The 57,671-nt window shown below is 60.9% G+C and carries 42 protein-coding genes (2 of these 42 cut by a window edge); 21 read left to right on the forward strand and 21 right to left on the reverse strand.

Annotation, left to right across the window (positions count from 1 at the left end):
- The 10 genes from FLP30_RS00245 to FLP30_RS00290 all read right to left on the reverse strand — a co-directional run.
- A protein-coding gene (locus tag FLP30_RS00245; protein ID WP_149277819.1) for a cellulose biosynthesis protein BcsC crosses the window boundary here: on the reverse strand, nt 1-3,616 show its 5' portion. The gene continues 266 nt to the left of window position 1, outside the view; the window shows 3,616 of its 3,882 coding nt (coding positions 1-3,616); its start codon is at nt 3,614-3,616; its stop codon lies beyond the left edge, outside the window.
- A 20-nt stretch (nt 3,617-3,636) separates the two neighbouring features.
- Nucleotides 3,637-4,782, reverse strand: a complete 1,146-nt coding sequence (locus FLP30_RS00250; protein WP_149277820.1) for an acyltransferase family protein — start codon at nt 4,780-4,782, stop codon at nt 3,637-3,639.
- Between the two features lie 62 nt (nt 4,783-4,844).
- On the reverse strand, nt 4,845-5,498 hold the full coding sequence (locus tag FLP30_RS00255) for an SGNH/GDSL hydrolase family protein (protein ID WP_149277821.1): 654 nt from the start codon (nt 5,496-5,498) through the stop codon (nt 4,845-4,847).
- A gap of 107 nt (nt 5,499-5,605) precedes the next feature.
- Nucleotides 5,606-8,371, reverse strand: coding sequence for a cellulose biosynthesis cyclic di-GMP-binding regulatory protein BcsB (locus FLP30_RS00260; protein ID WP_149277822.1), 2,766 nt, complete (start codon nt 8,369-8,371; stop codon nt 5,606-5,608).
- Between the two features lie 191 nt (nt 8,372-8,562).
- The gene (locus tag FLP30_RS00265; RefSeq protein WP_149277823.1) at nt 8,563-9,597 is read right to left on the reverse strand and encodes a glycosyl hydrolase family 8; all 1,035 of its coding nucleotides are present in this window, start codon (nt 9,595-9,597) and stop codon (nt 8,563-8,565) included.
- A 67-nt stretch (nt 9,598-9,664) separates the two neighbouring features.
- Nucleotides 9,665-10,687, reverse strand: a complete 1,023-nt coding sequence (locus tag FLP30_RS00270; RefSeq protein WP_168200019.1) for an exopolysaccharide biosynthesis polyprenyl glycosylphosphotransferase — start codon at nt 10,685-10,687, stop codon at nt 9,665-9,667.
- A gap of 74 nt (nt 10,688-10,761) precedes the next feature.
- Complete coding sequence (locus FLP30_RS00275; protein ID WP_149277825.1) at nt 10,762-11,502, reverse strand: WecB/TagA/CpsF family glycosyltransferase; 741 nt, start codon at nt 11,500-11,502, stop codon at nt 10,762-10,764.
- A gap of 191 nt (nt 11,503-11,693) precedes the next feature.
- Nucleotides 11,694-12,275 (reverse strand): phosphatase PAP2 family protein, encoded by a 582-nt coding sequence (locus FLP30_RS00280; RefSeq protein ID WP_149277826.1) that lies wholly within the window; start codon nt 12,273-12,275, stop codon nt 11,694-11,696.
- A 78-nt stretch (nt 12,276-12,353) separates the two neighbouring features.
- The gene (locus FLP30_RS00285) at nt 12,354-13,016 is read right to left on the reverse strand and encodes a CpsD/CapB family tyrosine-protein kinase (protein WP_149277827.1); all 663 of its coding nucleotides are present in this window, start codon (nt 13,014-13,016) and stop codon (nt 12,354-12,356) included.
- Nucleotides 13,013-14,530, reverse strand: a complete 1,518-nt coding sequence (locus FLP30_RS00290) for a GumC family protein (protein WP_149277828.1) — start codon at nt 14,528-14,530, stop codon at nt 13,013-13,015. The genes FLP30_RS00285 and FLP30_RS00290 overlap by 4 nt, the downstream gene beginning before the upstream one ends.
- A gap of 253 nt (nt 14,531-14,783) precedes the next feature.
- On the opposite strand from FLP30_RS00290, the gene FLP30_RS00295 reads away from it, so the two are divergent.
- Both FLP30_RS00295 and FLP30_RS00300 read left to right on the forward strand, forming a co-directional pair.
- Nucleotides 14,784-15,497: a polysaccharide biosynthesis/export family protein gene (locus FLP30_RS00295; protein WP_149277829.1), complete on the forward strand. Its 714-nt coding sequence runs from the start codon at nt 14,784-14,786 to the stop codon at nt 15,495-15,497.
- Between the two features lie 14 nt (nt 15,498-15,511).
- A complete protein-coding gene (locus FLP30_RS00300) occupies nt 15,512-16,885 on the forward strand; it encodes a glycosyltransferase family 4 protein (protein ID WP_149277830.1) in 1,374 nt (457 codons plus the stop codon).
- Nucleotides 16,886-17,022: 137 nt separating this feature from the next.
- Here the strand turns inward: FLP30_RS00300 and FLP30_RS00305 are convergent, their stop codons facing one another.
- Nucleotides 17,023-18,477: an O-antigen ligase family protein gene (locus FLP30_RS00305; protein ID WP_149277831.1), complete on the reverse strand. Its 1,455-nt coding sequence runs from the start codon at nt 18,475-18,477 to the stop codon at nt 17,023-17,025.
- A gap of 83 nt (nt 18,478-18,560) precedes the next feature.
- On the opposite strand from FLP30_RS00305, the gene FLP30_RS00310 reads away from it, so the two are divergent.
- From FLP30_RS00310 to FLP30_RS00320, 3 genes are read left to right on the forward strand one after another with little or no spacing between them, the layout of a single operon-like run.
- Nucleotides 18,561-19,562 (forward strand): glycosyltransferase family 2 protein, encoded by a 1,002-nt coding sequence (locus FLP30_RS00310; RefSeq protein WP_149277832.1) that lies wholly within the window; start codon nt 18,561-18,563, stop codon nt 19,560-19,562.
- On the forward strand, nt 19,559-20,518 hold the full coding sequence (locus tag FLP30_RS00315) for an NAD-dependent epimerase/dehydratase family protein (protein WP_149277833.1): 960 nt from the start codon (nt 19,559-19,561) through the stop codon (nt 20,516-20,518). Before FLP30_RS00310 ends, FLP30_RS00315 begins: the two co-directional genes overlap by 4 nt.
- A 4-nt stretch (nt 20,519-20,522) precedes the next feature.
- Nucleotides 20,523-21,506: a glycosyltransferase family 2 protein gene (locus tag FLP30_RS00320; protein ID WP_149277834.1), complete on the forward strand. Its 984-nt coding sequence runs from the start codon at nt 20,523-20,525 to the stop codon at nt 21,504-21,506.
- Nucleotides 21,507-21,572: 66 nt separating this feature from the next.
- Here FLP30_RS00320 and FLP30_RS00325 read toward each other — a convergent pair whose 3' ends face one another.
- Nucleotides 21,573-22,805, reverse strand: coding sequence for a lipopolysaccharide biosynthesis protein (locus FLP30_RS00325; protein WP_149277835.1), 1,233 nt, complete (start codon nt 22,803-22,805; stop codon nt 21,573-21,575).
- Between the two features lie 126 nt (nt 22,806-22,931).
- Between FLP30_RS00325 and FLP30_RS00330 the strand changes: the two genes are divergently transcribed.
- On the forward strand, nt 22,932-23,309 hold the full coding sequence (locus FLP30_RS00330; RefSeq protein ID WP_149277836.1) for a hypothetical protein: 378 nt from the start codon (nt 22,932-22,934) through the stop codon (nt 23,307-23,309).
- On the forward strand, nt 23,291-23,686 hold the full coding sequence (locus FLP30_RS00335) for a hypothetical protein (RefSeq protein WP_149277837.1): 396 nt from the start codon (nt 23,291-23,293) through the stop codon (nt 23,684-23,686). The genes FLP30_RS00330 and FLP30_RS00335 overlap by 19 nt, the downstream gene beginning before the upstream one ends.
- Before the next feature lie 158 nt (nt 23,687-23,844).
- Here FLP30_RS00335 and FLP30_RS00340 read toward each other — a convergent pair whose 3' ends face one another.
- Complete coding sequence (locus FLP30_RS00340; RefSeq protein WP_168200020.1) at nt 23,845-25,203, reverse strand: GGDEF domain-containing protein; 1,359 nt, start codon at nt 25,201-25,203, stop codon at nt 23,845-23,847.
- Nucleotides 25,204-25,503: 300 nt separating this feature from the next.
- Between FLP30_RS00340 and gpmI the strand changes: the two genes are divergently transcribed.
- The 5 genes from gpmI to FLP30_RS00365 all read left to right on the forward strand — a co-directional run bounded on the left by gpmI (nt 25,504) and on the right by FLP30_RS00365 (nt 31,800).
- Nucleotides 25,504-27,042 carry a 2,3-bisphosphoglycerate-independent phosphoglycerate mutase gene (gene gpmI, locus FLP30_RS00345; RefSeq protein ID WP_210419291.1) on the forward strand — a complete coding sequence of 513 codons (1,539 nt, stop codon included), beginning with the start codon at nt 25,504-25,506 and terminating at the stop codon, nt 27,040-27,042.
- 54 nt (nt 27,043-27,096) lie between these two features.
- The gene (locus tag FLP30_RS00350) at nt 27,097-28,551 is read left to right on the forward strand and encodes a murein hydrolase activator EnvC family protein (RefSeq protein ID WP_168200021.1); all 1,455 of its coding nucleotides are present in this window, start codon (nt 27,097-27,099) and stop codon (nt 28,549-28,551) included.
- 173 nt (nt 28,552-28,724) lie between these two features.
- Nucleotides 28,725-30,173, forward strand: a complete 1,449-nt coding sequence (locus tag FLP30_RS00355; RefSeq protein ID WP_149277840.1) for a S41 family peptidase — start codon at nt 28,725-28,727, stop codon at nt 30,171-30,173.
- Nucleotides 30,174-30,193: 20 nt separating this feature from the next.
- Complete coding sequence (locus tag FLP30_RS00360) at nt 30,194-31,285, forward strand: divergent polysaccharide deacetylase family protein (protein ID WP_149277841.1); 1,092 nt, start codon at nt 30,194-30,196, stop codon at nt 31,283-31,285.
- Nucleotides 31,286-31,344: 59 nt separating this feature from the next.
- Nucleotides 31,345-31,800, forward strand: coding sequence for an RNA pyrophosphohydrolase (locus FLP30_RS00365; protein ID WP_149280127.1), 456 nt, complete (start codon nt 31,345-31,347; stop codon nt 31,798-31,800).
- A gap of 131 nt (nt 31,801-31,931) precedes the next feature.
- Here FLP30_RS00365 and FLP30_RS00370 read toward each other — a convergent pair whose 3' ends face one another.
- The 5 genes from FLP30_RS00370 to FLP30_RS00390 all read right to left on the reverse strand — a co-directional run bounded on the left by FLP30_RS00370 (nt 31,932) and on the right by FLP30_RS00390 (nt 38,487).
- The gene (locus FLP30_RS00370) at nt 31,932-33,509 is read right to left on the reverse strand and encodes a DHA2 family efflux MFS transporter permease subunit (RefSeq protein WP_149277842.1); all 1,578 of its coding nucleotides are present in this window, start codon (nt 33,507-33,509) and stop codon (nt 31,932-31,934) included.
- Entirely contained in the window at nt 33,509-34,657 is a 1,149-nt protein-coding gene (locus FLP30_RS00375; protein ID WP_149277843.1) for an HlyD family secretion protein, read from the reverse strand. Before FLP30_RS00375 ends, FLP30_RS00370 begins: the two co-directional genes overlap by 1 nt.
- Before the next feature lie 178 nt (nt 34,658-34,835).
- Nucleotides 34,836-36,617, reverse strand: coding sequence for an ABC transporter ATP-binding protein (locus FLP30_RS00380; RefSeq protein WP_246856541.1), 1,782 nt, complete (start codon nt 36,615-36,617; stop codon nt 34,836-34,838).
- A gap of 53 nt (nt 36,618-36,670) precedes the next feature.
- Complete coding sequence (locus FLP30_RS00385; protein ID WP_149277844.1) at nt 36,671-37,915, reverse strand: CCA tRNA nucleotidyltransferase; 1,245 nt, start codon at nt 37,913-37,915, stop codon at nt 36,671-36,673.
- Nucleotides 37,912-38,487 (reverse strand): DUF1285 domain-containing protein, encoded by a 576-nt coding sequence (locus tag FLP30_RS00390; protein ID WP_149280129.1) that lies wholly within the window; start codon nt 38,485-38,487, stop codon nt 37,912-37,914. The genes FLP30_RS00385 and FLP30_RS00390 overlap by 4 nt, the downstream gene beginning before the upstream one ends.
- A 124-nt stretch (nt 38,488-38,611) precedes the next feature.
- Between FLP30_RS00390 and FLP30_RS00395 the strand changes: the two genes are divergently transcribed.
- The 5 genes from FLP30_RS00395 to FLP30_RS00415 all read left to right on the forward strand — a co-directional run bounded on the left by FLP30_RS00395 (nt 38,612) and on the right by FLP30_RS00415 (nt 46,265).
- Nucleotides 38,612-39,631, forward strand: coding sequence for an AAA family ATPase (locus FLP30_RS00395; RefSeq protein ID WP_149277845.1), 1,020 nt, complete (start codon nt 38,612-38,614; stop codon nt 39,629-39,631).
- Nucleotides 39,632-39,635: 4 nt separating this feature from the next.
- Complete coding sequence (locus tag FLP30_RS00400; protein ID WP_246856542.1) at nt 39,636-40,622, forward strand: DUF58 domain-containing protein; 987 nt, start codon at nt 39,636-39,638, stop codon at nt 40,620-40,622.
- Entirely contained in the window at nt 40,619-43,447 is a 2,829-nt protein-coding gene (locus FLP30_RS00405; protein ID WP_149277846.1) for a DUF4159 domain-containing protein, read from the forward strand. Before FLP30_RS00400 ends, FLP30_RS00405 begins: the two co-directional genes overlap by 4 nt.
- On the forward strand, nt 43,444-45,588 hold the full coding sequence (locus FLP30_RS00410; RefSeq protein WP_149277847.1) for a VWA domain-containing protein: 2,145 nt from the start codon (nt 43,444-43,446) through the stop codon (nt 45,586-45,588). The genes FLP30_RS00405 and FLP30_RS00410 overlap by 4 nt, the downstream gene beginning before the upstream one ends.
- Before the next feature lie 77 nt (nt 45,589-45,665).
- Nucleotides 45,666-46,265 carry an ankyrin repeat domain-containing protein gene (locus FLP30_RS00415; RefSeq protein WP_246856543.1) on the forward strand — a complete coding sequence of 200 codons (600 nt, stop codon included), beginning with the start codon at nt 45,666-45,668 and terminating at the stop codon, nt 46,263-46,265.
- A 380-nt stretch (nt 46,266-46,645) separates the two neighbouring features.
- Here the strand turns inward: FLP30_RS00415 and FLP30_RS00420 are convergent, their stop codons facing one another.
- From FLP30_RS00420 to FLP30_RS00430, 3 genes are all read right to left on the reverse strand, one after another.
- Nucleotides 46,646-47,749, reverse strand: a complete 1,104-nt coding sequence (locus tag FLP30_RS00420) for a site-specific DNA-methyltransferase (protein ID WP_149277848.1) — start codon at nt 47,747-47,749, stop codon at nt 46,646-46,648.
- Nucleotides 47,746-48,375: a ribonuclease HII gene (locus FLP30_RS00425; RefSeq protein ID WP_149277849.1), complete on the reverse strand. Its 630-nt coding sequence runs from the start codon at nt 48,373-48,375 to the stop codon at nt 47,746-47,748. Before FLP30_RS00425 ends, FLP30_RS00420 begins: the two co-directional genes overlap by 4 nt.
- Nucleotides 48,376-48,500: 125 nt before the next feature.
- Entirely contained in the window at nt 48,501-48,806 is a 306-nt protein-coding gene (locus FLP30_RS00430) for a CsbD family protein (RefSeq protein WP_149277850.1), read from the reverse strand.
- Between the two features lie 120 nt (nt 48,807-48,926).
- On the opposite strand from FLP30_RS00430, the gene FLP30_RS00435 reads away from it, so the two are divergent.
- The 4 genes from FLP30_RS00435 to FLP30_RS00450 all read left to right on the forward strand — a co-directional run.
- Nucleotides 48,927-50,330, forward strand: coding sequence for an MFS transporter (locus FLP30_RS00435; RefSeq protein WP_149277851.1), 1,404 nt, complete (start codon nt 48,927-48,929; stop codon nt 50,328-50,330).
- 259 nt (nt 50,331-50,589) lie between these two features.
- A complete protein-coding gene (locus tag FLP30_RS00440; RefSeq protein ID WP_149277852.1) occupies nt 50,590-51,804 on the forward strand; it encodes an efflux RND transporter periplasmic adaptor subunit in 1,215 nt (404 codons plus the stop codon).
- A complete protein-coding gene (locus tag FLP30_RS00445; protein WP_149277853.1) occupies nt 51,801-54,974 on the forward strand; it encodes an efflux RND transporter permease subunit in 3,174 nt (1,057 codons plus the stop codon). Before FLP30_RS00440 ends, FLP30_RS00445 begins: the two co-directional genes overlap by 4 nt.
- On the forward strand, nt 54,971-57,671 hold the 5' portion of the coding sequence (locus tag FLP30_RS00450) for an efflux RND transporter permease subunit (protein ID WP_149277854.1). 587 nt of this gene lie beyond the right edge of the window; the window shows 2,701 of its 3,288 coding nt (coding positions 1-2,701); it begins with the start codon at nt 54,971-54,973; its stop codon lies beyond the right edge, outside the window. Before FLP30_RS00445 ends, FLP30_RS00450 begins: the two co-directional genes overlap by 4 nt.

The raw sequence follows: 57,671 nt of genomic DNA on the forward strand, positions 1-57,671 counted from the left end.
ATGTCCAGCGGCCATAATGGCCCGTCCATTCCAGCGGCAGCATGATGGCGTAATACCCCTGAGGCGAGAAGTAACCACCCTGCCCCCAGCTGAAGGAATAGCTGTTGGACCGATAATTCAGATAGATAAAGTCCAACCCAGTACGCAGGAACTGGCGGTTGTCAGCCTTCCAGACCACGGCACTGCCACCAGCCTCGACATCAACCCCCGTGTTGTCATTGACATTCGTGCCTTCCAGATAGGAAAAGCCGCCGCCTGCATACACGTTCCAGTTCGGCTCGCCCCATTCCAGCGTGCCGTGGCCCTGAATACGGGTCACACCACCCCATTTTTCACCCGTTATGGGCTCGCGCATACCGGCGTAGGACAGTTCACTATCCGTCACCATCTGCCGCCCGCCTTTCAGGCGCAGGACGAGGTTGCGTGTCAGATGCGGGGCAAATTCAACCCCACCCAGCACATTGGCAATGGGAAAGCCCAGCGGGGACGAGCCCACATTGGCGCTGAACCAATGATGGACATACTGAAGGTTCAGCCCCACCCCCTGCACATAATAATGGTGCCCGAAGGAAGACGGGCACTGCCCCGATGTCCCCACCAGCGAGCAGATGCCAAACTGATGGTTTGACCCCTCGTTGGACAATGGATTGCCCGTAAACAGGAATGTCGGTGTGATGGAAAAGGAGACCCTGTGGTCCCACGACCCAAACGGCAGGCTGCCTGTCAGAGGTACTGCCAGTTCCGTCAACTGCCCCAGCCCGGCCGTGCCGGTACGGTTACGCACAAACATGTTGCCATCAAGCTGGGGAGAGACTGAATCCCGCAGATAGACGACCGATCGGCTGGCCTCCTCCGCAGCACTGTCCTGCACCAGATAGTGGTAGGCATCGGGCAGCATGGCCCCTTGCAGGTCCCGGTAGGAGCTATCAACCTGCGGCCACCGATAATCCGGTTTGAGAATACCCTTCTGGTCGCAGGTACCATCGGTGCGGCCTGCACATTCCGCAATACGTATCTGCTCTTCCGCCGCAAGCTGCGCACGGGAATCCCCTGCTGCCTGTGCGATTTCCGCCCGGGCACGCCATGTCTCCACCGTGTCTGGGCGGGTACGGGACAGGCGCTTCTCCAGTGTGCTGGCCAGTTCCGGCTTGCCAGCCTGCACCGCGTCATGCACGGCGGCTTCCAGCGCTGCGCTATTATCGGGGTCCTGCTGTAACGCAACCTGATCTTCCGCCAGTGCGCGCTCGGGCCGCCCCTCCGCAGCATAAGCGCGGCCCATAGCCAGACGGGACTGGACTGCCCCCGGATGCTGCATGACAAAGGAGGCAAGATAGGCCCGGGCATCGCTGGCATGGCCTGCGCGGGTCATATCATCAGCCTGCATGGCCACAAGCCCGGCCTCGATCTGCTCACGCACCTGTTTCTGGGCCGGCGTCACAACGTTATCCGTTGCCTGCATGTCGTGGTCAAACGCGTTCAGGCTGCGCTGCACATCCTGCGCGACACGCTGGTGCAGGGCGGGATCGTTCCGCTGGGCCATAAGCCGCAGATACAGCCCGGCATATCCCAGCCTGCGTGACGGGGGGGACATATCCGGGGCCTCGGCCTCACCCCGTTTGAGGGTATTATAGGCGTCATCCACCGCATCCTGCCGCAACAGGGCTTCGGCCAACAGCGGGGCCCGGTGCCCATCGGGGTCAGGCTGCTGGGCCAGTGCCTTCAGCCCATCGAGCCCCTGCGTACCTTCCTGCGCCAGACGGTCAACCTCAAGCCCCGCCTGCGCGCGCTGGCCAATGGCCTGCATGGCCGCACTTTGCTGGGCCTGTGGCAGGCGATCAACCAATGTCCGCGCCCGGGCAAAATCATTCTGCCCATCAGCATAAATCGCCGCAGCTTCGATTGCCGCTGGCTGGGGGTGGGGTTGCTCCAGCAGGCCGTCCATCAAAGCCTGACCTTCGCTCGCACGTTGGCTTTCTGCCAGGGTTTGCGCCAGTTTCAGCCGGGTCCAGGCATCCTGCGGGGCAGCTTGGACGGCATCCTGCAACAGGGCAATCCGTTTGCTGCTATCCTGAGCCTCCTCCGCCTCACCCACCAGTTGGGCGTTACGGAGGCGGGCGGCAAGGTCGGGCCTGCTGTCACCCGCACGGCGCAGAACATCTTCTGCCTCGTCCAGTTGCCCGTCCTGCAGCAGCATGTCCACCAGCGTTGCCAGGGCTACAGCATGCCTGGGCGAACGCATGAGGATACTGCGATACGCTTCCTTTGCCTCGTCTCTATGGCCTTCTCGCAGTTCCAGTGTCGCGCGGAAGAGCAGTGCTGTCATCTGCTGCCCCGGCTCCTGCGCAAGGCGGGCAATATCCTGCCGGGCGGCGGCACTGTTCTGGGTCAGAATTTCGTGGTTGATGCGCGCTGGCAGCGTGCTGGCAACCGTTGTCACCGGCGCTGCGACCATGCTCTTCCTCATGGCGTCCAGCGCAGTCTGCCAGTGTTCTGCCGTGGTTGGATCAGCCTCGATCGCACGCTGGAACATGGTCTGGGCCTGCGGCCAGTCATGCCGGTTCTGGGCAATCAGCGCCATCCCGCCCAAGGCAGCCGCGTCCTTGGGGTTGTAAGCCAGCGCCTTGGCGAATTCCTGCTCCGCCTCCGCCATCTGCCCGTTTCCGTAGTTCTGAAAACCGGTCATACGGGCGGTGTCGGCATCTATCCGTTTTTGTTCTTCTCTGGCTTTTTCAAGCCGTTCGGCAATTTCCGTATCGCTGGGGTGCTGGGACAGCCACTCGTAATACTGAGGGATGGTCGCGCCTATTGCGGGCTCCCACAACAGCGCCTGCCGCCAGGCGGCCTGTGCCTGTGTGCGGATACGAACCGGCACATCACCCCGCGCAAGACGCTTCAGCCCGTCCAGACCCGCAGCACGCGATGTTTCGCGGTATGTGAGAATACGGTCAAACAGCAGCCGGGCGTCCACATCGGAAGGGTTGCGCCGCAGCAGGGCATCCAGCTTGCTGACGGCTTCCTGATACCCCAGCACTGTGGCACCCAGCACACCGTAATATTCCAAAGCCAGATCGGGCGGTGGCCCATGGGGGAACAGCGCCCGGTATTTCTGTGCCGCGGCAAACACCTTGCCTTCGGCGGCCAGCGCACGCGCCTGCGCCAGAGCCGCCTGATCCAGCGGCTGGGCGTCGATGACCGTGCGCAGGGTGTCCACCATATCCACCGGCGCGCCAGAGGCCTGGAGCATGGCCAGGGTCCGCTGGGCACCTTCCATATCGCCCCGTGCTTTCTGCACAGTGCCAAGCAGTACCAGCGCCTGAGCATTACGGGGCTGAATGTCCAGCGCCCTCTGCACGGCATCCTGCGCCCGGTCAAAACGGCGCTGGGACAGCCAGTAGCCAGTCTCTGACATCAGTTGCTGGAACATGGACGCATCGGTCCGGGCGGTGGGTGTACGGCCCACGCTGGGCGCGGCACCTGCTGGCGCAGTCTGCGCATACCCGCTGGACAGCGAGGCAGTCCACACTGCACCCAGCACGCCAAGCAGCACAAAGTTCTGCCGTGTCCTGCAAGGCGCTGCCACGCAACGCGGGAACAGGCTGCTGTTAGTATTGGACATGCCTGACCACCCCTCCAGACCTAATGCACGCGCGAGACAAAGGACACGCCCGCCAGAACCGCCGCCACAAGGCAGCACACACCAAGCAGTGCAATGGCTCCACCACGGCAACGCGCGGGAGAAGCCGTATTTTCGTAATCAAGCATCGGGCGTTCCACCCCGATGTAGCTGAGCAGGCCCGCAAGACAGGCAACACCCAGTACAGGCGCCATAATGACGCCCTGCGGCTGGATGGAGAACAGATATGCCGCCAGCACAATAACAGGCCAGTGCCACAAATAGAGGGAATACGAGATGACCCCAACGGGGGAGAGTTGCTCCAGCACCCTGCGGGCCCGCGTTTCGGGCAGCATGATGATCAGCATGGTCGCAGCACAGGGCAGCACAACAATGAAGGAAGGACAGGCCGCCGACAAGTCAAACAGAACACCGCAGGCAACAATAAGTGCTACAGCCGCGCCATAGATGCCGTCTGCCACCTTGGCCGAGCAGCGCAGCCGCGGCAGAAACCAGATCAGGGTGCCCAGCCCGAACTCCCACAGGCGGGAGAAAATGCTGTAATAAGCCTGTCTGTCACCCACATGCAGCGCCATCAGACTGCACAGGGCTGATCCACCCAGAATAGCAAACAAGGCAGACCGCCGCCGCCTCAGACTGGGGAGAAGGAGCGCCACCAGAAAGATGATGGCATAGAACTGCATTTCCAGAGACAGCGACCATGTGTGCAGGAATGGGTAGGCAATGCTCTGCCCTTCAAAATACCCCACATGCCCACTGGCCCAGATGTTGGACAGGTACACCAGCGCATAGGCACCATTCAGCGCAATATCCGCCCTGTCACTTTGCAGCACCCACCACAGCATGCCCGCCGAAACCAGAACCACCATGCACACAAGCGCTGGCAGCAGCCTGTAAAGGCGGCGCCAGACAAAGCGTTCGGGCCTGAAAGGCTGCTGCATGAAGGCGGAGCGCCCCATGAAATAGCCTGAAATGACAATAAAAATGTCAACGCCAATAAACCCGCCGCGTATCCAGCCCGCATGAAAGAACATGACAAGCAGAACCGCCAGCCCGCGCAGGCCGTCAACATCCCGCCGCCGCGCTGGCGAGGCCAGGCTTTTTGCAAATGTTGCTTTCCAGAACTGCTGAACCCGAGGGAGGGACATTAACACGACACTCTTACTGCAAAGGGTTTACGGCGCTGCTGTCGCCACAACCAAAAAATGCTTCAGTTTTTCTTCAGCTTCTCAAGCATGGGCATGGTCTGCGCCAGAATGGCATCACCCCACTGCCGGTAGCTGGCAGCGGTCGGGTGTACACCGTCAATGGTTTTGACACTGCCCTGCGCCATAAGCTGTGTGCCGTCCACATAGGTGCAGGGAGATACTTCCGTTTTCAGAAAGCCTGCCATTTCCTGCGCCCGTTTATCGGTCTTGCCGTAACGGGGGCTGAATTCCCCCCAGGTTGGCCCCACCCAGATACAGGCTGCATCACCCAGGCTGGAGGTCAGGGTTTTCACCTGTTCATCCACCCAGTTTTTGGACATCTCGCTCTGGCCATAGGCCGCCATTGTGTCACCCAGCACCACCATGACAACATTGGGGTGCCACTTTTCCAGCAGGGAGGCGATCGGCGGCGGGGATGTCGGCTTCATCACCGCATCTCCAACCGGAGCGTTGCCAATCCGCTGCGCTGCGCCACAGCCATTGTTGGGATTAGGCACGACCCAGTCTGCCGCTGTGGAGGAGCAGACACCGTATGTCACCACTTTGGCACCTGCGCTGACATAGGCATCCGGCAGGAGTGTCAGCAGGGAATCCTTAAACGTGACGTGACTGTCACCAATAATCAGCACTGTCAGCCCAGCCAGAAGCGCACTCATAATTTTATCCTCTCTGTCCTGCGTTGCCAGGACCAACCCGCAAACCTGTTCCGGCTTCCGCCCCATTACGGGACGGAAGCCGGACCGTCACTCTGCCAAACCCTGCGTCAGGAACTGGCCGATGTATCATCCGATGAAGGAACATTATGCAGACGCCGCCGCGCACGCGCCTTCAGCAGGGCCATGGCCCCTGTGCCCATAAGGGCAACACCCGCGAGCGAGATCAGGCACAGCAGCAGCAGGTGGGATTGCAGATACAGCTCCAGCCTGATCCAGCGCGGCAATGTGCCAACCGCATACTGGCGGGAGTTACGATAATAAGTCAGCCGTGCCCCATTGCGGATGACAAGGTCACCCTGCATGGCAGGCAGGGATTGCTTATCGCGCAGGCTATCCACCATCTGCACAAGCTGCTGCGGGGTGTCACCCAGCACCGCCACGACCGAACGATGGCTGACATAGGGTGATTCACCGCCAATCAGCAGACCGGCATTGGCAATCGGGGCATTGAGTGCAGGGGTTGCCCCCTTTTCTTCCCCACCCAGACCCAGGTTCTGGAAAAGGTACCAGATACCATCAAGCATCGTCCGCTGACCCAGCCTGACACGCTGACCGTTGATCTCGTAAGCAGAGCCGGTCAGCAGTTCCCGCGCGGGACCGACCTGATCGATGGTGGAAAGAAAGATGATATCGCGCGCCGGGGTCAGGCGGCTGACATCATCACTGGAAACAAGCTGGATTCCGGCCACCGGATAATGGGTAGAAGCCCCCAGAAAGCCCATCAGATTCAGGAACGCATTTGCAACGCCGCTGTCAGGCTGCGACGGCATGACCACCGCTGTTTCCGAATAATCGGCCATACGGGAGAACGGAAAGGCCGAGCCCGCAAAATACGTCAGGTTAGGCAGTGTGGTGTAATGGTAACTTCCCCGAAAATCGAAGGAAGAATCCGAATCCACTTCGGCCACGAAGTCCTCGTCCACACGGCGGCAGGCCCCACGGTCGATCGGACGGACGTTGAAGTCGAGCGACAGGCGGTTCTGCCCAAACAGCAGAAGCGGCGGCAGGCCAGCACGCACACCCAGAGCCCCGACATGCGGGCCGGAAACCTGCAAACCCCACTGTTTCCACACCGTGTTTTCAAACAGCGGGAAGCTTTCCAGATAAGACGTATTGAGCGACACATCCAAGCGTGAGCCATCATGCTCAAACGCGGCATCCGCAGGAGTACGCACCCACAGCTTGACCGGGAACGTACGCTGCCGCCAGCTAAACAGATCGGGCGGCAGGCTGAAGGGAATGTCGATCCCCAACGGGGCACTGCCCTGCCGCTGCAACGCGGTTGCGGGCATTATTTCCCCAAAGCGCACAACACGGTCTGTTGGCACAAATGCGGGGGCGTCATAAGGCTTGCGCGGTGCAAGGGCGACATCTTCCACCACGCGGGATGAGACATCACCCAGCGTATCAGGCGAAAACACCAGCACACGGGCCGCAATTTCCACTTCGCGCTGGTTGCGTCCGGTCACGACAAGGATGGTACCCCAGTTGTCATGCGGGTTGGCCACTTCCAGCACGGTCGGGCCTGCGGGCATGCTACCCCTGTCATCGACAGGAATATTCTCGCCCACTTCCACAGCGTTCCCCGACATAGGCAGGGTGTTGGAGACCGGGAAGGACACGCCCCGTGCCTCTGCCAGTCTGCCCAGCCAGGAGGCCACAATACCACCGGCCTTGAGCGAGTTCTGGCCATTCACATGCGGGAACACAAACGGCACCCGCACAACATGCCGCAGGTTAGGGTCAAAGAACGGTGCAGGCAGCCGCGACAGCTTGCGCACAGGCGGCAGTTGCATGGTGGTGATAATGACCTTGGACAGGTCGGACACGCGGGCCCACAGCACACCATTATGCAGGTCGTTACAGTCGCGCCTGTATTCACCCGCAAAATGGAAGTTCAGCCGGTTCAGGCCAGTAAAGAATATAGGGTCCAGATCAAACGCAAGCGGCCCAAAGCGGGAGTTCTGCGGGTCCACCTTGACGGTGCCGACATACTGCTCGTTCAGGGTCAGCGTCAGGCTGCTGGCCTCGGGCAGCAGGGAGGGCGACAGAGCGCCATCTATAACTACCTGCGCACGGGTTACGACCTCGTCCGCCGGAACGGGAATGTCAAAACCCTGTAGCGGCGAAAAGCCCCGCAATGTCATGGGCGTGGTAATGCCCAGTTCCCGGAAGGTCATTGTCCGGGTGATTTCATGCCGGGCTGCCGGGTTTATAACGGGGGCAGGAGGCAGCGGAGCAGGCAATGCAGCCGCTTCGGGGTAAGCCGGATCGACCACGGGGGCAGGCTGTTCAGGCGCTGCTGCGTAAGCAGGTGCGGGAGCCGCCACCGGAGGGGCAGCCTGCTGTGGTGCGGGCACTGCGGGTGCCGGGGCAAACCCTGCTGACTGGGCTGGCGCATAAGCCGGAACGGACGGCGGAGGCGGTGCGGACGTCTGACCTGCCGGGTCAACCAGCCCCGCCTGCGGCATGGGCGCAGGCACGGCTGAAGGAGCAGAAACCGGAGGTGGCACATAGGCCGGGGGCGCAGGGGGCACCACGCCTGCCTGGGGGCGCGTAACTGCTGCGACCGGAGCTGGAGCCTGATTGTAAGAAGCCTGCGCAACCGGCGAAGGGGCACCCAGTGCCGCTACTGGCTGCGCGTTGCGCGATACATCCGTGGGAGCCAGCGGCGCGCTGGGCCGCTCTGGCACTTCATAAGGGGCAGAGTCCTGCGATGACGCAACCTGTGCTTTGGCATGACCAACAAGAATAGCCCATGCCACAACAGCACAGGCACCACGGCACCAGCCTCGGCGCGAAGCAGCGTTCAACACAGAGATTTCATCCTTTATGGCACGGGGCTGTTACAAAGATGCGCCACGCTATCATGTAAAAGCCAAACAGATCAATGCTGTTTCACTTTACTATGAGGTCACCTGAAAAATCTTTACAAAACAGAGCAGACACAGTTCGTGAAAATTTCATTAACAAGATATTAATGGCGTCAATTGATGAAAATTATTCAAGTCAAAACGTCATCCGATGCAAGTCTTGCCAACATACAGAGGGCTGCGGAGTAATAGTCGTTACTTCTCAAAACTGAAGGTAGCACGTCCGACAGAGCCCCATCGTAAGTCAACCCTGTGCACAGAGCGATGGCCCGGAACCCCTCCGGCCCGGAATACGGGGCACACTGGTTGGTGGTCACATCGACCCAGGCAGGCAGGTGCTCAGGCCCGAATGTGTTCCAAAACGTGCTGTAGGTTGCCTGATCCTCGTCCGTAAAAACACGGCCCCACCACATGTACAACGGCACACGCACCGCATTGTAGGAAAACCGGGGTGGCCAGCCCTGTGCTGGAGCCGGAACCAGCCCGCCCCCTGTCAGTTCAACCCAGTCGGGCGGCAAAAACCATTTTCCAAACCGGCAGACAGCCAGCAGCACCTGCCCGTCCCGTATAATATCGTACCAGACCGGGTCATCCTGCGCGGCGTCCTGCAAGGCCGGAAAGACGTAATAGGAGGGATTGATGACCGTGCGCTGCGGAAAGACAAAACCATTCTGGCCAGGCAGAAGGAAGCTGCGCCCACCGATCCTGACCACCAGCTTTTCACGCACAGCGCGGTACAGCGTCTGCGCTGCCCGGCGATAGCCCTCATCCCCCCAACGCCGCCCGGCGCGGGACAAAGCAAGGGCCAGAATCAGTTCTCCATCCGTGGCGGAAGATGGGTCGGGCACGGGGTCTGCTGCACCGGGTATGTATTTCCAGGCATGGAGTGCTGTGCCTGTTTGGCGCAGGTTCTGTTCGGTCCAGGTCCATAGGCGCTCAAAGCTGCCCCGGTCATCGGCGTGCTGGGCAAACAGCATGCCGTAGCCCTGCCCTTCCGTGTGCGAAATGCCACCATTACCAGTGTCCAGCACCCGCCCTTCGGGGCTTACAAAACGCTCACGAAAGCTGGCCCATTCCTCCTGCCGGGCGGCGCGGGCTTGTGGTGCCAGGCCAAGCCCCGCACCTATGGCTGCCCCACCTGCGACAAACATCCTGCGTCCCAGCATTGTCTCCTCCGTGCGCCGTTAGTTACGTCGTCGTCCCGCATACGTCTGACAGAATATACCTGTCTGGTCAGAACGCATTCTCACGGCTGAACAGGACAATTTTAAATGTCCTGAATATAATTTTCATATCAAGAAGAAACGACCAGTGTGTGATGTAGTATAAGTCAAAATCAACACGCTTCTGTGCGGCTTCACGTGTTGTAATTTCACCCCGGTAGCCTTCAACCTGCGCAAGCCCCGTCATGCCCGGCCGGACACGGTGCCGGGCTGAATAGCAGTCGATCGCCTTTTCATACAGTTCGTCCCCCACACGCATGGCAGTCGCGTGCGCTCGTGGTCCAACCACCGACATCTCACCAAATAGGACATTAAAAAGCTGGGGCAGTTCATCCAGGCTGAAATTACGCAGGTAACGGCCCAGCCGCGTAACACGCGGGTCATTGCGGGAGGTGCGGATAGCCCCTGTTGCGTCACCCTTCTCCTGGTACATTGTCCGGAACTTGAAAACCCGGATCACCTGGTCATTAAAACCGTAGCGGTTCTGAACAAAAAACACCGGCCCACGGCTGTCCAGCTTGATCAGACCGGCAATAAGCAGAAAAAGCGGAGACAGGCAGGTAATCAGGATAACCGACAGCACCTTGTCTTCCATCCATTTGACCCAGAAATTACTGCCCGACAAAGGCTGGCGGCTGATGGGCATAAGGCACATGCCCAGATCATCCTGCACAGGCCCGCGGGAAAAACCGGGGGGGATGATATCCATGGCCAGATAGACATCGACCGGCAGCACAATCACCTTTTGCACAATGGCGCGCAGGCGCTCACGCCCGGCATCAAAAATGGCAATGATGATCATGTCCGGCAGGTCCTGCCGGCACACTGCGATCATATCATCCACACAACCCAGCACAGGCACGGTGTGGCCGACACTTTCAAGGCGCTTCCAGCGATCGTCAAAAATGCCGATCACCTCATACACATCGGGTTTTTCACGCAGTTTCTGGACGATTTTTTCCCCATCAGGGGCACCACCCAGAATAAGCACCTTCTTTTTCGCGGCCGGTGCGCGACGTCCCTTATGCAGCATTGCGCCCTCCATGGCTGTAAGCCCCCGTGGCACGATACGGCCCGCATACCCTGTCCACCATAGCGCCTGCTCCTTCAGCCACGACGTGTCATATCCTTGAGAACAGCCCAGGCAAAACCTGCCGCTGAAACAACATAACGGCGCAGCAGCCTGCGTGGCTCCATGGCAATGCGCCACAACCATTCCAGATTACAGGCCAGTACCAGCCGAGGGGGCTGGGGCAAAAGCCCAAACGCCACCAGCAACGCCTGCCCTATACACAAGGCCCAGCATGGGGGCAGGTCCTGCCGGTACTGATCCAGAAAAATCTCACTCCGGGGAGCCCCCACCCCCATAAACAGCAAGGTGGTGCCGTGCTGGCTTATGCACTGGGCCAGAGTGGCACAGTCGGCCGGGCGGGTCTCAAACCCATAGTCTGGCACATAACACTCCAGCACGTCCGACAAACCGTTACGGGCCGCCCAGGCTTTGGCAGCCGCAACAGTGCGCGCACTGTCGAGCACCATAAATAACCTGTGCCGCGCCAGACGTTGGGGCTGGGCCAACAGGGCTGCCACAATACCCCGGCCTGTCACCCGGCCTGTCGCCGGCAGCCCTCTGGCACGGGCATAGTAGTAAAGCGGAAAACCATCACACGTCAGCAAGGCCGCGTTCTGGCAGGCCCGCAGCAAAGCCGGATTATGGCCCATAAGGCTGATATGCTGGATATTGGGTGTAATCACCGCCCCCACACCCTGGGCTGCGGTACGGTGGGTTGTGACCACACGCTCCGCCACCCCCTGCTCCGTCAAGGTGGAAAAGCGCAGTCCGAACATAGGGTAATTTTCCGGCAGGACAGGCAATGGCTTTCTCACACACTCTATCCGGCCAACACCGGACGTAAGCCCCGCAGGCACCAGCCCAGGGCGGGATAAACAGGGGAAAAGCAGGCTGACAGCATTCTCTGATGCCAGACCCGCAGTAAATTATTCTTTAGACACACACAACTGCAACAACAGCCGCCCGTCTACCACCCCAACGACTGATCTGCTGAGAAATAAGAAATCCGAAACATTTTCTGCAAGAAAGGCTCTGCTTCCAGAACCGAGCCATGAAAAAGCAGAACAATCGGCAGCAGCACCGGCACACAGAACCGCACCAGATAGACTGGCACTTCCGGCAGGCTGGCATTAATCACCGATGCCCCGAGGATACCAAGCACAGCACCCGACACCACTTCCTCCGGTGTGTGGGCGTGCAGAACCAGACGCGTATAACCGATGACACAGGCTATCAGCAGCGGGGGCAGCAGGGCCAGAAACCACGAACGCTTGCGGGGCTGCAAAAGCATGTTTGCCAGACTGCCATAAACAACCGTACTGGCCGCCACATGCCCGCTGACACTAAAGGCCCGGCCCTCGACCCCAAACTGCTGCGCCCAGAACAACCCGGCAAACTTCAGCAGCACCAGACAGGCCAGACACAGGCCCACGCCAAAGCCCCACACAATGGCACCGCGTCGCCAGCCCGTAACGACAAACATGATAACCGCCACCACAAACAACGGCAGGATGACGGCCTCGTCACCAAAATCGGTCAGAAACTTCATCAACTCTTCCAAATCCCCCGTCGCGCACGCCTTTATGCCGGGTATGGCGGCATGGTGCGTCTGCGCCTGCTGGTGGCATCAGAGCCGTTTGTAAAGAAAACCCGGTATATAGAAATGCCGTTTGTTAAGAACAGCCCCAAGCAGGCCGCCACGCATTTCTTCAACACGGTCCATCAGGCTTCTGACTTCACTGCGTTCCGTACTTTCGGCCGCAATGACTATAATATTGGTATCCACATAGGGCGACAGCACACCCCCCATGTAGGAGCGGCTCAGGGCTGGGGCATCCACCAGAATCAGATCCCACTGCGCCCGCTGGCCAGCCAGAAAATCGACCCAGTCCTTCAGGTGCATCTGTGCGCCCTCAAGGGGGGCTGCAAATACAAGTCTGGCACTGCGTGTCTGGCACAGGCCAAGCCGACCGCCGCAGGTTGCTGCGACATCTTCCAACCTCTCGCCCGGTGCCAGACCGTAGCGGTCTTCCATGGTCTGGCCAATGCTGCCTGCCAACCCATCAATCGACAACAGCAGCACCTTAAGCCCCAGTACCTGGCTGGCGACAACGGCAAAATCACGCGTGATGCTCGATGTGCCCTCACCATCCTGCGCGGCAAGAAACTGGATGGCAAACGCCCTGCCCTCGGTTTCCGCTGGCAGCATATAGAGCAGGCGTGTTGCTTCTTTTTCCTGCATAAAGCGGCAGGTCAGGCCACTGTCTTCTGGCTTTTGCGCGTCGCTCATGCGGGCCTCCGATCGGGGCTGGGACCTTTTGACCGCACGCGCCCATGGCCACGGTCAGCCACGGCGGCCAGCACTGGCAGGCCGAGTGTGCGCTCCACATCCCTGACCGTGACAAACACAGCCTGTGTTGCAATCCGCAGGGCGAGAACAGCAGCCGCAAGCATGGCCCCCAACAGAACCCCCGCCACCGTCAAGGGCAGGCGCAGGCTGGTGCCCTGCAATGCGGCCTCGGCAGGCTGGACAACCCTGATGTTGGCACTGGCCTCGCGCGAGGCCACGGAAGCCAGACGGGTTTCCTCCGCATTCTGGGCGATGGTACGATAACTCGCGCTGAGAATATCACGCTCTGCCTGAAGCTTCCGACGATCCCCCGACAGGGAAATCAGTTCCTGCACCCGGTCCTGCAAATGGGTCTGGTCATCCACAATCACCCGCTGCTTGGCGCGCAGGCCGGTTGCGCGGGATGTCAGCAGAACTTTTTGCTGAAACAGTTCATTATAAACACTGTTGATCCCGGTCCGGCGGGTATCTTCCTCCCGCGCGGGCACCTTGCGCAGGTCCTGCTGCATGGCCGCAATCTGCCCAGTAATATTCTGGACAAGGGGGAAATCATCCTGATAGCGCCCCTTGACGTCAGCTTCCTGAATCTGCAACTGGGCGAGCCGGTCTGTCAGGCTTCTGGCACGGATGCCTATGCCTGTTTCGGCGTAAATTTCCACTTCCTTGGGCAGGGTTGCCAGTGTTTCATCCAGCGTGCTGACCTGGGCATCCAGGTTGCGGATTTCGCTTTCAATGCCTGTCTTTTCGTCACCCAGATCGCTGATACGCCGCAGCAGAACAGAAAACTGCTGCCCGATATCGCTGATTCCATGGGCCAGATCAAAATCGACCACTTTCTTTTCGGCATCGCTCAGGCGCGCACTCATTTCCTGACGTTTGACATCGGGTGCGGTCTTCATCTGCCGGTTAAAGACATCAGCCCGGTATGCAATATACTGGCGCACGAACACATCCAGCGCGTGCAGGGCAACATCACGGTCGCCATTACGCAGTGACAGCTCGATCACATTGGACTGCGGCACAACACTGACACGCAGGTCACGCCCGAAAGCTGTAATGGCGTTCTGCCGCATCTGGGCCAGGGTGCCGTGCATCCGGGGGTAAAGGACTGTCGCGCCGACATCCTCCACCACCTCTTCCGCCAGAGCCGGGCTTTTAAGAATTTCCAGCTCGCCCTGCATGATCTGGTCACGGTCAAGCACAATGGTGTTGCCATTTTGCTGGTCGGCAGGGCGGAAAACATATTCATTGCCATACAGCACCAGCAACCTAGCCTGCGCTGTATAGATCGTATGCGCCACCATACCAGCCAGCCCGCCCAGCAGACAGGGCAGGACAAACGCCAGGACCATAGCCTTGCGATAGTAGAACAACGGGGTCAGAAGGTCGCGCGGACTCCACTTGTGATAGGATGCAGACCTGGCAATAAGGCGCGGCTGGAATTTTCCAGTCATTCAGGCTGTCCCATCGTAAAGCGAATCTTGTGCCGGTCCCAAGGCGAGGGCTCCAACACGGGCCACCCGGTGTGTGCGACATAACGCACTGCCGCGCAACGGTATTGTGATTTTAGGCTGACGTCGAGTCATCCTTCGCGTTCTCCATACGCGCCTGAAAGCGCTATGATGGCGGAGAATTGCCTAAATCTTCCAAAATGCTTACAGGGTCAGACTACCTTTTCAATCCTGCAAACGCGAACAGGCGGCCCCCATGAGACTGTCACGCTGGTTTCTGACTGTCCTTTGCGCGTTTTGCCTTATGGGCTGCGTACAGCACCTCAACCCCCGCCCCCATGCGGCGCGCAATTTTGTGCCCTGGACGGACGACCCCGTGCCCTATCGCCTGTCCCCCGGTGATTCCATAGGTCTGCGCTTTGTCCTGAACCCGGAACTGAATGAGGAAAGCCTGCCCGTCGCCACTGATGGCACTCTGGCCGCCCCGCTGGTCGGGGCCGTGCCTGCTGCGGGCAATACGGTTGATGCCCTGCACAGCCTGCTACAGGTCCGCTACGCAAAATACCTGCGCAACCCGGCGCTGGATGTCATGATCCACAGCTACACAGCCGCCCAGGTTTATGTGGGTGGCGAGGTGAAGAAACAGGGCATCTACCCCATGCAGGGGCCGCTGAGCGTCATGCAGGCTGTCGTCATGGCCGGGGGCGCAAGCGACACCGCAGCAATGAGCGAAACAATCCTGATCCGCCGCCGTGCCGATGGCCGCCCGATGATGCGCACCATAGACCTGCGGCGTTACCTGAACACAGCCGACAGCCGCGACAACGTGGGCCTCCAGCCCGGCGATGTCGTGTACGTGCCCAAGACGGAAATCGGCTCGTTTGACCTGTTCATCGACCAGTATCTGGACAAGTCGATCCCCTTCAACCGGACACTCAACTACAACGCCGGTTCGGCCATGTTCTTCTAAGGAACACCGTAGTCATGCCTGTCCAGCCCACCCCACACACGCAGCCGCCCGCACAGGCCGACGCACCGCGCCTGCGTGTGCTGGTGCTGGCCGAATCCTGCAACCCGGAATGGGCCAGTATTCCCCTGGTTGGCTGGTCACATTACGAGGCTGTCAGCCATCTGGCCGACACCCATCTTGTCACACGGGTACGTAACCGCCCTGCTATCGACCGTTACGGCCTTAAGGAAGGGCGGGACTATACCGCCATCGATACGGAATTTTTCTTTGACCTGATGTACAAGCTGGTGCGCCGCATCAGCGGCCCCAACAAGGGCTGGGCCATGCTGACCGCCCTGACCATTCCGTCCTACCTGTTGTTCGAATACATTACCTGGTGGCGTTTTCGCGCCCAGCTTAAAAAGGGGCGGTTTGACCTTGTCCACCGCATTACGCCCCTCAGCCCGGCAGTCCCCAGCCCCATGGCCGCGTGGTGTCGCAAAGCAGGAGTGCCGTTTGTTGTTGGCCCGCTGAATGGCGGCCTGCCCTGGCCTGCCGAATTCCCCAACCTGCGCGCGCAGGAAAAAGAGTGGCTATCGCGCTTTCGCGGTCTGTTCCGCGCTTTACCGGGGTATCGGGCTACGCGTAACGCGGCCTCCGCCCTGATCATGGGCGGGATCAGCGCTTTTAAGGAAGTTCCGGCACGCTGGAAGGACAAAACTTTTTACGTGCCCGAAAACGGCTACGACCCTACCCGCTTTGTCCCCCCCACCCCGCGCACTTACACAGGCCGCCCGTTGCGCGCCATTTTTCTGGGCAGGCTTGTCGTTGCCAAAGGCTGCGACATGCTGCTGGAGGCCGCAGCCCCCCTGCTGCGGGCAGGCACGCTGGAACTGACGATTATCGGTGGCGGCCCGGAAGATGAAAACCTGCGCACGCTGGCCCGCACTCTGGGTATTGAAAATATCATCCGTTTTACGGGGGATATTGCCCACCGTGATGTCGCACAGCATGTCGCGCAGGCGGATATCATGACCTTTCCATCGGTGCATGAATTTGGGGGGGCTGTTGTGCTGGAGGCCATGTGCATGAGGGTCGTGCCGATTGTGGCAGACTATGGTGGCCCTGCGGAGCTGGCATCACGCAACTGCGGTTTTCTGATTCCGCTACAAACCCGCGAGCCATTCATCACCGCCATTCGCACAACGTTAGAGGGTATTGTTGCCAACCCGCAGCAGCTTGAAGCCATGTCGGCCAATGCCCTGCGCCGTGCCAGCACCCTTTTTGCCTGGCCGCGCAAGGCGGAGCAGACACTGGCCATCTACCACTGGGCGCTTAACCCTACGCGCCCCAAGCCAGATTGGGGCATGCCCCTGCGTGACCCAGCACCAGAGAGCCTTAAACAATAGGGCAGGAAACTCTCTGTCGTTATAAAAGGATTTTAGCAACGCTTTTCAAAGCTCTATGCTGTGCCATGATGTTTCTGATTCAAACGCAGCATGGCCAGCGACCAATAACCTGAATCCCCCTTGTGCTGGCAATGCCTTCAGAGCGATCGCGGAACAGGCAAAAACCGCCGCGGCTCTTGATGCCTCTCCGGGGCGGGTTCTTCCTCCGCCTGTATCGTGGATGTATTGTCTACCTCCAGCCGGGCACCGGCCCATGGCGCGGAGGCCCTTGCTGGCAAATTACGCCGCCAGTTTTCCAGCGAGAAAATGGAATAATACAAAGCCACCGCCAGCAAAGCGTTGTTGCTGAAAAGGTTGGATTCCGTAAAATTGTGAATGCAGAGAGACAGCAGAAAAGCGAGGTGGAACAAAGCCGACGGTAAGGCCAGCACACCCACACCACGCCCCTGCACCTTGGCTGAACGCACAAACGCCCGACACCCCAGCGCCACAGCCCACGCCAGCACACCCACACCCCATAAAAACCCTATCAGCCCCCCTGTTGCCAGCAGGTCCAGATAGCCATTATGGGCCTCGTTAATATGAGCCTCGCTCCCAAACCACATGGAGGTTTTCAGGCTGGGCTGTACGGCAGGGTCGATGGACCAGAAGGAGCTGAACCCCGCTCCAAGCCATGGTCGGGCGCTGATTTCATCAAACATAAAGGCCCACAGATCGGTCCGGCTGGTAAACGTCATGTCGCGGAAAGGGGCTAGCGGGTCGGCGTTCATGGCCATGCACCAGACAAGATACACAAAGCTGCCCACACCACTCAGCGCACAGACCGTTGCAACAAATGCCAGCCCGACCGAAAACCGCCTGCGCCCCAGCTGCCCGATTAACCAGACCAGCCCAGGCACACACAGCACAATGCCAAGGCAGGTTTTGGACCGGCTGGCCAACAGCAGCACAAAAAGCAGCACCAGTGACCCGGCACCAGCCCAGCGCCAGACACGGCGCTTAACAAAGGGCAACAATGCCCCCACCGCCAGCAGACCATAGAGCATGATAATACCGGTCTGGTTTTTTTGCAGTTGCAGCCCAGCCAGCCCTTCATCCGTCATTGCGTAGCCAGGCATGACAATCCACACCAGCAGATCCGCAAAGGCCGCGACAACGCAGCTAAAGGCAACTGCCCGCAGAATGGCCACGCTGCCTTTAAGCCCGCAGACAACGGTTGCCGCCAGAACGATCTCGACCCATGCAAACATCACGCGCCGGAGGGAAACTGCAGGGTCTAGTGCCCATTGGGTGCTGCACGTAAAATACAGGAAAAGCCCCATCAAAGGCCACGACGCCTTAAATAGCCCCATGATGGAGCGCCATTTCTCCTTCATGACAGGGAGTGCCAGCGCCAGCAGGGTCAGCCAGATAAAGCGGTTAAGCGGGCTGACATGGTCGGTCGCCATGGCTACGGCTGATTTTCTGTCAAACTCCGGTATACCTATGACCGCATACAGCATCATGCCAAACAGGATGACGTGAGACAGGCGGTTAACCCACCCGCTCTCCGGCCTGCCCGATATTACGGGATGCTCACCCTGCTCCGCCATTGCCTGCCCACCTGTCGCAGTATCGGGAAATATGCTTTGCTTGCCGTCCTTTCATCATTTTGGCAACAAAAGGGGTCAGGTTCTTGTCCTGCCATCCATCAGACACCGTACCCACACCCCCGGTTGATATCAGCGTTGTCATTCCCTGCTACGACAGAATGGACCTGCTGGAGCGTACCCTGCGGGCCTGTATGGCCCAGACTGGCATGCAGGGTAGGCAGTGGGAAATCGTAGTGGCAGACAACAACCCCGCGCGGCTGGCCAGCCCCCTGACCGCACGCCTGCAGCCCGATAGCCCCGTGCCACTGCGCCACGTTGCCGCTGGCGCACGCAATATCGCTCAGGCCCGCAACCTTGGCATTGCCGCAGCCAAAGGCCGCCTGATCGCCTTTGTTGATGATGATGAAGCCCCATACCCGGATTGGCTTGCCGCCCACCATGCCTGCCTGGAACGGACCGGAGCCGATGCCAGCTTTGGTCCGAAATACCCTGTCTTTGCCAGTGGCTCCCCCCCGACATGGGACCCGCAGGGGCGATTCTATACCACCGACTTCGGCCTGCCAGCGGACACGCAGTTGCACCCCCTGCGCTGGTTCCCCCCGCAAGCACGTGGCCTTGGCACCGGCAATTCCATGCTCCGCCGCAGCACGTGCCTGCCCGGCCCCACACCGTTTGATGAAGCCTTTGGCCGCTGTGGGGGGGAGGACACCCTGCTGCTGCTTGGCCTTGCTGCCAAGGGGCGAAAATTTGTGTGGTGCCCGACAGCCCGGGTCCGTGAGTTCAATGAAGCCGGGCGGGAGTCCTTTGCCTATATGTGCCAAAGAGTGCGCCGCAGTTCGCGCCACTCCGCTGCCGTGCGCCTGACCATCAGCCATAACCGGCTGATGGCACGTCTGGGCATATATGCCGTCGCAGCCGCACAGGCGGCAGTGTACGGGGCATTGTGGTTCTTGCGCAAACGCCCCTCCGATTACCTGCAAATCTGCAAGGCTTTGGGCAAAGCAGGGATTGGGTCGCTCGATTTTATTGCGGAAGCGGCTGACAACACCGCCCCTCCGCCACCAGCAGGACGGGCACAACCATGAAGGTTCTTGTCACCGGGGCATCTGGCTTTCTTGGTTCAGCCGTAATCAAGGCTATCCGTGCGACAGAGGGCATGACTGCGCTGGCAGGCGGCAGGCGGAATACTGGGCCAGACAGTGTCGTATTTGACATTCTCTCCTCCCCCGCAACCCTGGCGACGGCCCTTGCTGGCGTGGATGCTGTGGTACATTGCGCGGCAGGGTCTGCACAAGCCACGGTGGCAGGAACCCGCAACACGCTGGAAGCCTGCCGCATGGCAGGCGTCCGACAGGTGGTGCATATCAGTTCCATCGCTGTTTACGGTAATGCCCAAGGCACGGTGCTGGAGAATACGCCGCAGGTCAAAACCACAGGCCGCAGCTATGCGGCCAGCAAAGCCATGGCAGAGGCTCTTTGCCTGTCTTTTGCCCCGCTCAACATCATACGCCTGCGTCCAACCATTATTTATGGTCCTGACAGCCCGCTCTGGGTCACAGGGCTGATTGCCCGTATGAAGGCTGGTTACTGGGGCACTTATGGCGCGGCCGGTAACGGCACGTGCAATCTGGTCCATGTTGCCGATGTCGCCTCTGCCGTCGTAGCCGCGTTACAAACCCCGCAGGCCGGAGGACAGGCTTTTAACATCAATGGCCCCGACACCCTGAGCTGGAACGACTGGTTCCGTGACCTTGCTCAGGCTGCGGGCCTGCCCCCGCTCCGACCTGTGCCAGAAGCGGTGCTTTATGCGCAGGTTCTGGCCTCCCTCCCCTTCAAACTGCTCCGTCGGGCCGGGATAAAGCCCCTGCCCGCCTGGGCAACATCTGCCCCAGCCCCGAGCGAGGTCCGTCTGTTCAGGCGGCACGCCACATACCCTACACAGGCTGCAGCACAGGCCATGGGCTGGGCCCCTTGCATAAAGCTGGCCCAGGGTCTGGCCAGTCTGAACTTACCCGCGTGCCCCTCCACAGGGGAGCCGTAACGCCATGGCCGAACTGCCCGCAGTTTCCATCGTCATCTGCACCTATAACCGGCCTGTGGCCCTGCAACGGCTGATCGATAACTGCCTGAAACAGGCCAGCCCGGCCGGTTTGCCTTTTGAAATCATAATTGCCGACAACAGCCCAACAGGCTACGCGCAGGCTCTGGTGCAGACATTCACGCACGCCCATGCCCCCGTGCGGTGGATACAGGCCAGCCCAGCCAATATCTCCATTGCCCGTAACCACGGCATTGCAGCAGCCCAAGCCCAGATCATCGCCTTTCTTGACGATGACATGACCATCGAAACCGGCTGGCTGGACCAGATCTATGCAACCCTTCAACACTCCGGGGCGGATATAGCCCTGTCGTCTGTCACCCCTGTAACAGACAAGCCACCACCTGCATGGTATCCGGGTATCGATCGTTTTACCCGCGTGCTGGACATGCCTGATGCTACCCCTCTGAGCACTCGGTCAAAAGGCGGCACCTTTGGCATCGCACTGGCAACCAGTGCCTCCCTTTGGCGGCGAGCCCGCTGCTTTACCGATGCAGCCCCCTTTGACCCCGACTTCGGTCATTCCGGCGGGGAGGATCTGGACCTGTTCATGCGGTTGGAAAATCGACAGTGCGTGACTGTCTGGTGCGGCAGCGCCCACGCACGGGAATGGGTGCCTGCCGAGCGGTTACAGTTTTCCTACCTGTTCCTCCGCGCCTTCAGCGGAGGGCAGGTGTTTGCCGCAGCAACGATCCACAACGCCCGCAGACCCAGAATGACTGCCGTCAGCCTGAGCCTGCGCGGGGCAGGACAATGCTTGGCAGGCGCCCTGCTTGTGCCCGCATACTGCGCCAAGGGGCTTGTGCGCGGCCGGTGCTTAACACCCCAGTTAGCCCATCTGCTGTTCCGGATCGCAGGGGCGGCGGGAAAGTGTACATGGTTTCGCAAAGTGCCATTGTACAGGCTGGAAAAACCCTCTCAATCCGGCTGACATTACCTGTGCCTGACCACAGGAGCCGGAAGGCCTTGAACACACAGCTAGGCACAAGGCACCCCATCACCCCCGCGCCACCTGCTGTGCAGGTCGCGCTTTATAAAGCACCAACCCCATCAGCAAAGCCTGTACAGCCTGACCCGCCATGGTACCCACCACCACGTAGGAAAACGGCAGAAACGCCACAATACACACCATGGTCAGGCTGGTTGCCACAGCCCCTGCAATGCCTGTCCATGCCAGTGGCCGAAACGCCCGCATGGCCAGAAAAGCACTACTGGCCACCGTCAGCACACTGCCCAGCACAACATTCCCGCCCCACAGGACAATCAGAGACCCAGCACCTGCGTATTTGCCGTGATAAAGAAAACGGGCCACCGTTTCCCACCCGGCAGCCACCAGACCGGACCAGACAAGGCTCCCCACAACCGGTAGAAGCATGCCAAGGGCCAGAAAACGCATAAAACGCGCCCCCTGTCCCCCCTGCCACAAATGCGCCAGACGCGGCAGACCAACTGAACTCCATGCTGCCCCCAGCATCCATGCGGGCCGGATTGTCACCTGTGTGGCAGTCAGCACAGCCAAAGCACTGGCCCCATAATACCCAGCCGCCACAAAGCTGAAGAGCCGGTTTGTCAGTTCCTCCGAAGCAGCCCCCATCAAAATCCAGCCTGAACTATGGAGGTAGTGCCTGTAGGGCGCCATGGCCCGCCAGCCCAGTGGCGCAAAATCTCCACGCATCAGCCACAACAGGCACACCACGGCACCCACGCCGTAGGCTGCCCCGGCAATCAGCAGGCCACCGTTGGGTGTTGGAGTGTACCCTCGGAGTTGGCACAATGCCATGAGTGACACGGCCATTGTCAGCGTGCCCCCGGTCAGCAGAGCGGCGACAGTGGGCTGATGCCGTGAAAACGCCAGCGCCCGTGCGTATTGAAAACACAGAAAGCCGGGCATGAACGCCACAGCCCCCATGGCCAGAAATGTGCTGCCCACACCCGCCATAACCCCACACGCTATGGCTGTCAGACAGGTTGCCAGCGCAATAAACGCAAGCTGGACAGTGAGAAAAAATCGCTCAGGCCCCCGTCGCTTATGGGCCTCGGTATGGGGCAGGCTCATCAGGTGCGACGTAACAAGCGTGGACTGGGCTGTCCCTGTCACCCACGCGACCGCAAGCCAGAAGGCATAAATACCATAGGCTTCCGGGTGGCCGTGCCGCGCCATCCATAAATTGATGGCAAAGGTCAGGAGCGCCCCCATAGCCTGCTCAGACAGCGAGATGACAAAACGCATTATACAAACAATCCGTGTCTCCGGGCTGTTGCCGACCGCCGCGCGCGGCCACTGTCCCACCCTGATGAAGCTCCGGGCAGCGGGTATCTTGCAGGCAGGCAACCGCCCGCACGACTGGCCGCAAACATGCCCCGTACGCCTGGCAATGCTGTAGCGGACCGCCCCCTATGCGTCTATAATACAGGGGCAATGACCATATTTTTCCCCCGCTGGCCTGCGCTGGCTGGCCTGTGCCTTCTCCTGTTTTCCGCAAGCCCCCTGCACGCGGAGCAACACCTGTGCACATGGGTATGGAACTGCACCAACAAGGCATGCAGGCATGTGCCCCAATGCCTGAACTCCTACGATGTCATCCCGCCTGAACCGCTGGAACTGCCCCCGGTTGCCCCGCTGGACGCCGGGTCCTCCCCCGCTGCCAACCTGCCCCCTGCGGGCCGCCACACCTGCGTGCCCCGGCATATCTGCACATCCTATGGAGTTTGCGAATGGCAGACACGGTGCTGATACCAGCCTCCCGCTGGCTACTACTTGCAGCAGCCCTGGGGCTGAACTGTGGCTTGGCCCTGCCAGCAAGTGCCGTGCGCTGTTCCGGCCCTTACAGCTATCAGATGTGTGTGGATGAATCCGGCGGAGCAGTCACCATATCCCACTTCGGCAGGGAAAGTGTTGTCTCCAGCCAGAAAGGGGACACGGGGGAATCCTATAGCCAGTTTTCAACCACGTTAGGCAAAACCACCTATACCGACAGCATCGATAGCCACGGCCATGTCCATTCCGAAATTACGGATGCCCCGCTAAACAGTGCCCTGTCAGACGCCAGAGGGGATTTTACCGACTTGAACCCAAAAGTGCTGCCCCGCCCTGAAGGAGAGCAGCACTGAGACTCCAAACCGTTAATATTTTATGAAATACAGAATACACCAGAAAAGCTCATGAAAAACAGTGAGACTCGACAGTAAACCCAAGGCTTGGATACAGAACAAACCACCGTGGTAGACCACATCGTGATGGCTCTGCCATAGCTGACCTCGCTTCCTTGTTACTTGAAAATAACAATACGATTCCGGCCCTGCCGCTTGGCCTGGTACAGCGCCTGGTCTGCCTGGTTGATAATCACCTTGGTGCGCGTCTGCTCATCAAACGTGCTGACCCCGCCAGACAGTGTGACGGACACCTTGTCATTGTCAGAAAGAAAAATCGGGGTGGCCGCAACGTCGGTACGGATCCGCTCAGCACATTTACGCGCTTCTTCCGACGAGGCTTCCGTCAGAACAATCAGAAATTCCTCCCCGCCATAGCGGAAGACAAAATCGTTGGCACGCAGGCTTTTCATGATGATGTCGGCAACAAAGCGCAGGACTTCATCCCCCACCAGATGCCCGCGGCTGTCATTGATGTTTTTGAAATGGTCGATATCGAGCATGACCAGACTGAATTTCTTGTCATTCGCAATAGAGAACGAGATTTCGTTCTGAATGACAGTATCCAGAAAACGCCTGTTCAGCATTTTGGTCAGCGGGTCCAGACCATTCTGGATCGATTCAATACTGTGGAAAGCCCGATTGATCAGGAAGTTGAATTCACTGACATTTTTCTTCAGGTCTGCTGTCAGTACCATAGTATCGACAGAGCCATCCTGCATGCCTTCAACAAGCAGATCAATCTGGCGTATTTTATCCTTGATCAAGGAATACTCATTAGTCCCCTTAAACAAGGCCTGTCCCTTGTGCGACATCCACAAGCCAAACTGGGACTCCGTCAGCTTGGTCACCTTGTAAACTTCGTTCTCGCACAGGCAGAACAGGGCGTGGGTACACCAGTCGAAGAAGGTCGTTTTCTGAATTTCCTTCTCGTAATTCAGGTCCTGACCCAACGACACCATTCTGAACGCTTCGTCGGATTCTATTTTCTTACGCAGGTCCGTATCGTACGACTGAGAAATGAACTTGAGGGAAAAATCCGTCATTGAACTGACGTAGGATATAGCCGTCAGTCGGTCGTCCTGTTCTGGAAAAAACTTTACAATACAATCAAATAGACGCTGCTTGATGGTATAGAGGCCATACACCACAAGATGGGTGGGTATTTCCAGCTTGGCATGGACCGCGCCGACCTTGCGCTGGAAGTCACACAGGGCGTCGATGTCTTCTTCCTGCACCGAAAACAGGCTTTTCATCCACAACAACAGATCAACGCGCAGGCGGTCCTCGATCATCTTTTTATCAAGGAACTGCGCCGCATACTTATGCTGCAACAGGGATTCGTAGAAAACGTTTACGCAGTCACCACCGCTCTCATCAACAATAGTACGGAGTCCATCACGGATTTTAGGCGCAGTGTTCTTGATTATTTCTTTCCATTGCATGTCAGGCAGCAAATAAATGAATTCTTTGCTCATAATAGATAAAAAGCCCTCTGATATGGAAATAGCCCGATACGATTTGTACTGCCGCGCTCTATTGGCCTCAGACAAGATGTCAGGGTCAGGACGCATCCGTTTAGCCGCGCTGTTCTGTATTCTCAACCCAGATAATCTGCCTTACCAGAATATGCACGCCACGTATCAGCAAAACGCGTGACAAATTATACTTCTGGCAGGCCATCACTGGCGGCACAGCCCCCACCCCTTTGTGCTGGGGGGCTTTTGGTGGCATAATTGGCCAAATACTCAAAAACAGACACTAAGGCACTTCGTCCCATGGCAGCATCTCCCTCCCCGACAAAACGACCCGTCATGCTCGTTATTCTTGATGGTTTCGGATGGCGGGAAGAACAGGCTGACAATGCCGTGCATCTGGCCCAGACCCCCAGCTTTGACCGCCTGTGGCGCGACAACCCCCACAGCTTTATCCGCACCAGCGGGGAAGATGTGGGCCTGCCCGAGGGGCAGATGGGCAATTCCGAAGTCGGGCACCTCAACATCGGCGCAGGCCGCGTTGTCATGCAGGAACTGCCGCGCATTTTCAGCGCTATCGAGGACGGTAGCCTGGCCCGGAGCCAGGTCCTGCGTGACTTTATCAGCACCCTCAAGGCCAGTGGCGGCACCTGCCACCTCATGGGCCTGATCTCCCCCGGTGGCGTACATTCCCATCAGGACCATGCCGCAGCTCTGGCCCGCATTGTGCTGGACGCCGGTGTGCCCGTCGCCATCCACCTGTTTACCGACGGGCGCGACACCGCCCCCCGCTCGGCACAGGAGTATCTCCGTCAGTTTCAGGCAGCCCTGCCCGAAAAAGCCCAACTGGCCACTGTTTCGGGCCGCTACTACGCCATGGACCGCGACAAGCGCTGGGACCGGGTGGAAAAAGCCTACAATGCCCTTGTCGATGCCACCGGCCCTGTGGCGCAAACCCCCGAAGCCGTGATTACCAGCGCCTATGCCGCTGATATTTCGGACGAGTTTGTGCTGCCGACCATTATTGATGGCTACAAGGGTATGCAGGATGGTGATGGCATTCTGTCCTTCAACTTCCGCGCCGACCGTATCCGCCAGATTATGGATGCCCTGCTGGAGCCGGACTTCAACGGTTTTGCGCGCACGCGCGTTGTCCGTTTTGCCGCAGCCGTGGCCATGACCCATTACAGCGACACGCTGCGCGCACGCATGACCGTGTTGTTCCCCCCCGAGGAACTGACCAACCTGCTGGGTGAGGTTGTTGCCAACGCAGGCCTGCGCCAGCTCCGCATGGCGGAGACTGAAAAATACCCCCACGTGACCTATTTTATGAACGGCGGGCGCGAAACCCTGTTTGAAGGGGAAGATCGCATCCTTGTTCCCTCCCCCAAGGTTGCCACCTATGACCTGCAACCCGAGATGTCGGCTGCTGAACTGACCGACAAAGCCGTGGAGGCTATCGGCAGCGGCACTTATGACCTGATTGTTCTCAACTTCGCCAACCCCGACATGGTTGGGCATACGGGCATCCTCACCGCGGCCATCAAAGCGGTGGAAGCGGTCGATACCGGGCTTGGCCGCATAGCCAAGGCTGTTGCCGACGCCAATGGTGCCCTGCTTGTCACCGCTGATCACGGAAACTGCGAAACCATGACAGACCCGCAGACCGGCGGCCCGCACACGGCCCATACGCTCAATCTGGTGCCCCTCGTGGCCTGCGGCACCACGGTGCAGAACCTGCGTGAAGGCGGCAAGCTGGCTGATCTGGCCCCCACTCTGCTGGACATCATGGGTCTGCCCAAGCCTGCCGATATGACGGGGGCCTCCCTCCTCGCGCACTGAATGACGCCTGACCGGCCCTTCCCCCGCCTGACGGGCACTCCCCCCAGAGGGGCAATGGCCGGACGCCGCGCCATCATTGCTGTGGGCTGCCTCTGCCTGCCCCTTCCCTCCGCCTGGGGGGAAGGCAAGCATGCCCATCATGCGCATACCGCACCATCATCACCAAAGCATGCCACCCAGCATGCCCCGCGCCACCAACACCCCGCAGCAGCCCCAGCGCACAACCCCAGCGCATTGGAGCAGGCCAAGGCGGCAGTCGCGGCCGTGCATGCCCGACAGCAGAGCCTGAACTACGAGCGGTCCCAACAGTCCAGCACGGTCGCGCAGTCTCGCACCCTCAAGGAAGAAGCACAGGCCCGCGCCGCCACAAGCCGCCACAAGGCCGCAGCGCTGTCGCTGGCAACGCTGGATGCCACAACCCACCTGCATGACACGGAACAGCAGATTGCCGATGTCGATGCCCGCATGCAGGCCACCCGTGCTGAACAGGCCAGTTTGCAAACCGCCCTGCGGGAAGACACAAAAGCCCTGGGGCCGATCCTCCCACTGGCCGAGCGCCTGTCGCTCTATCCATCCGACACGCTGCTGGCTGCACCGCTGGCACAGGACAATGCCATAACCGGTTTTTTGATCCTGCGCGGCCTATCCCGCCAGATGGAACACCGCGCGCAGGACATGCGTGATCGCCAGGACCGCCTGAATACGCTGGATGCAGAGCTGAGCGAGCAGAAAACGCATCTGGCCCAGTTGGAACAAAACCAGCAGCAACAACGCAGCCTTGTCAGCCAGCAGGCCGCCCAGGCCCGCCGCGCCCAGAAACAGGCCGACGCCGATGCCAGGCAGGCCGTGCGCCAGTTGCAGTTAGCCACACAACGGGCCGCAACCCTGCAAGACGCCATTGCCCGACTGGACGCCATGGAAACAGCGGCCAAAACCACAATGCAGCAGGAACTGGACGCCGAAACCCGCAGGCAGGAAGAAGCCCGCGCTCTGGCCCGCCGTCAGGCAGCACTGGCGCAGGCACAGGCAGCCGCCCGCACCCAAGCGGCTGCCAGACACACAGCGCCCCCACCTGCCACACCCACGCAGCAGGTCGCGCCAGCCACTGCCCAGACAGCGGATGACACTCCGGACTCCGGCGCTGGCATAGGCCATGCACTGCGGCCTGTTGCCGGCATTCTGGTCACAGCCTGGGGGTCACAAACCGAATCCGGCCCCGCGACCGGCATGACCTACCGCACCCCCTCGTCCGCCAGTGTGCGTGCGCCCTGCACCGGGTCTGTCGATTTTGCAGGCAGTTTCCGCACCTATGGGCAGATGGTCATTCTCAACTGTGGGCAGCACTATCGTTTCGTTCTGGCTGGGCTGTCCGCCCTGTCGGTAGACACCGGGCAGACACTGGCCAAAGGGGCACCTGTCGGGCGCATGGGGGCTGCCGATAGTGCGACACGGCTTTTCCTGCAGTTGCGGCACGGCCAGAAAACCGTCAATCCTGCCTCCTACCTGTAAGTGGGCTGCGTGCGGGCGGTTTCCCTCTGTGGCGGAACAGGCTAGTCTGCCGTTTCGCACCGGCGGCTGCCCCTGTTTGCAGGCACCCAGACCCGCCGGACCGCGCAGGTTGAAAAGACAGTGAAGAACACGCGCGGGGGCTTACACAACCCGGCGACAGGAGACACGATCGCATGAAGTTCCGCTCTGGTCTGATGCTCGGCGCCACTGCCATGACCGGCCTTGCCCTGATTTTTTCGCCGGGTCATTTTCCCTCGGGGCACATGCTCGCTTCCGTCGCACGGGCTGAGACCCCCGCCCCAGATGCAGCCCCCACCACCAACCATGCCGAAACATACCGCCTGCTGACCCTGTTTGGCACGGTGCTGGACCTTGTCCGCTCGGACTATGTCGAGCCCGTGTCCGACCGCGACCTCATTACCAATGCGCTCAACGGTATGCTCAGCGGTCTGGACCCGCACAGCTCGTACATGACCCAGAAGCAGTACGAAGACATGATGGTCCAGATGAAGGGCGAGTTCGGGGGCCTTGGGCTGGAACTGCAACAGCAGGACGGACATATCCGCGTTGTTTCCCCCATTGATGGCACACCCGGCTTCCGCGCTGGCATCAAATCTGGTGATTACATCATCGCCGTGGATGGCCACACGGTGGACGGCATGCCGCTTGATGAAGCCGTCAAGAAAATGCGCGGTAAGCCCAACACCAAGATCACCCTGACCATTGTGCGCGCCAAGACGCCCAAGCCGCTGACCATTACGCTGACGCGCGAAATCATCCACATTGATGTGGTGAAGTCCGCCCTGTACGACCGTATTGGCTATATCCGGATCGCCCAGTTCAACGAAACCACGGAAAAGGAACTGCTCAAGGCTTACAACAGCCTCAAGCAGCAGGCTGGTGGCAAGCTGGCGGGGCTGGTGCTTGACCTGCGTAACGACCCGGGCGGCCTGCTGGATCAGGCAGTTGATGTGTCGGCCAGCTTCATCCGCTCGGGTGAGATTGTTTCGACCCGCGCGCGCCACCCCAAGGACAGCCAGCGGTGGGATGCCCACGGCACCGATATTACCGATGGCCTGCCTATTGTGGTGCTGATCAACGGTGGCTCCGCCTCCGCGTCGGAAATTGTGTCCGGCGCCCTGCAGGACCACCACCGCGCCGTGCTGCTGGGCACCCGCTCGTTCGGCAAGGGGTCGGTCCAGTCGATCATTCCCATTCCGGGCAATGGGGCCATCCGCCTGACAACGGCACGCTATTACACGCCGTCTGGCCGCTCCATCCAGGCACTGGGCATTACGCCCGATATTCTGGTGCGTGAAACCCGCGAAGACCCTGGCTTCAGCCTGCGTGAAGCTGATCTGGAGCATATTCTCAAAAACCAGGGCGGCAACCAGACCAAGGCCCAGCCCCGGACAGACCTGCCCGCCATTGCCAAGGATATTCCGTCCGACCCGCCGCAGAACTGGCCGGAGTTTGACTACAGCAAACCCGCAACCGACTTCCAGTTGCAGGAAGGGCTGCGCGTCGTGCGCTCCATGGCTGGCCTGCCTGCCCCCAACCCGGTGGCAAACCTGCCTCCGCTCAAGCCGGCCCCCAAGGCCGACTGCAACGCCCATAACTGAACAGCAGAAAGGCGGCGGCCATGAACACCCCTACCCTGTGGCAACAGCTTCCGGCCAGTGGGCGGCTGTTTTTGCGCTTCTGGGGGGGCGGCCTGGGGGCCGCCGCCATTCTTGCTCTCAGCCTTCAGGTCATGGGGCCACCCCGGCATGATCTGGAAGGGCAGGATATTGATGTCACCGGCAACAACCCGGCCGACAAGTCCGCCCGCACTGGTATTCTCCCCCCGCAGACAGCCCTGCTGGCCCGCAAGGATGGGCCAGGGGGCTATCCGCTGCCTGTACGTGGTCCTCATGGCCAGACGGCACGGCGCGCCTATGCCGCCCCTGCTGTTGACGTGCCACCCGGCACCCCCATGGTCGCCCTGCTGCTGGACGGCATCACTCAGGCAGACAGCCTGAGTGATGATGCCCTGACATCCCTCCCCGGCCCGATTTCCATTGCGCTGTCCTCTGGCACCACCGGGCTGGACACCATTGCCACCCAGGCCCGCCAGCACCAGCACGAAACCTTTATCACCCTGCCTGTGCAGGCGCAGGACAGTAAGGACCCAGCCACCAAGGCGCTGACCCTGCTGCACTCCCCCCAGCAGAACATGGACCTGCTGACAAACACCCTATCCAGCCTGGAAGGCTATGTCGGCGTTGCCAGCACACCTGTCGGTGGCGATGACACACCCTTTACGACCTCGGAAGGGTTCCGGCCGATTTTGGAAAGCATTGATAGCCACGGCCTGCTGTACCTTGATGGCACACCCGGCACGCCTGTCACCGGGCCGGGCGTGCTGGGTCAGGTGGACGTGCGCGTTAATGCGGATACGGATATTGTGGCCATCGATATCCAGCTTCTCAAACTCCAGCAGCTTGCCCGCCAGAATGGCCGGGCCATTGGCGTTATCGGGCCGCTGCGCCCTGTCGCCCTGGCCTGCCTGCGGGCCTGGATCGCGCATTTGAAGGATGTTGGCATTGCCCTTGTCCCCGTCAGCCAGATTGTGCTGCCAGTGGACCAGCCAGCCAGCACCCCTGCCGTTGCGGCAGGCCCGATGCGCATCAACCTGGCCAGCCCCCCTCCTCGTGGCGGCCAATTCTCACCCATTGCAGGACCACAGCATTGACGACCACTACCACGCCTCTAGACCCCGAAACCCTGCCCTACCGCCCCAATGCGGGCGCCATGATTTTTAATTCAAAAGGGCAGGTTTTCATCGCCCGCCGCACAGACATGCCCGGCGCGGGCGGCCCCCTGTCGGAAGGGACCTGGCAGTGCCCGCAAGGCGGCATTGACAAGGACGAAAGCGCGAGCGACGCCGTGCTGCGCGAAGTGTTTGAAGAAATTGGCACCAGCCATGTTCGCATTCTGGCCGAACACCCGGAATGGATTTCCTACGACCTGCCTGCCTATCTGGTCGGTCGTGCGCTGGGTGGCAAATATCGGGGCCAGATACAAAAATGGTTTGCCCTGCTGTACACGGGTGATGAAACCGACATCAGACTGAGCACACAGGCCCACCCGGAATTTGACGCCTGGATGTGGATTGACCTGAAAAGCCTGCCCTCGCGCAACGTTGGCTTTAAAAAGCCGGTTTATGAGCGTCTGGCGCAGGATTTTGCGGGCTTCGCCGTACCCTGACTCTATAGATGCGCTACAGGCGGGAACTGGCTTGGTAAGCCCCGGCCTGTAGCGCATCGTATTTATCTTTCAAGAAACAGCCAAAGTGTGCGGGGCTGACGCCACGCAGCACTCTGGCCATCCACCCCGCGTTAGTGAGCGCCGCGGGCCTTACCATCCCCTCTGATGGGAGAGAGCAGGAAGCAGAACGGCACACACAGGAACGCCGCAATGCCCAGAATAATAAAGACCTCATTATAAGCCAGCATGGCAATCTGGACCGAGAACTCCTTGAAAATCTGGTGTCCTGCAGCTTGCTGGGCTGCGGCCTCCGTCATCCCTCTGGCCTGTGCGGCCTGCTGCACTTGGTCGAGGTAATTGTTAAACGGCTGGCGGTAAGGTGTCATCAAATGCACCGAGTGCGCCTGCTCGGCCTGCCGCTGCTCTGTCAGCAAAGCCGTTGCCCCGGAAATGGCAAGCGACCCCAACACGTTACGCGACATGCTGAACAGGGCCGAGGCATCGGCGTTCAACCGTTCTGGTATGGTGGAATACGCAATGGTGGACAGAGGCACAAACAGGAAGGCAAGGCAGGCTGTCTGGCTCATGCGGAAGAACACAAGGTGTTTGAAGTCAAGCTGAGGCAACAACTGGGCCGAATAGAACAGCGCCAGCCCCATCAGGCCAAACCCCAGTGCAATCACACTGCGTACACTCATGACAGTCATCAGCCGCCCGACAATGGGGATCAGCACAATCACTGCAATACCACCGGGTGAGAGCAGCAAACCAGACAGTGTCGCCGTATAACCCATCACCTGCTGGGCAAACTGCGGCACAATAATTGCAGAGGCATACAGCAGGGCACCCATGGCACCCATAAGGGCTGTACCAACCGCAAAATTCCGGTCGCGGAAAACACGCAGGTCCACAGCGGGTCTGTCGGTATGCAGCAGCCAGGCCACCGCCCCCACCAGCCCAAGCCCTGCAAGAACCGCCATGATGCAGATGAAGTTGGAGCCAAACCAGTCAGCATCCTCCCCACGGTCCACCATGACTTCAAGCGCGCTGAAACCGATGGTGATCAGGCTGATACCAATCACATCCACCGGGGCTTTCTGCCGCTGTGCCCATGGCGGGTCTTCCACCACGGTCATGACCCCAACGGTTGTCAGAAAGCCGAAAGGCACGTTGATGAAGAAAATCCAGCGCCAGGAAAAGTTATCCGTAATCCAGCCACCCAGTGTCGGGCCAATAACCGGCCCCACAACGGCGGCAATGGCTGTCAGGCCAAAGGCTGCGGCACGCTTGGCAGGCGGAAAACTGTCCAGAATGATGGATTGCTGGTTAGGTTGCAGCCCCCCACCAAAAAAGCCCTGCATCAAGCGGAACACCACCAGTTCGCCCAGGCTGGTTGCCATGCCACACAGGAACGATGTGACCGTGAACATGACAATACAGATCATGAAATAGCGTTTGCGGCCAAAGACCTTACCCAACCAGCCTGAGATGGTCAGCACAATGCCGTTGGCGACCAGATAGGCGGTCAGGGTCCAGGTTGCATCGTCATACGTGCTGGACAGGCTGCCCGCGATATGGGGCAGCGACACGTTAACAATGGTGGTGTCCAGAATTTCCATGAACGCTGCCATTGTCACGACAAAGGCAACTGTCCACGGATTATGCTTGGGCTTCCACCCGTTTACGGCCTCGACCGCGGGGGCGGCCATTACGGCGCGGCCTGCACGCTGGCAGGCGGCGGAGCATCAGAGCGGCCTGCCGTATCGACATGCACAGTGGGCTCAACCGACAGGCCCAGAGCAAGCGGCTGGTCGGGGTTGAGGCCATCATCAATCAGGATCTTGACCGGCACGCGCTGGACAATCTTGACGTAGTTGCCGGTCGCATTTTCGGGCGGGAATGCGCTGAAGGTTGCCCCCGTCCCTTTCTGAATGGAATCCACATGCCCGTGCAGCCTCAGGCTGGGGTAGGCATCCACCCGGACATCCACCTTCTGGCCGGGGCGGATGTTGGTAATCTGGGTTTCCTTATAGTTGGCAACAATCCAGACCACAGGCTCAACAATAGCAAACAGGCTCTGCCCTTTGCGGGCGTAGTTACCCTGCTCGACATTACGCTGGCTGATCCAGCCATCTGTCGGGGCGCGGATGACTGTCCATTCCAGATTCAGTTCCGCTTCCACAAGCTGGGCACGGGCTGACTGCACCTGAGCCTCGTTTTCCGAAATCAGGCTGACAGCGTTATTGATGTTGGGTTTGACAGGCATTGCCATCTGCACCGCACCCTGGGCGGTCAGCACATCGGCGTGGGCCATGTCCAGCGCGGCGCGCGCATAGTCAATGTCCTGCTGCGACGTCGCCGCACGTTCCACAGACCTCTGGCGGCGGTAATCCGCCTGGGCACGCAGTTCCCGTGCCTTGGCCTGATTCAACTGCCCCTGTGCCTGTATCAGCTTGCCCGGATATTGCAGCAATGCGACTTCGTGCATCATCTGCGCCGCGCTCACATGGGCCTCGGCCCCTGCCAGTGTGGCGGCTGCCTGATCGCGGCTGGCCTGCCAGTCACGCGGGTCAATCCGGGCCAGCACCTGCCCTTTGCGCACAAACTGGTTGTCGTTGACCAGCAGTTCCACCACGTAGCCTTCCACATGGGGGGCAATGGACACGGCACGGCCTGCGGTAAACGCATCGTCGGTTTCGACCTCATTACGGGTCAGGAACCAGTAGAGCGCAGCGCACACAACCAGAACAGCAATAACCCCGCCCAGGATCACCTTCCCGCGCGAACTGCCCTTTTTCTGTGGGGCGGCCTGCGCGCCGGATTCTGGGGGAGACTGTTCATTATGGTCTTCAGCCATGCCGTTTCCTGCCTCATGAAGCATTCTGGATAGAGTTCTACGGTGCCTGCTGGCACAACGCTGACCGATCGGTTCGGTCAGTATGTTGCACGTTCACACCACGGCATCAAGCTTGACCTGCATCATGCCGTTTCATTCTGCCCCGGACAGCACCTGCGCTGGCTGACCCGAGCCCGACCTAGCGTTCCAACCCCTGGGTCCTGACTAGTCGGGCATACAGGCCATCGTGCTCCATAAGAGCATCATGTGTGCCCCACTCCACGGCCCGCCCCTCATCCAGCACCACGACCAGGTCTGCCGAGCGTACGGTGGAAAGCCTGTGCGCCACAATTAATGTGGTACGCCCCTGCCGGAGAGTGGCCAGCCCGGCCTGCACCGCAGCCTCGTTATCACTATCAAGCGCGCTTGTGGCTTCATCCAGCAACAGCAGGCGCGGGTTACGGAGCAGGGCCCGGGCAAGAGCCACACGCTGCCGCTGCCCCCCCGACAGGCGTTGCCCCCCCGGCCCCACCTGCGTGTCATAACCCTGTGGCAAGGCCAGAATAAACTGCTCAGCCGCAGCGGCGCGGGCAGCAGCCTGCACCTGCGCCTCGGTAGCACCGGGCTGGCCGATCAGAATATTGTCCCGCACCGACAGGTCAAACAGCAGCGGGTCCTGGCTGACGTAGGCTATGGCATCGCGCAGGCTGGCCAGGCTGACCTGCCGCAGATCCAGCCCATCCAGCACGATGCGCCCGGCTGTCACATCATGCAGGCGCGGCACGAGTGACAGAGCTGTGGACTTCCCCGCTCCTGAAGGGCCAACAAGGGCTACCGTAAAGCCCGGTTGGGCCTCAAAAGTCAGCCCGTCCAGCCCGATACGGCCATCGGAATACACAAACCCGACATCCTCAAACACCAGCCGCCCCTGCCCTGCGGGCAGAGCGACAGCATCGGGCCGGTCTGTCACGGCGGGTTTTTCGTCTATAATTTCAAAAATCCGCACCAACCCTGCCAGACCTTCCTGCACGGCAGCGTTCAGCGCCCCCAGAGCGCGCAGCGGCCGGGCTGCCAGCAACAGGGCGGCCACAAAGCCAGAAAAATCACCCAGCGTTGCGCCACCCATGGCCGCACGCCAGCCTGCAAACCCCAGCACCGCAGCCACGGCAGCGCCGCCCAGAGTTTCCAGCAACGGGTCCACCCGCGCCCGACCACGCGTGATATGCAGCATGGCCTGATTGAGGTGGTCAAACGACAGTCTGGCCCGTTCACTTTCGCCCGCTTCCATGCGGTACACGCGCACTGTGCGAGCCTGAGCAAAGCTTTCGGTCAAAAACGCCGCAGTCTCGCCTATACGCTCCTGCATGCCGCCAGACGCCCGCCGGACACGCTTGCCAAGGCGCTGGATTGGCACCGCCGCGATTGGATACAGGAGAGCTGCAATCAGGCTGAGTTCCCAGTCCATATAGAACATGGACACAATCAGTCCGACGACCGTGACCACATCCCCCAATGAATTGACGGCCCGAATCATGGCCTCTCGGATGGAAACCGCATCTGTCGTAAAGCGCGCGGCCAGCTTTGCGGGGGCTTCACGCTCAACATGCGTGATGTCGGTGTGCAGCAGGTGGTCGAACATTTCGCCCTGCAGGCCTCTGATCACCATCAGCACCAAACCTTGGGATGCTACAGTCTGGGCATACTGGGACAGGGATTTGGCAACTGTGATCAGCACCACCAGCAGGGGCACCTGGTAGAGAATGCGCGAATCATGGGTTGCAAACATGTCCAGCGCCCGCTGGATAACCAGCGGGTAGAGGGCCGTCAGCGCCGCAGTCAGCGCCGTAAGGGCAATAACCGCAGCAATACGCCCAGGATGACGCCTGACCTGCCCACGCCACAGACGCGCCAGAAGCATGCGCGTATCATCAGGCACAAGGGTATGAGACGAGGGGTGATTGGCCGGGGACGGTGCTGTCATGCCCATTCCTGTAACAGCCCTCGCCCATGCCATGTAAGTGGTGGTGGTGGTTTTTAGTGCGGCTGCGCGTGCAACACTGCTGCCAACTGCGCCAGACAGGCCACCCGCCCGGCCCGGCACCCACCAGCCCGCCACCATTGCCTGACCTGCCCCAGCATATGGCCAACCTGCGGCCCGGCAGGCAGGCCCGCGGCCAGCACATCACGCCCGGCGAGTGGAAACTCCGGTGTTTCCAACGCCTCCAGACAGGCCCGCACTGTACGGAAACTGGCCCCGCCATCGGCCATCACCGGGGCATCGTCTCCCTCTGCCAGCCAGAGCCTTCCGAGCAGAACCTGTCGGGGCTCCTCCGACAGCAGCACACGCAGGGCGTCGTCCAGAGCCTCCCCAGCCCCTTGAGCAAAGAGCTTTTTTTCTTCCTGCGTGAAGCAACGGAGCAACGCCTGCACAAAGTCGCTTTCAGCCCGCGACACCTTCAGCCGTTGCACCACCTGCCGGGGCTGATGTGCCAGAGCCACCAGCAGCAGTAACGGATCACGCGGGGCCCCTGTCGCGACAAGTCTCTCCAGCCGCGCCAGACTGGCACCACCGGGCATGATTTCAGCCAAGACACCTGCCTGCTCCATCAGGTGCAGGGTCTCAACCACCTGTGGCCCGGCCAGAATGCGCTTGAGCTCAGACCATATGCGCTCAACCGACAGCCCCCGCAGCAGAGCCACCTGACTGCTAATGGCCTGCAAGGCGGACCCATCCGGCTGCCCACGTCCGTAACGTGCCTGAAAACGGAAATAGCGCAGGATACGTAACGCATCCTCCTGAATCCGCAGTACGGCGTCGCCTACAAAACGCACATGCCCCGCTGCCAGATCTGCCTGCCCTCCAAAGTAATCGTGCAAGCCGCCAGCCCGGTCGAGCGAGAGGGCATTGATGGTAAAATCACGCCGTTGCGCGTCCTCCTGCCAATCGGCTGTCCAGCTTACGCGGGCGTGGCGGCCATCAGTTTCCTCATCCCTCCGCAGGGTTGTAATTTCATAGGGGGCGGCATCAATCACCGCTGTCACCGTGCCGTGTTCCAACCCTGTCGGCACAGCCCGCACCCCTGCCTGCTGCAATGCATGCAACACGGCTTCGGGCGGCTGGGGCGTTGCCATATCCACATCCGTTATTGGGCGGTTGGCCAACAGATCACGCACCACCCCGCCTACAAGACGGGCATCCGGGAGAATCTGCCACAGGAGCCTGATTGCGGCCTGGCTTTGCGGCGGCAGTTGCCCCAGCAGGGCCAGCCCATCTGTCATGCAGCCGATGGCCCCTGTGCCCGGGCGAGGGGGAAAAAACACCCGCAGCTCCACACCCCCATGCAGGGCACACCCTGGCAACTGCCCGGCTCGGCCAGAGCGGCAAGTTCGTACCACACGCTGCGGGCCAGACGGGCCTCCAACGGGTAGGCGCCATCCCCTTTGCGTACAAGCAGATAGGGAGGACACCCCTCCGTACAGGCCTCGGCAGGCACGTCCCAGACAGCCCGAATCGGGTGGTCGGGGCCTGCTGTCACCATCTCGTCCATATTGGTGCGAAAACACAGGCGCTGCGTGCGGCCCACGCCGCTCCAGTCCAGTTCGACTGCAACAAACGCCGCGTCTTCCACGCTGACGTAACCTGTCTCGAAAGGCGATCGCAGCAGGTAGTCACCATGCTCGTCGCGTGTCAGCAGCGAGCCGAAAAGGCAGACCATAGCCTTGCGCCGCACTGGAGACCCCCGGTACAGCCACTCCCCATTGCGCCGGATCAGGAAGGGCAGATGCCTGTCCCCCGCCTTGCCCGTTGCCGCTCCATCCTGTTTCGCACTGTCACGCACCGCAGCATCCATCTCGTCTGCCTGTTCACCTTTCACTGGCCACCAGCCCTGTAAAGCGTGTCCATAGGTTGCCCCAGATGATATAGGAAGCATACCCTGCTTGATGTAAGCCCCGCATTGACGCCAGACTGGACCTATGACCGCATCAGACACCCTGCCCCCCGCCCAGCCCCGGACCACCCCGCTGGAAGTGCGCGAAGCCGACCGCGTATGCGCGCTGCTTGGAACCGCCCAGAAGGAGCTGGCCAGTGTCATCTTCGGACAGGACGCGGTTATCCGCCTTGCGTTGACCGCATTGCTGTCGGGCGGGCACGCCCTGCTGGTCGGCCCGCCCGGCTTAGGCAAGACCCTGCTTGTCAGCACCATTGGCACCGTACTGGGGCTGGAAACGCGCCGTATCCAGTTTACACCCGACCTCATGCCCTCTGACATTACCGGCAGTGAAATTCTGGACGAGGACGCTACCGGCCGCCGCAGCTTCCGCTTCGTACGGGGGCCGATTTTCTGCCAGATGCTGATGGCGGACGAAATCAACCGTGCCAGCCCCCGCACCCAGTCCGCCCTGCTGCAGGCCATGCAGGAACACCGCATATCGGTCGCGGGGGCCGAGCACGCCCTGCCGCGCCCCTTCCACGTGCTGGCCACCCAGAACCCGCTGGAGCAGGAGGGCACCTACCCCCTGCCCGAAGCCCAGCTAGACCGTTTTATGCTCCAGATCGTGCTGGACTTCCCCGCCGAGGATGCAGAACGCCGCATGCTGCTGGCCACCACCACGGCGCAAGAGCACACGGCTCAACCCGTCATGGATGCACAGGCCCTGCTGGATGCACAGGCTCTTGTCCGCAGCATGCCTGCGGGTGAGCGAATTGTGGATGCCATCCTGCGCCTTGTGCGCTCGGCCAGACCGCAGAACACAACCGACGCCACGATCCGCAACCAGGTGTCCTGGGGGCCGGGCCCACGCGCTGCGCAGACACTCATGCTGGCCACGCGCGCCCATGCCCTGCTGGATGGCCGCCTGTCCCCGAGCATGGAAGATATTGCCGCACTGGCCGTGCCGGTACTGGCCCACCGCATGGGGCTGACCTTTGCCGCCCGCGCCGATGGCCTGCGGCCAGAGGATATTGTAACCCGGCTTGTGGCCGCGCTGGGCTGAGCCATTGCGCGGCACTCTTACTTTTCTGGCTCCTCTGACCCGCCGCCTGCGCCGTGGGCAGACGGCGGGTGCCAGCCTGTCTGCTACCCGCCACCCAACCCCTGCGGCCGCAAGCGTAGCCTCCGCCGCGGCAACCTTGGCCGAGCGCATGCCCGACCTGCTGTTACAGGCCCAGCGCGCCACAGCCAGCCTGGCGGCAGGACAGCACCAGCAGCACCGTGCAGGCTGGGGCGAAACCTTCTGGCAATACCGCCCTGCCCAGCCGGGCGAACCCGCCAGCCATATCGACTGGCGACAGTCGGCCCGCAGCACCCACGCCCAGGTGCGCGAGCAGGAAGCGGAATCCGCACGGACCATTCTGCTGTGGTGTGATTTTTCAGCCTCTATGCAGTGGCGGTCAGACACAGCCCATGCCTACAAGCTGGACAGCGCCATCCTGCTACTGCTGACCATGGCGGGCCTGCTCCTTCGTGCAGGGGAGCGTGTGCGCCTGCTTGGCCCCGATGGCCCTGTTGCCCTGCCCCCTACCGGGCCTGCTCTGGAGCGGCTGGCGATTGGTCTGACAAGGCTTGCCACGGCCGCATCAGCCAGACCGTATCCTGCCCTGCCCCCCACAGGCCACCTGCCACGCCATGCGCATATCCTGATTGCCAGTGACTTCCTCTGCTCCGAGGACGCATTGAACACCTGCCTGCGCCAGATTGCCAGTTCCCCCGCCCGTGCCCATCTGATCCATATTATGGACCCGGCGGAAATTGACCTGCCCTATCAGGGTCGTGTTCTGTTTACAGGTCTGGAAGGCGAACCCGCTGTCGAACTGTCGGAAACCCAGGATATCCGCCAGGATTATGCCCGCCTTGTCAGCGCCTATCAGGAACGGCTGTCCCAGTCAGCCGTGCGGCATGGGCATGACAGTGTGCAGCACCGGACAGACAGCGCCCCTCTGCCCTCCCTCCTGGCGCTACATGCGCTGATGGGCCACCACGCATGATTTTTCAGTTTCCCGCCCTGCTTCTGGCCCTGCTGGGGCTGCCCGTTGTCTGGTGGCTTTTACGCGCAACGCCACCAAATCCACGCCAGCAGGCTTTCCCGCCCGTTGCTTTTCTGGCGCGCCTGCGCGCCAAGCGGAGCGAGGCCGTGCGCTCGCCCCTGTGGCTCCTGCTTCTGCGATGTGCGGCACTGGCTCTGGTGATCTGCGGTTTTGCTGACCCCTATCTGCCGGGTGCATCAACCATGCCACCGGGACGTGGGCCGATCCTGATTGTTGTGGACAACGGCATGTTTGCCGCCGCCGACTGGGCTGAACGCCTGACAACAGCCCAGAAAATTGTGGACGACGCCGACCGCGCCCATGCCGACGTCACGCTGGTTCGCACAGCCCCTCGCCCACCGGAATCCGCAACGGCTGACGAGCAGAGACCCCAGCCCGCCGCCATGGTGCGGCAGATGCTCGACACTTTACGCCCCGAGCCTTGGCCGTCTGACCGGGCCGCGACAGCCCGCCTACTCAGCGCGCTCCCAAAAAGCCATTACGGTGCCGTGTTTTACCTGGCCGATGGTGTGGCCACGCATGACGATGCCGCTTTTGCCTCCGCCTTGCAGGCCCTTGGCACCGTGCGGGACATTCGCTTCCCCCATCAACGCGCTCTGGCACTGGCCCCAGCACCTGCTGGTGGAACAGATGTGGTGGCGAGGCTCATGGGTATTCCCTCAGGCCAGCCGCGTGATGTGCATGTCATGGCCCGCGCGCGCGACGGCGGTATGCTGGCTGTCACGCCGGTTACCCTCCCGGCGGGGGCTGCCCAGACCGATGTGCACCTGGACCTGCCAGCCGAAATTCGCAACCGTGTCGATTCTCTGAACGTGCAGGATATTGCCAGCGCAGTCACAACTGTCCTGCTGGATGAGAGCGACCGCATGCGGCCAGTGGGGCTGCTGTCCACTGGCGCGGGGGATACTCCGCTCATTGGAGCCCTGTTTTACCTGCGTCGGGCTCTAGCCCCGACCTCTGACATTCATGAAGGAACAGCAGCCCGCCTGCTCTCCCGCCCGCTGTCCGTCCTGATTGCCCCTGATGGCAGCCTGGCCAGCGCCGAAACCCGGCAGACAGTCCGCGCGTGGGTGGAAAAAGGTGGCACGCTGATCCGTTTTGCAGGCCCGGCTCTGGCAGGCGGCACCCATGACAGCACCCCAACGCCAGACAGCCTGCTGCCTGTGCCGCTGCTGGACGGCGCACGTCAGCTTGGCGGGTCCATGACATGGGGCGTGCCCCAAAAACTGGCCCCTTTCGACACCACCTCCCCGTTTCATGGGTTAAGTGTGCCGCAGGATGTCACCGTAGCCCGGCAGGTGCTGGCCAGCCCCACAGCCACGTTGTCAGAACAAAGCTGGGCACGACTGGCCGATGGCACCCCGCTGGTCACTCATGCTGCACTGGGCAAGGGGGAGGTTATTCTGTTCCATGTCAGCAGCACGGCGGACTGGTCCAACCTGCCCCTGTCGGGCCTGTTTGTCTCCATGCTGCAAAGGCTGACGGAACACGCCAGCGGTGTGAGTACACCTGCTGACACGACCGTTCTGGCTCCTGCCATGACACTGGATGGCGAAGGTATTGCCGGGCCCCCGCCGTCCTATGCCCGCGGCCTGAAAAGCAGTGCTTTTGCCAGCACTGTTGTATCGCCCGAGCACCCCCCCGGGCTCTATGGCCCCGGCAATGGCCGCAATGCCCTCAACGCCGCCAACCATCTGGAGCCACTCCAGACCGAAGCCTCTGCTGGTGTCCTTACCGACCCAGCCGGGCAACAGCCTGACACAGTGCTGGGCCAGTACTGCCTGTTGCTGGCCCTTGCCCTGCTGCTGCTGGATGCGGCTGTGGTCATTCTGATGCGCTCAGGTCTAGGCAGGCTGGGTCAGGTTGCTGCTGTGTTGGCAATCATAGCTGCCAGCACGCCTCAGGCTCAGGCTCAGGCTCAGGCTCAGGCTCAGGCTCAGGCTCAGGCTCAGGCTCAGGCTCAGGCTCAGGCTCAGGCTCAGGCTCAGGCTCAGGCTCAGGACAGTGCATCGTCCCCGCCTCCGTCAAGCGTGCCGGGTGCTGCGCTGGAAACCCGTCTGGCCTATATCGCAACCGGGCATGACGATGTTGACACAGCCTCCCGCCAAGGGTTGCAGGGGCTGTCCAGCTTTGTAAACGCCCGAACATCCGCCGTGCTGGGCCAGCCCGATGCCGTGCACCCGGATACGGATGACCTCAGCTTCTACCCGCTGATCTATTGGCCGATCACACCGGACACAACACTCAGCCCGGCTGCAACGGCTGCTCTCAACCGGTTCATGGCGCATGGCGGTATTCTGCTGGTGGATACACAAGGGCAGGACAACACCAATGGCAGCGAGCCAGACCAGCCTTTTGCGGGCGATGCCTCTGGCACCCATGCGGCCTTGCAACGGGCCACAGCCGGGCTGCTGGTACCGCCGCTGGTGCCCATGACTGACCACCACCTGCTGGCCCATACATTCTACCTACTGCACGACTTTCCCGGTCGTTATGCTGGCCAGCCCATCTGGGTCGCGCGTGAGGGCGATGCTGAGAATGATGATGTCAGCCCCATCATCATCGGCGGAGCTGACTGGGCTCATGCCTGGGCGGTGGATGCACAGGGCAATACTCCGTATTCCGTCGTGCCCGGTGGTGCTGACCAGCGCCAGCAGGCCTATCGGTTCGGACTAAACACCGTCATTTACGCTCTGACAGGCAGTTACAAGGCTGACCAGGTCCATGTGCCCATGCTGCTGAAACGGCTGGAGGACAAGCCATGACCGACATGCTTGCTCACTCCATAGGCTTTGCACCGCTGGTGCCGCTCTGGCTGCTGGCTGTGCTTGGTCTGCTTGCCCTTGTCCTGTGCGGCGCTGGCCTGCGGTATGGGGGCAGGCTTGCTGCCCTGCTACGGCTCGGGGCGGTGGCCCTGCTGCTGTTCTGGCTAGCTGGCCCGCAGCGCCTGCGCGAGAGCTGGCACAACCTGCCGCAGACTGCCCTGTTGCTGGTCGATCAGTCGCCCTCCATGTCGCTTGGGCAACGCGCCACCATTGCCCGCAAGGTAGCGGATGTTATCGCCCATACGCAAACCCCTGACCTGACCATTCGTACCGTCAGCGTGCGTGAAAACGGCCATGAAGGCACCCGCCTGTTTGACGCGCTGGATCAGGCGGCGGCGGACATTCCCCCCGCCCGCCTTGCCGGCGCGATCATGATCACCGATGGCCAGAATACGGACACACCCGCAGCCATTCCCGAGCGGCTGCGCCCGGCGGATGATCACGGCCACCACACAACCCTGCCCCTGCATGTTCTGCTCACCGCTCCGGGGGAGGAAACTGACCGCAGGCTACGTGTCCTGTCTGCTCCCCCCTATGCCATTGCGGGGCAGACCGCCACACTGCGGGTCGTCGTGGATGATACAGGCCCAGGCACCCACGCGGGCACCCCCGTCACCCTGACCGTGCATATGAATGGCGAGGCCACACAGACGATTGCCGCCCGCACGGGGGAACCCCAGGATATTACCGTGCCTGTCGCGCATCCGGGGCAGATCCTGCTTGATGTTGCGGTCTCCCCCCTTGAGGGCGAAGTCTCGGCGCTGAATAACCAGACGGTCATTCCCATTACCGGCATTCGTGACAGGCTGCGGGTGCTGCTGGTGTCCGGCACACCCAATCAGGGCGAGCGCGTGTGGCGCAGGTTGCTCAAGGCCGACCCGGCGGTGGACCTCATCCACTTCACCATTCTGCGGCCCCCGGAAAAGGATGACGGCACACCGCTGTCCGATCTGGCCCTGATCGCCTTCCCTGTACGCGAGTTGTTTCAGGACAAGATTGACCAGTTTGACCTGATCATTCTCGATGGTTTTGAGAACCGGCATATCCTGCCCCGCACCTATCTCGACAACATCGCGTGGTTTGTACGCAAGGGCGGTGGGCTGCTGCTGACAGCAGGACCGGAGTTTGTCGGCCCAGGGTCGTTACAGGACACGCCGGTGGGCGACATTCTGCCTGCCCATGTCGCGGGTGAAAGCAGCATGATGGCGCAACGCTTCCGCCCCCGGTTGACAGACACCGGGCAGAAGCACCCTGTCACGGCATCCCTCCCCGGTGCGCCACAGGCTGACACGCCCGATGCCACACTCAACGTGCCTGGCGCATGGGGGCCGTGGTACCGTGCGCTCCGGCCCGACAGCACCCATGGGCAGGTCCTTATGGCCGGGCCTGACAGCTCCCCCCTGCTGGTGCTTGATCGCGTTGGCAAGGGCCGCGTGGCCCTGCTGCTGTCTGACCAGATATGGCTTTGGTCCCGGGGGGAAGGTGGCGGTGGCCCACAGGCTGAACTGCTGCGCCGTATCTCCCACTGGCTGATGAAAGAGCCGGAACTGGAGGAAGAACAGCTTGCCGCCAGTATGGCCGATGGCACGCTGCATATAACCCGCAGGAGCCTGACCAACACTGCGGACACCACTGTCAGCGTCACCGGCCCCGATGGACACAGCCAGAAAGTGCCCCTGCACGCCAATGCCGCCGATGGGGTGCAGACCGCAAACCTGCCGGCCACCGCCAATGGCATCTGGCAGGTTACAGACGGGGTGCATACAGCGTACGCGGCACCAACCCAGAGCGACACGGCCGAATTTACCGACCTGAGAGCAACGGCCGACCACCTTGCGGGCATGGCCCAGCAGACGGGAGGCGGTGTTTTCTGGCTTGGCACGTCTGACAGCCTGCATATTCCCACAATCAAGGCTGCAAACGGCTCCACCCTGCATGGGGCAGACTGGCTGGGCTTCCCCCACAGGGGGGCGCATACGGTTACGGGGCGCACGACATCGCCCCTGCTGCCCGCCTGGCTTGTGCTGAGCCTGACTCTTGCGCTGCTGTGCGTGGCCTGGTGGCGGGAGGGTCGACGCTAACGCCACTCCAGCCCAACGCCTTTGCGGCTTATCCGCGCTGTGATAAAACAGTACGCCTGTGCACTGATGGACTGATCATGACCCGTTTTTCCCGCCTTGTAGCCTCTACATTAGTCCTGTGCGGACTGACGACCGCCTTATCGACCCCTGTTCTGGCTGCCTCGGAAGGGGAAGATCAGGCCGCGGCCGCCGAGGCGGCTGAAAAAGCCGAAAGCAGACAGGCGGCCAAGCAAGCCGCCCCGCCAGCGGCCATCCCCGGTGCGGAAGGGCTGGACGAAGACAATGGCGACCATGTCGGCAAGGATGTGGAGCCCACAGCAGCGCTGTTTGACGCCATCAACCGTGGCAGCGTGTCCGCCGCCAAGGAAGCCGTGAACCGTGGCGCTGACCTGGAAGGCCACAATATTCTGGGGCAGACCCCGCTGGACATGTCCATCGACCTCAACCGCAACCCCATTACCTTCCTGCTGCTGTCCCTGCGTGGTTCGGACTCCATCCGCACGGCCGGTGGACGGGGCGGACGGCGTATGCGTGCCAGCATTTCCGGCGGTCTGAGTGGCGATGTGGATGATGGTGATACGGCAAGCTACGCCCCCTCCGCCCCAGCCCGGCACTACGATACCTCCGGTGGCACAACCCGCCCGTCGGAAGGCTTTCTGGGCTTTGGTGGCAGCTAAGACCCAAGCCGGTCTGGCGACGAAATGCTCAGTCGGACCGGTTGTGTAGCGGCTTGATACCAGCCCGAGCTCTTTTTCGGGCTGCTTCAAAAACACAGATTAAAAAGCTGACCCGCGCATGCCGGGTTCGACATAAATTGGCATCACTGTGCCGACTGCCGTGCCATCACATATTAATACCATTAGTTATAAAATGTGACCTGCCGCGCAGAGACAGGTTTTGTAACGAGAGAACCGGAGTGCTTATCGGACAAGCCTCCGTCAGGCAAACGTAACCGATTTCAGCAGTGACTTCTGCACGCGTGGGCCGTATCGCCGTTAACGTCCTGACACCCGCCTGCTCTGCACATTGCCAGACACCGCAACAATGGCCGGCTCCGTCAGCCCGCAGCAGCGGCGCGCAGGGTTTCCTGCCGCAGGACATCGAGCGGATGCAGTGCGCCTTCCCGCTCAAAATGCCAGAATGTCCAGCCATTGCAGGACGGCGCATTGGTCAGCACAGCCCCCATTTTATGAATGGACCCACGCTGCCCGGCGCAGACGAGAGAACCATCGGGCGCTACCACAGCCTGCACGCGGCGCTTTTTGTCATACACGACCGTGCCAGCGACAATAACACCCTGCTCCACCAGGCTCCCAAAAGGCACACGGGGGGCCTCACGCTTGTCCTGTGTGGTCCGCACGGCTTCTTCCGTCATCGGCACTTCACGCGCCACGCGAGCCATGGCGGCCTCAACGTAGTCGGGATGGCGCTCAATCCCGACAAAATGGCGGCGCAGACGGCGGGCCATGGCCGCAGTCGTACCCGACCCCGAGAACGGGTCCAGCACGACATCATTCACCGTAGTCGAGGCCAGCAGAACGCGATGCAGAAGGCTTTCGGGCTTCTGCGTCGGGTGCAGTTTCAGTCCATGCTCATTGCGCAGGCGCTCGTTGCCTGTGCACAGGGGCAGGTACCAGTCCGAGCGCATCTGCACATCATCGTTCAGAGCTTTCATGGCCTGATAGTTAAAGCGATAGCGGCTGTCCGGCCCACGGGCTGCCCAGATCAGGGTTTCATGCGCGTTGGTAAAGCGCCGCCCCCGGAAGTTGGGCATGGGGTTGGACTTACGCCAGACAATATCGTTCAAAATCCAGAACCCGAGGTCCTGCAGGATCGCGCCCAGACGGTAGATATTGTGGTAAGAGCCGATCACCCAGATTGTGCCGTCCTTATGCAGCAGGCGGCGGGCCTCTGACAGCCAGGAACGGGTGAAGCGGTCATACTCCTCGAGATCGGAGAACTTGTCCCAATCGTCATCCACACCATCGACAAGGCTGTCGTCGGGCCGGCGCAATTCACCACGGAGCTGGAGGTTATAGGGCGGGTCTGCGAAAATGCAGTCCACGGAGCCTGTGGGCAGACCGCGCATGACATCAACACACTCACCACGCAGAATCTGGTCGAGCGGAAGCTCCATGGAAACCGATTTCGCGCCATTCATGCCTGCTTCTCCGTCTGTCCGGCCGCTACCTGCCTGCGCACCGTGCCAAATGTTTTCCTGTGATGGGGGGAAATACCCGCAGCCCCAAGGGCCTGCCGGTGTGCTGCCGTGCCGTAGCCCGCATTGCGCTGCCAGTCGTAGTCCGGCCAACGGGCACCCAGGCGGGCCATAATGCGGTCCCGCACGACCTTGGCGACAATGGATGCCGCTGCAATGGACAGGCTAAGCCCGTCCCCGCCGACAATGGCCTGTGCGCTACACCCAAAGGCGGGCAGCTTGTTGCCGTCCACCAGCACATGGTCGGGCAGACGGGGCAGCCGTGCCACCGCCCGCTGCATGGCCAGATGGGCGGCGTTATGGATGTTCAGCGCATCCACTTCCTGCGTGGATGCCGCACCAATGCCAATTTCCACCCCTGCGACTGATGGCAGGCGTGCGGCAATGGCCTCGCGCACGGCGGGCTTGAGTTTTTTGGAATCATCCATAATGGCGGCGAGGTCATCTGGCACGCCGGCCGAGAACACCACAGCCGCTGCCACAACGGGGCCGGCCAGCGGGCCACGGCCCACTTCGTCCACCCCGGCGACCCGTCCGCCATGGTTCTGTTCTCGCGTAAAATCCGGCATTGCCCCTCTTTCCGTCCATTTTGAACGACTCGGCTAAAACAGCCGAGTCGCTCATTTGCGACTCGCAGGGACAGGAGAAGCATTTTTTTACCGGGATATGCAAGAGTCCCGGTAAAATGATTTTGTCAGGAACGCTTGCGACGGGGGAAAAGCAGCCAGCCCAGCGCCAGGCTAAGCCCGGAAACCAGCCCTACGGACAGCAGGGGCTTGTCACGCACGAAAGTAACAATTTTTTCCACCGTGCTTTCGCCTTCCTCATACAGATCAGCGAAATCCTGCTGCATATGGCCAGCAAACTGGTCAAACTTGCCTTCTGCCTGCAGGCCGATGTCCCCTGTCAGGCCGCCTACTGCGTCCTTGACATGTCCTTTGACATCCTTGGCCACGCCCTGAATTTCGTTTTCAGCGTTCTTGATCTTGTCGTCAGTCATGACATAGTCCTTTCAGGCTCTGATCGTGCGGCCTGGGTTCCATGCGCCAGCAGGGCTGGCTATTGGAAGCCGCACGACTGATAAACGGTATCAGACCGCAAAAACGCGCCGCTGGCTAGCATGGCTTTTCCCACACGTACTCAACTCATCGCGCTGACTGTTTCGTCCCTGCTGTTCATGGAACAGCTCGATGGCACAATTCTGTCCACCGCCCTGCCCGCTATCGCGCAGAGCCTGCATGTTGATACGGTTTCAACATCGGTCGCCCTTACATCCTATATCGTCGGACTTGCCATTTTTATTCCCGCTTCTGGCGCGCTGGCAGACAGGATAGGCAGCCGCACGGTGCTGCTGGTGGCTATTTCCATTTTCGTGCTGTGTTCGCTGTTGTGCGCAGGGGCTCATTCCCTGCCATTTCTGGCTGCCATGCGGGCCTTGCAGGGTGTGGGTGGCGCCCTGATGGTGCCGGTAGGGCGGCTGGTCGTCATCCGTGGCACCCCGCGCGACCAGCTTGTGCGGATCATGACGTGGATGACACTGCCTGCAACACTTGGCCCCCTGCTGGGGCCAGTGGTGGGCGGCTTTGTCACCACATGGCTGTCGTGGCGGTGGAACTTTTACATCAACATCCCCGTAGGGCTGCTGGGGCTGGCGTTAACCTGGCGCTATATCCCGCAAGTGCATGAACCCTCACCCTCGCCCTTTGACTGGCATGGGCTGTGCCTGTCTGGCGGGGGACTGGCTGTTCTGTCTGTTTTTGCCGAACTGTTCAGCCACGGGGCGGGCAACTGGGCCGTGCTTGCCACCCTGCTGGGCGCAGGGCTGATGCTGATGGTGCTGTACATGCGCCATGCAGCCCACCTTGCCGCCCCGCTGCTGGACTTCAGGTTGATGCACTTTGCAACCTTCCGCGCGTCACTTCTGGCTGGGGCGGCCTCACGCATTGCTGTGGGGTCCATGCCTTTCCTGCTGCCTGCGTATCTTCAGCTTGGCAGCGGGCTGAGTGCGGCACAGAGTGGGCTTGTCACCTTTATTGCGCCGGTGGGCGCTATTCTGACACGGCCTTACGTGCCTGCGCTGCTCAAACACTGGGGCTTTCGTCGGGTGCTGATGGTCAATGGCGTTTCGGCCGCTATCGTTTTTGGCCTGATTGCGCTCTACCGGCCCAGCCACCCGCTATGGACGCTCTCTCTGGTGCTGATTGTCGCCGGGGCCACGCAGTCCATCCAGTTCTCGGCCTATAATACCGTTGCCTATGCCGATATCCCTCCCGGCCGGATGAGTGCTGCCACAAGCCTCTACGCCACCATGCAGCAGATCATGCTCTCCGCGGGGATTTGTGTGGCCGCTGCGGTCTTGACGCTGCTGGGTGATGTGCGTGGCCATGCCCAGCCAACCTCGGGTGATTTTTCTGTCGCCTTTGCCGTCACAGGGCTGATTTCCCTGCTGGCCAGCCCTCTTTGCGCCATAATGCCAGTCAATGCTGGCGCGCAAATGAGTGGCAATCTCAAAAAGCCCAGCTAGACAGGACCCGCCGACACCGCCACAATGACGCCGCCAATGGTTTGGATACTCGGCCCGTGTGCCCCCGCGCCACCACCCCGATGCCCAACCTGCGGTGACGTGTACGCATGATACCATCCATTCGAGAGACAGACATTTGATACTGGCCACGCACTGCCACAGGCCCACCATGGCGCTGCTGACCAGGCCCGCCCCTGCTGTCGGGTCCTTTCCTATTCTCGCCCCGCCCCCTCCACACGGTGAATGAACAGCACGCTCCATGGACGACCATAGCCCGGCCTCCCCCCCTTCTGCCTCCCCCTCCGCACACCGCCGCAAGCGTCGGCTGCTTGGTGGCGCGGCTGTTATCGGTGTCTGCGTACTGGCCTTTGCCTTCCTGCGCCCCCATGGCAAGGAGGGTGGCACCCACGGCCACCATACGGGGGAACTGCCACAGCCCGTAGCCGTGCAAGCCGCCAAAACAGGCAGCATGCCCGTGGTGCTGACAGAACTGGGCACGGTCATTCCCATCACCAACGTGACGGTCCAGACCAGGGTGGAGGGCTACCTGCTGGAGGTACTGTTTACCGAAGGGCAGCATGTTCACAAAGGCGACCAGCTGGCCCTGATCGACCCCCGCCCTTACCAGGTACTGCTGAAACAGTATGAAGGCCAGCTTGCCCATGATCAGGCCCAGCTTGATCAGGCCCGCGTGGACAACGCCCGCTACCAGCGCCTGATCCGCCAGGACAGTATTGATGCCAAAACCGCGCGTGATCAGGAATTTATGGTCAAGCAGCTTGAGGGCACGGTCAAATCCGATCAGGCGCAGGTGGATAATGAAAAACTGCAACTGATCTACTGCCATATTACCGCCCCGGTGGACGGGCGCATTGGTATCCGCGCCGTGGACAAAGGCAACTTTATTGCTGCCGGTCAGTCTGGCGGGCTGGCAACGCTGGCGCAGATGCAGCCCATATCAGTCATCTTCACAGTTCCGCAGAACCAGTTGCCTGAAGTACTGGAAGAACTGCACACCAAGAAATCCCTGCCTGTTGAAGCCTGGGACAGCGCCAACTCCGCCAAGATTGCTGATGGTGCCACCAGCGTGCTGGATAGCGAAATTGATACCGCCACCGGCACGGTGCGGATGCGCGCCATTTTCCCCAATGAGGACGAGCACCTTTTCCCCAACCAGTTCGTCAACGCCCATCTACGCCTCAAAACGCTTGAGCATGCCCTGCTGATCCCCACGACCGCCGTGCAGACCGGGCCATCAGGCCAGTTTGTCTATGTGGTCAAACCGGATGACACAGTCAGCGTGCAGACTGTCACCACCGGCATGTCGGACGCCACGAATACGGTGATCCTGACCGGGGTGAAGGATGGCGACAGAGTTGTCACCGATGGCACAGACCACCTGCGGGCCGGGGCTAAAGTCAGCATACCCGCAGCCGCAGCACCCTCCACCGCCACAGGCAACGCAACGCCGTGAACCCCTCCGCCATTTTCATCCGCAGGCCGGTCGCAACCACGCTGCTGATGCTGGCCATTTTTCTGGCTGGCCTTCTGGGCTACCATTTCCTGCCCATTTCCGCCCTGCCTCAGGTGGACTACCCCACCATTACGGTGGACACGTTCTACCCCGGTGCCGGGCCGGATGTCATGGCGACCTCCGTTACCGCGCCGCTGGAAACACAGTTCGGCCAGATGCCGGGGCTGGACCAGATGACATCACGCTCATCCGGTGGGGCGTCTGTCATCACCCTGCGGTTTGACCTGTCGATGTCGATGGATGTGGCCGAGCAGGAAGTGCAGGCCGCCATCAACCAGGCCAACTCCCTGCTGCCGACCGACCTGCCCGCTCCGCCTGTTTACGCCAAGGTCAACCCCGCCGACACACCCGTGCTGACACTGGGCATTACCTCGGCCACCATCCCCCTGCCCGAGGTGGAAGACTATATCGACACCCGGCTGGCCCAGAAGGTCAGTCAGATTTCGGGCGTCGGGCTGGTCAGCCTGTCGGGTGGCAACCGCAAGGCCATACGGGTGCGGGTCAATGTGCCCAAGCTGACATCCTACGGGATCGACATGGACACGTTGCGCACGACCATCGGCAACGTCAACGTCAACTCCCCCACAGGCACGTTTGACGGTGCAAAGCGGGCAGCCACCTTGCGGATGGACGGGCAGATTACCAGCACACAGGTGCTGCTGGATCAGGTTATTGCCTATCAGAACAGTGGGCCGGTGCGGATCCGCGACATTGCATCGGTTGTGATCGGGGCGGAAAACACCCAGCTTGCCGCATGGGCCAACAAGACCCCGGCCCTGATCATGAATGTCCAGCGTCAGCCCGGCGCGAACGTGATTGCGGTGGTGGACAATATCAAGGCCGCCCTGCCCACCCTGCGCCAGACCCTGCCCCCCGGCATTGATATTGTGCCGCTGACCGACCGTACCACCACCATCCGTGCCTCGGTCGCGGATGTGCAGTTGGAACTGTTTCTGGCGCTGGTACTGGTGGTTGCTGTTATTTTTGTCTTCCTGCGTAATGTCCCGGCCACCATTATTCCGGGCCTGTCTGTGCCGCTGTCCATTGTGGGCACGCTGGCCATTATGTACCTGCTCAACTTCTCACTCGATAACCTGTCCCTTATGGCGCTGACCATCGCCACCGGCTTCGTGGTGGACGATGCCATTGTGATGATCGAGAACATCTCCCGCTATATCGAAGCGGGGGAAGACCGGATGACGGCGGCCCTCAAAGGCTCGGGGGAAATTGGCTTTACCATTATCTCCCTCACCATCTCCCTCATCGCGGTGCTGATCCCGCTGCTGTTCATGAGCGATGTGGTCGGCCGCCTGTTCCATGAATTTGCGCTGACACTGGCCACCGCCATTGTCATTTCGGCCATCGTCTCGCTTACCCTTGTGCCGATGATGTGTGCGCGCATCCTGACCGAGCGCCCGCATGATGTCAGCGCTGCGGCAACCCCCTTCCAGCGCTGGTCCGCCCGTATGGAAGAAGCAACCCAGCGCCTGATCAGCTTTTATGACAGGCTGCTGGACGTAGTGCTGGCCCACCAGAAGCTGACACTTGCCGTCGCTGTCGGCACACTTGTGCTGACTGGCGTGCTGGGCTGGACCATTCCCAAAGGCTTTTTCCCCGTGCAGGACACCGGGGTTATTCAGGGCATATCCGTCGCAGCACAGAGCATCTCCTTCGATAGCATGAAACAGCATCAGGAGGCTCTGGCGGCTGTGGTGCTGCAAGACCCTGATGTGGCCTCGCTCTCCTCCTTCGTCGGGGTGGACGGGCAGAACGCCACACTCAACCAGGGCCGCTTTCTGATCAATCTGAAGCCCCACGACAGCCGCTCCGCCCCCATGGCCGATATTGTCCGCCGGATCGAGGCGGAAACCCGGCAGGTGGCAGGCATTACCCTGTACCTGCAACCTGTGCAGGACCTGTCGCTGGACACCACTGTGACCGCCACGCAGTACCAGTTCCTGCTGGAAAACCCGGATTATGACGCCTTTAAAACCTGGGTTCCCAAGCTGATTGAACGCCTGCGTAAAGAACCCGCGCTGACGGATGTCACATCCGACCTTCAGGCCGAAGGGCTTGTCGCGCGGGTCACGCTGGACCGACCCACAGGGGCGCGCTACTCCATCACGCCGCAGACGGTGGATAACGTGCTGTATGACAGCTTTGGCCAGCGCCAGATTTCGACCATCTATACCCAGTCCAACCAGTATCGCGTGATTATGGAGGCCGACCCGCGCTTCCAGACCAGCCTGTCCTCGCTCAACCAGTTGTATATGCCCGGCATCAGCGGCAATTCGGGGGAAAGCACCACAGGCCCCACACGCTCGCCCACATCAGGGCTGGTGCCTCTGACGGCTGTTACCGCCATTACGCAGGAAACAGCGCCGCTGCTGCTGACCCATTTTGGTCAGTTCCCCGCCACCACCATTTCCTTCAACCTGGCACCCGGTTACACGCTGGGGGATGCCACACAGGCAATCCGTCGGGTTGAGGGCGAGATTACCCTGCCCTCATCCTTCCAGACATCCTTCCAGGGCACGGCTGCGGCTTTTGAAGGGTCTTTGGGGAACGAGATGTTCCTGGTCGCGGCCGCCATTATCGCGGTCTATATCGTGCTGGGTATTCTCTACGAAAGCTTCATCCACCCGATCACCATTCTGTCCACCCTGCCCTCTGCCGCCATTGGTGCGCTGCTGACCCTGATGGTGGCGGGCACGGGGCTGGATGTCATGGGGATTATCGGCATTGTGCTGCTGATTGGCATCGTCAAGAAAAACGCCATCATGATGATCGACTTTGCGCTGGAAGCCGAGCGTGAACATGGCATGGACTCCCTGCAATCCATCCGCACGGCAGCCACACTGCGTTTTCGCCCCATCCTGATGACAACCCTGGCCGCCATGCTGGGGGCCGTGCCGATGGTGGTGTCCAGCGGCACGGGGTCGGAACTACGCTATCCTCTGGGGTTGGCCATTATCGGGGGGCTTGCTTTTTCACAGTTGCTGACCCTGTTCACTACCCCTGTGATTTATCTGACCCTTGACCGCTGGAGCCAGCGCTGGAAGCCGCTGCGCCACACCACAACACCGCCCACCGGGCAGGCTACCCCGTGACGATCAGCCGGGTCTTCATAGACCGGCCGGTCGCCACCATCCTGCTGACCCTGGCCCTCCTGCTTGGGGGGCTTATGGGCTACCGCAGCCTGCCGGTGTCCGACCTGCCTAATGTGGACTTTCCGGTCATACAGGTGCAGGCCCGTCAGGCTGGCGGGTCGCCCGAGGAAGTGGCAAGTTCCGTCGCTGCCCCGCTGGAGCGCCACCTGGGGCAGATTGCAGACCTGACGGAGATGACATCACAGTCCTCTCAGGGTAGCACGCGTATTACGCTGCAATTCGCGCTGAACCGCGACATCAACGGTGCCGCGCGGGATGTCGAGGCCGCCTTGCAGGCCGCCCGGGCCGACATGCCCTCCACCCTGCGGCAGAACCCCAGCTACAGGAAGGCAAACCCCAATGGCGCGCCGATCCTTATTCTGGCCCTGACATCGGACACCCATACCCGGCCCCAGCTTTACGACTACGCCACCAATGTTCTGGTACAGCATCTGTCGGCTGTGCAGGGGGTTGGACAGGTCGAAATCAGCGGCAGCGCCCTGCCTGCCATCCGTGCCGAGATCAATCCTCTGCCGCTTTTCCAATATGGCATCGGGCTGGAGGATATCCGGGCAGCCCTGGCCTCCGCCAATGCCCATACACCCAAGGGCATTATCGACCAGGACGGCAGGCGCTTTACGCTGGATACCAATGATCAGGTAACACAGGCGGAGGATTATCGCGGCCTTGTCATTGCATGGCGCAACAGCCGCCCGGTGCGCCTGACCGACATTGCAACCGTCACCAACAGTGTGGAAGACCTGCGCAACGCCGGGTATTATAATGGCCATACATCGGTCATTGCGGTTGTCTTCCCGCAGGCCGGGGCCAATGTCATCCACACGGTTGATCAGATTACCGCCCGCCTGCCCATGCTGCGTAAGGCACTGCCCGGTGGGGTGGACCTTCACATCGGGCTTGACCGTTCCCTGACCATCCGCGCCGCGCTGGCCGACACTCAGCTCACGCTGATTATTTCTGTCGTGCTTGTGGTGCTGGTGGTGCTTGCCTTCCTGCACTCCCTGCGGATGACGCTGATCCCTGCCGTGGTGGTGCCCACATCCATTATCGCCACCTTTGGCCTGATGGCGTTGTGTGGGTTCTCGCTCGACAACATGTCGCTCATGGCGCTGACCGTCTCCACCGGGTTTGTGGTGGATGACGCCATCGTGGTGATGGAAAACATCGCCCGTTATATCGAACAGGGCATGTCCCCGCGTGAGGCTGCCATCAAAGGCAGTGGGGAAGTGGCCTTTACCGTTACCTCCATTTCCATCTCTCTGATTGCGGTTTTCCTGCCTATTCTGCTCATGGGCGGACTGGCCGGGCGGCTGTTCCACGAATTTGCGGTCACGGTGTCCCTGACCATCCTGATCTCTCTGGTGCTGTCGCTGACACTGACCCCGATGATGGCCGCCTATGTGCTGGCCCCAACCCAGCAGGCGGCCAAGCCCATGCGGCTGGCACGCTGGCTGCTGCGTGGGCTGGACCTGATGCAGGCAGGCTATGCCCGATCGCTTGATCTGGCATTACGCCATGCGCGCCTTGTGCTGTGCAGCCTGCCCCTGACCCTGCTGCTGATTGTCGCCTTGTTTGCCCGGATGCCCAAAGGGTTCTTCCCCGTGGAAGACACAGGCATGCTGATGGGCCATTTGCAGGCTGATCAGGATATTTCCTTCACCGCCCTGACCCAGAAACTGGCCAAGGTGCAGGATGTCATCCTTCAGGATCGGGATGTCGAAAGTGTTTCCTCCTTTATCGGCGGACGGGGCACAGCCAACCAGGCCAACCTGTTTCTGCAACTGACAGACAAGGCCCAGCGCAACGACACACCCCAGCAGTTGATCGCGCGCATCAGCCGGAAACTGCATAATCTGGTCGGGGCCAGTTTTTTCCTGATGGAGCCTGGTGTTGTCCGTGCGGGGGCGCGAGCGGGCAATGCGGCGTATCAGTACACCCTCAACGGTGGAGATGCGGCTGAACTATACACCTGGCAGGCCAAGCTGCTGGAGGCGCTACGCAAGCACCCGGAACTGACAGAACTCTCCTCCGACGTGCAGACCGGCGGGGCGGCCATTACCGCACGCATCAACCGCGATGCCTCTGCCCGCGTCAGCATTACCCCCCAGCTTTTGGGTAACACGCTGTACGACGCCTTTGGCCAGCGGGCGGCCTCGGTCATTTACAACCGCCTTAACCAGTATCGCGTCATCATGGAGGCCGACCCCACGCTCTGGCCAGGGCCATCCAGCCTGTCGCAGGTCTGGGTCAGCGTTGCGGGCGGCTCTGCCGGGGGCGGCACAAAAGCCAACACAATCCGCGTGCGCCGGACATCCGGCACCGATGCGGCAGGCAGTAGTGCGGCCTCCAGCCTCAGCAGCCAGTCCTTCCGCAACCAGATTGCCAATACGCTGGCAGGAGGGGCTGGGGCCTCCAATGGGTCGGCGGTCAGCACATCGTCAGAAACCATGGTGCCGCTGACTGTGGTGTCCAAGCTCAAACCCACCCAGACCCCCCTGGCTGTTAACCATCAGGGAGATAGTGTGGCCGCCACACTCTCCTTCAATCTGGCCAGCGGGGTCGCCCTTAGTCAGGCAACACGGATTATCGAGGAAGAACAGGTGGCCCTGCACATGCCACCCACCATCCATGGCAGTT

The sequence above is a fragment of the Acetobacter vaccinii genome (genome assembly GCF_008365315.1).
Taxonomy (GTDB): domain Bacteria; phylum Pseudomonadota; class Alphaproteobacteria; order Acetobacterales; family Acetobacteraceae; genus Acetobacter; species Acetobacter vaccinii.

Excerpts from the sequence above, each read along its gene's own strand:
- FLP30_RS00370 (WP_149277842.1), bottom strand. The coding sequence starts at position 33,509 with ATGGCCGCCCCCGCGGTCGAGGCCGTAAACGGGTGGAAGCCCAAGCAT.
- FLP30_RS00365 (WP_149280127.1), top strand. The coding sequence starts at position 31,345 with ATGATTTTTAATTCAAAAGGGCAGGTTTTCATCGCCCGCCGCACAGAC.
- FLP30_RS00435 (WP_149277851.1), top strand. The coding sequence starts at position 48,927 with ATGGCTTTTCCCACACGTACTCAACTCATCGCGCTGACTGTTTCGTCC.
- FLP30_RS00250 (WP_149277820.1), bottom strand. The coding sequence starts at position 4,782 with ATGTCCCTCCCTCGGGTTCAGCAGTTCTGGAAAGCAACATTTGCAAAA.
- FLP30_RS00315 (WP_149277833.1), top strand. The coding sequence starts at position 19,559 with ATGAAGGTTCTTGTCACCGGGGCATCTGGCTTTCTTGGTTCAGCCGTA.
- FLP30_RS00325 (WP_149277835.1), bottom strand. The coding sequence starts at position 22,805 with ATGCGTTTTGTCATCTCGCTGTCTGAGCAGGCTATGGGGGCGCTCCTG.
- FLP30_RS00380 (WP_246856541.1), bottom strand. The coding sequence starts at position 36,617 with ATGACAGCACCGTCCCCGGCCAATCACCCCTCGTCTCATACCCTTGTG.
- FLP30_RS00350 (WP_168200021.1), top strand. The coding sequence starts at position 27,097 with ATGGCCGGACGCCGCGCCATCATTGCTGTGGGCTGCCTCTGCCTGCCC.
- FLP30_RS00355 (WP_149277840.1), top strand. The coding sequence starts at position 28,725 with ATGAAGTTCCGCTCTGGTCTGATGCTCGGCGCCACTGCCATGACCGGC.
- FLP30_RS00375 (WP_149277843.1), bottom strand. The coding sequence starts at position 34,657 with ATGGCTGAAGACCATAATGAACAGTCTCCCCCAGAATCCGGCGCGCAG.
- FLP30_RS00290 (WP_149277828.1), bottom strand. The coding sequence starts at position 14,530 with ATGACTGGAAAATTCCAGCCGCGCCTTATTGCCAGGTCTGCATCCTAT.
- FLP30_RS00385 (WP_149277844.1), bottom strand. The coding sequence starts at position 37,915 with ATGACAGATGGGCTGGCCCTGCTGGGGCAACTGCCGCCGCAAAGCCAG.
- FLP30_RS00305 (WP_149277831.1), bottom strand. The coding sequence starts at position 18,477 with ATGGCGGAGCAGGGTGAGCATCCCGTAATATCGGGCAGGCCGGAGAGC.
- gpmI (WP_210419291.1), top strand. The coding sequence starts at position 25,504 with ATGGCAGCATCTCCCTCCCCGACAAAACGACCCGTCATGCTCGTTATT.
- FLP30_RS00425 (WP_149277849.1), bottom strand. The coding sequence starts at position 48,375 with ATGCCGGATTTTACGCGAGAACAGAACCATGGCGGACGGGTCGCCGGG.
- FLP30_RS00295 (WP_149277829.1), top strand. The coding sequence starts at position 14,784 with ATGAGACTGTCACGCTGGTTTCTGACTGTCCTTTGCGCGTTTTGCCTT.
- FLP30_RS00415 (WP_246856543.1), top strand. The coding sequence starts at position 45,666 with ATGACCCGTTTTTCCCGCCTTGTAGCCTCTACATTAGTCCTGTGCGGA.
- FLP30_RS00440 (WP_149277852.1), top strand. The coding sequence starts at position 50,590 with ATGGACGACCATAGCCCGGCCTCCCCCCCTTCTGCCTCCCCCTCCGCA.
- FLP30_RS00265 (WP_149277823.1), bottom strand. The coding sequence starts at position 9,597 with ATGCTGGGACGCAGGATGTTTGTCGCAGGTGGGGCAGCCATAGGTGCG.
- FLP30_RS00360 (WP_149277841.1), top strand. The coding sequence starts at position 30,194 with ATGAACACCCCTACCCTGTGGCAACAGCTTCCGGCCAGTGGGCGGCTG.
- FLP30_RS00275 (WP_149277825.1), bottom strand. The coding sequence starts at position 11,502 with ATGTTCGGACTGCGCTTTTCCACCTTGACGGAGCAGGGGGTGGCGGAG.
- FLP30_RS00340 (WP_168200020.1), bottom strand. The coding sequence starts at position 25,203 with ATGAGCAAAGAATTCATTTATTTGCTGCCTGACATGCAATGGAAAGAA.
- FLP30_RS00330 (WP_149277836.1), top strand. The coding sequence starts at position 22,932 with ATGCCCCGTACGCCTGGCAATGCTGTAGCGGACCGCCCCCTATGCGTC.
- FLP30_RS00395 (WP_149277845.1), top strand. The coding sequence starts at position 38,612 with ATGACCGCATCAGACACCCTGCCCCCCGCCCAGCCCCGGACCACCCCG.
- FLP30_RS00255 (WP_149277821.1), bottom strand. The coding sequence starts at position 5,498 with ATGAGTGCGCTTCTGGCTGGGCTGACAGTGCTGATTATTGGTGACAGT.
- FLP30_RS00280 (WP_149277826.1), bottom strand. The coding sequence starts at position 12,275 with ATGAAGTTTCTGACCGATTTTGGTGACGAGGCCGTCATCCTGCCGTTG.
- FLP30_RS00410 (WP_149277847.1), top strand. The coding sequence starts at position 43,444 with ATGACCGACATGCTTGCTCACTCCATAGGCTTTGCACCGCTGGTGCCG.
- FLP30_RS00335 (WP_149277837.1), top strand. The coding sequence starts at position 23,291 with ATGGCAGACACGGTGCTGATACCAGCCTCCCGCTGGCTACTACTTGCA.
- FLP30_RS00300 (WP_149277830.1), top strand. The coding sequence starts at position 15,512 with ATGCCTGTCCAGCCCACCCCACACACGCAGCCGCCCGCACAGGCCGAC.
- FLP30_RS00430 (WP_149277850.1), bottom strand. The coding sequence starts at position 48,806 with ATGACTGACGACAAGATCAAGAACGCTGAAAACGAAATTCAGGGCGTG.
- FLP30_RS00285 (WP_149277827.1), bottom strand. The coding sequence starts at position 13,016 with ATGAGCGACGCGCAAAAGCCAGAAGACAGTGGCCTGACCTGCCGCTTT.
- FLP30_RS00270 (WP_168200019.1), bottom strand. The coding sequence starts at position 10,687 with ATGCTGCATAAGGGACGTCGCGCACCGGCCGCGAAAAAGAAGGTGCTT.
- FLP30_RS00320 (WP_149277834.1), top strand. The coding sequence starts at position 20,523 with ATGGCCGAACTGCCCGCAGTTTCCATCGTCATCTGCACCTATAACCGG.
- FLP30_RS00390 (WP_149280129.1), bottom strand. The coding sequence starts at position 38,487 with ATGGATGCTGCGGTGCGTGACAGTGCGAAACAGGATGGAGCGGCAACG.
- FLP30_RS00405 (WP_149277846.1), top strand. The coding sequence starts at position 40,619 with ATGATTTTTCAGTTTCCCGCCCTGCTTCTGGCCCTGCTGGGGCTGCCC.
- FLP30_RS00420 (WP_149277848.1), bottom strand. The coding sequence starts at position 47,749 with ATGAATGGCGCGAAATCGGTTTCCATGGAGCTTCCGCTCGACCAGATT.